Genomic DNA, 55338 nt, shown 5'->3' with positions numbered 1-55338 from the left:
CCCGCGGTTCTGGTGCTTCGGCGAGCAGACCGGACATCGGTATGCCGTCGACCTCGACGACGCACGAAGACGGCGCGGGCCAGTTGCTCATGTGTCCGCCCGCAACAGGATTGCGCCGCTGGGAGTGAGCCCGCCGCTGCTGACGACGGCAACCCGTGCGTCTTTCACCTGGCGCTCGCCGCCTTCGCCACGCAGTTGGGTGACGGCCTCGTGCACCAACCCCATCCCGTGGGTGCGTCCGTGCGACAGCTGGCCGCCGTGAGTGTTCAACGGCAGCACGCCATCCCGCGCGATGTTGTGTCCACCGTCGAGGAAGTCTTTGGCCTCGCCGATGCCGCAGAATCCCAAGGCCTCGATCCAGGACAGGCAATTGATGGTGAATCCGTCGTACAGCTCGGCGACGTCGACGTCGTCGGGCCGCAACGAGGTCCGGCTCCACATGTGCGCCGCCTGTCCGAGCGACTGCGGTTCATGCGTCAGCGTGCTCTGATCCCAGTCGAGCCGCTCGATGATCTGCGTACCGACGGCTTCGACGAGCACCGGCGGCTTGGCCATGTCGCGGGCGACGTCGACGTGCGACACGATCACCGCGACCGCTCCGTCGCAAGGCACATCGCAGTCGTAGAGGCCGAACGGCGTCGTGATGATCCGCGCGTCCAGATAGTCCTGCATGGTCATCGGTTTGCGGTAGATCGCGGTCGGGTTCAGCGCGGCATTGGCGCGCTGGTTCAACGCAATCCAGCCCAGCGTCTCGCGCGTGGTGCCGTAGCGGTGGAAGTGCCGCTGGGCGTTCTGGGCCAGCGTGTGCGCCGCAGACACCGCCCCGAACGGCAGGAACCAGCTGTCTGCCCGCATCATCGGCGCGATCTTGCCCTGCTTCATCAACTCGCCGTGCGTCGCTTCCCACAGCGTCCGGAAGCACAGCACATGCCGAGCCAACCCGGTGGCCACGGCGAGCATGGCGGCGATCACCGAGCCGCCGGGACCGAACGTCTCGATGCCGCCGTTGTGCCACGTCGGCCGAATACCGAGTGCCGACTCCAGCGCCGTCACTCCGCCTTCACTGAACGGACCGAAGCCGCCGCCGCCCGGATACGTCGACAGTCCGTCGATCTCGTCGAATGTCAGTCCGGCGTCGGCGATTGCGCGTTCGCAGGCCTCGATCGTCAAGGCCAGCGGCGGCCGCATCAGACGCCGGCCGATCTCGGACATCCCGATGCCGGTCAGCGCGACCTTGTCCTCGAATTTGTCCCGGGTCAGCATCGGGCGAACGTGTTCGCCGAACCGCTCCGGGTCGATCTCGTCGACGGCTTGCGGCGCCGGCTCGGCGGGTTGTTCGGCCGCTGGCCGGAACAGCGGCAGGTAGATGTCGTCGTGCTGATCGAAGACCACTTCGACCAGCTGGCCGATCTCGAGTTGGTCGGGGTCGCAGTCGACGATGTTCGTCGTCAGCCGCACGCGCGGGTCTTCGACGATCGCGACCTGAGCCACGACGTAGGGCGCGGTCAGCCCCGGCAGGCTGAACCGGTGGTTGACGGTGAAGCCGGACAGTGTCGCGCGGCCCGAGACGGCCCGCACGCCGCTTTCATGTGATCGGCAGTAGCGGCAGATCGGCGCGGGCGGGTGGATCAGCGCGTTGCATCTCGTGCATTCCTGAAATCGCAATGTGCCGTCAGCACCGGAGCGCCAGAAGAACTCGGTCTCGTCGGTGACGGGGGGCAGGGGACGGCCTAGTGCTTCGGACACATCACGTCCACGGGTTTGATAGTGGCCTCCAGGGACACGGCGTTCTCAGTGATGAGAATCACGTTATCAGGCGGCGCGATCATGAATCCATAGCTGGCCGGCGTGTTTTTTGTACGGTCAGTCTTGTTGGCCCACGGCGGCGAAGTTGACCGTCGCCGTCGCGCCCATTTCGCTGTCGTTGCCGCGGTAGATGTCGACCTGGACGACGACGGATCGCTTGCCGGTCCGCAGAATTCGCGCGACCGCGCGAGCCGGGCCGATCTTGATCGGGCGCAGGTAGCGGATGAACAGGTCGGTGGTCGCAATCGCGTTGCCGAACGGCGTTGCCCGTGCTGCCAACTGGCCGGCCGTGACGTCGGCCATGGTGGCGATCAGCCCGCCCTGCAAGCCGCCGGCGACGTTGGTGACACGGTCGTCCACCGGCATCTCCATCACCACGGTGCCGTCGGACGACGGAACCTCGCACAGGCCGAGCTGGTCGAACAGCTCTCGCAACGAGCGGGGTGCCGTCATCTGCGCCCGCTTCGTGCGATCTCGACGCGCAAATCGTCGCTCAGCGTAGGTTCGCGCGCCGAAATCGCGGAGTTCTCGACGATGATCTCGCATGCCGTCTCGTGGAAGGCACTGATGAGCGTCGAGAACGACAGTTCGAACGGGTAGATCATGTGCACATCCAGCGGCTCGGGCGTCCAGTCAGGCAGCACCGGGACGATGCTGCCGTCGCGCAGTTCGTTGGTGCAGATGATCTGGGTGGGCATCGCGCCGATGCCGAGCCCATGCAAGATGTACTGCTTGCACACCTGAAAGTTGTTGGCACGCGCCCGGATTCGCGGTGACAGTTCGCAGCGTCGGTTGTCTTTGGCCAGGATCAGCCTGCGTGGCCCGCAGAACCCGAAGTCGATGAACGGCAGCGCGTTCAGCTGCTCGGGCGCAGTGACCGGCTCGGGCAGTCGACGCACGAAGTCCGCCGACGCGCACAGGAACAGTTCGAGGCTGAACACCTTGCGGGCGATCAGCGTCGAATCCTGCAGCGGTCCGGTCCCGAACACCACGTCGAAACCGTCTTTGACCGGGTCGACCATGGAGTCCACCAGCCGGATGTCCAGCCGCGAGTGCGGATAGCGCTGCAGGAAGGTCGCGCCCACCCGCGATGCGTAGTCGATGCCGACGAAAACCGGTATGGCCACGCGCAATTCGCCTCGCGGCTCGTGCCGGCTGGCTTCGGCCAAGGCACGTACGCCGTTGGCCTCTTCGAGGATCTTCACCGCGTGCGCGTAGACCCGCTCGCCAAGGTCGGTCACGGTCAGTTGATGGGTGTTCTTGCGAAGCAGCTTGATGCCCAAGTCGCACTCGAGCTTGCTCAGCTTGCGGCTCACCGTCGACTTCGGCATGTCCAGCACCGCCGCCGCCTTCGAGACGCTGCGGCATTCCACCACCTTGCCGAACACCAGCAACGCGGCCAAGTCGAAGGTCGGGGCCTGCTTCATGAGAGTTCCAAATATGCAACAGGGTGTTGAAGGTTTGCACCTGTTTCGCTGATTTCTGCGGCTGTAGCGTCGGCCGGAACGGAGGAGGCCAGTGAGAAGGAGAGCCTCATGAGCCAAGACGTCCTGGTGGCCAAGCCGGCAAGCGGGCACTGGACCGACGCATATCCCGAATTGGGCCGCGGCCCCATCTCGCTCGACGACTGCGTGTCCGAGGAGTTCTACGCCAAGGAACGCGAGCATGTCTTCGCCAAAACGTGGCTCTATGTCGGGCGCGTCGAGCGCGTCCCGCGTTCGGGCAGCTACTTCACGCGCGAGCTGAAGTGTCTCAACACGTCGGTGATCGTCGTGCGCGGGAAAGACGGCGTGATCCGCGCTTTCCACAACATCTGTCCGCACCGCGGCAACAAGTTGTTGTGGCGCGACGATCCGTTCGAAGAAGTCCAAGGGCGCGCCCCCGTGCTGTACTGCCGGTTCCACGGGTGGCGCTACAACCTCGACGGGTCGCTGCTGGCCCCGACCCGCAAGGACTTGCTGCTCGACTTCGATCCCGACAGTTGCCGGGTGCCGCCGATCCAGTGCGAGGTGTGGGAAGGCTTCATCTTCGTCAACCTCAACCCGCTCAACACCGAGCCGCTGCGCGACTTCCTGGGCCCGCTGGCCCACGGCATCGAGGGCTATCCCTTCGACGGCCCGCACCAGGTATACCGGTTCAAGGCCGAATTGCAGTGCAACTGGAAGATTTTCGTCGACGGTTTCGCCGAGAGCTATCACGGTCCATACCTGCACGCGTCGTCGTTCGGCAACCTCACCGCCGAGGCCAAAGCCGCTCTGGACAAACCCAATCCCTTCACCGATGCGCTGGCCTACCAACTCAAGGGCCCGCACCGAATGTTCTCGTTCGCCGGCGAACCGTCACGCAAGACTCCGTACTCCAAGCCCATCGAATGCGTCATGGAGGCCAGTGCGGCCGGCCCGTGGAACAAGCGCAGCGATCGCGGTCCGATGCCACCCGGGCTCAATCCCACCCGCTCTGAGAAGTACGGGTTCGACTCCTTCCAGTTCTTCCCGAACTTCGTGCTGATCTTCGGGGCGTCCGGGTTCAGCACGCACACGCACTGGCCCACCGGCCCGCATTCGCACATTTTCGAAGTGGAGATGTTCTATCAGCCGCCGAGGACCCACAAGGAGCGGCTGGGACAAGAGCTCACCGTGACTTTTCTCAACGACATCATCCTGGAAGACGCCAGCCCGCTGGAAGGCATGCAGGCGATGCTCAATAGCGGTGTGATCAAGCAGTTTCCGGTCAACGACGAAGAGATCCTGATCCGCCACCTGCACAAGGTGGTCGCCGACTACGTCCGCGACGGCGAGGCCCGCAAAGCCGAGGTGCCATGAATCACTCACTGCCGCAACAGTTCCAGGACCTCGAACACCTGGTGCCCGAGTGGGCCATCGAAGACGGCCACCAGCGCTACGTGAAGCGGGTGAACAGTTCGATGGAACAGATCCGCGCGTTCTACGACGAGGTGTTTCCACACGCCCAGGCTGCGGTGGCGTATCTGGACGAATTCGACTACGACCAGCCGTTAACGCCGGAAGCCGCCAACTTGCGCAACCTGCTGTACTCGCTGATCACTGTGTCGCTGGCCGTGGAGTTGTGGAACCAGCCGCGCGTGCAGCATTCGGCGAACACGATCCTGACGCGATTGAGCTGATCCGGATGGACATCGTCGACTGCACACCGATGATCGGCAGCGAGATCAAGACCGACCTGGACACGCTGCTCTCGGGCCGCGAAGCGGAAACGATCCGCGACACACTGCAACAGCGCGGAGTGGTCTTCTTCCGCGGTCTGCAGATCAGCGACGAGCAGCAGGTCGCGATCGCCACCACATTGGGCGCCATCGTGGCCAACGAAGGCCAAGGCGGCATCTACAAGATCTCACTCGACAAGAACGTGAACGAGCGGGCGCAGTATCTGAAGGGTTCGATGTTCTGGCACTTCGACGGCTCGCTTCAGCCTTACCCGAATCTGGCGACACTGCTGCGGGCCGTCAAACTTTCGGACACCGGTGGACAAACGGAGTTCTGCAACACCTACGCCGCGTACGAGGAGCTACCCCAAGCCGACAAGGATGCGATCGCCGACCTCCGGGTGGTCCACAGCGCCGAACGCTCGCAGTACTACGTGAACCCGGAGATGAGCTACGAGGAAGTCGTGTTCTGGCAGAAGTCGCCGACGAAGTCCTGCCCTCTGGTGTGGACCCACCGGTCCGGGCGAAAGTCGCTGCTGCTGGGCGCGACAGCGGACTACGTGATCGGGTTGCCGGTGGAGCAAAGTCGTGCGCTGCTCGCACGCTTGCGTGACTGGGCCACTCAGCCCCGGTACGTGTACCGCCACGAGTGGCAGGTGGGCGATCTGCTGATTTGGGACAACACCGGCACCATGCACCGGGCGCTGCCGTATTCCGCCGACAGCGGCCGGCTCATGCACCGCACGGTGCTGGCGGGAGAAGAGCCGCTGCAGTGAAACTGGGACTCACGACGCCCGTCGTCACCAACGTCGGCGGCGCTGCGCTGACGTGGGAGAAAACCGCGACGATCGACGACATCGGCCGCGTCGCAGAGGCTGCCGACCGGCTCGGCTACCACCATCTGACCTGCAGCGAGCACATCGGCGTGCCGTCCAGTGAGGCGCCGCGGCGCGGCGCGCGGTACTGGGACCCACTGGCTACGTTCGGCTACGTCGCGGCGCGGACCCGGCAGATCCGGCTCGCCACCATGACGCTGGTGCTGGGCTACCATCACCCGCTGGCGATCGTAAAGCGTTACGGCACACTGGACCACGTCAGCAGGGGTCGGGTGATCCTCGGCGTCGGAGTCGGCACGCTGAAGGAGGAGTTCGACTTGCTCGGCGCACCGTTCGAGGACCGCGGTGCTCGCGCCGACGACGCATTGAAAGCACTTCGGGCGGCGCTGCCGAGTAACGAGCCCGCTTACTCTGGGGACTACTACGAGTTCAGCGGCCTCACGGTCGACCCCTGCGCGCTGCAGCCGCACATGCCCATCTGGATCGGCGGTCGCACCCGCCGGTCGCTACGACGGGCGGTCACCCTCGCCGACGGGTGGTGCCCGTTCAACGTCTCCGTCGCCACGGCTGCCGAATGGCTGAAATACTATGACCTTCCAACAGGTTTCGACGTCGTGCTGCCGGCGGATCGACCGCTCGACCCGGTGGGGCAGCCGGAGTCGACGAGACGAACACTTCAGACGATGGCCGCCGCCGGCGTGACAACCGTGTCTGCGCGGTTCGTCCACCACTCGCTCGAGCATTACCTCGAGCAGGTGCACGCGCTGGCCGAACTGCAACCCTAGAGCTGCGGGCCGATCGACGCGAGGAAGTCCTGCGTGCGCTGCCGCGACGCCGTGCGCGTGGCCGCGTCGGCACCAAGCGGGACGACACGGGCGGCAAGATCGGTGACGCCGGCATCGCGGTAGCGCCGCAACCGGGAAAGGATCGCGTTCTCGTCGCCCGCGGCCATCGTGTCGCCGACGTCTTCGGCGTCGCCGTGCTCGAGGAGCCGGACATAGTTCGGTGAGATCTCGGCGTGGCCGAGCACCTCGTTGGCATGGCCACGGGCAGCGTCGATCTCGTCGTCCCCGCACAACACCACCGGAACACAGGCGACGATCCGCGGGTCTGGCCGCCCGGCGCTGGCCGCCGCGGCGGTGATGCGGGGAGCCACGTGATGTTCGACGGCGCGTTCGTCGGCCATCCACAGGATGGTGCCGCCGGTGTGTTCGCCGGCGATGCGCAGCATCGTAGGACCAAGTGCCGCAAGCAGAATCGGCATCGTGGTCGATTCGGTGACGTCCATCGGGCTGTGCACGCGGAAGGTCGTGTTCTCGACGTCGACGCGGCCGGGTTGTCTGAACGCCGCGTCGAGCACCTGAAGGTAGTCGCGAACCAACGCGGCAGGGCGGTCATAGGTCAGGCCGAGCTGGTCGGCGACGATCCAGTGGTGTGACGGCCCGAGGCCGAGGGTGAACCGGCCGCGGCAGGCCATCTGCGTGGTGAGGGCCTGCTGCGCCATCGGAATCGGGTGGCGGGTCTGCACGGGCACGACCGCGGTCCCGATCTCGATGTGGCCAGTGGATTGTCCGAGTAGGGCAGCGGCAGTCATCGCGTCGAGGTAACCGGGGACCTGGGGAATCCAGAACGATGCGAAGCTTGCTGCTTCGGCCGCCTGCCCGTCGGCGATCAGTCCGGTCAGCCGCTCGTGGCGTGGACGCTCCTTGTCGGAGCCGATCATCAGGCCGAGGCGCACGTCGACTCCTGTTCACGGTACATAGCGACCCCATTCGTACGGCACCACGACCTGAAACGGCGCGGCGAGAAGAGGCTCGAGATCATCTTTGCACCAACGCTTTTCGAGTACGGGCCGGAGGCGCTGTGCGGTCTGGACCGGCTCGTCGTCGAGAAAGCAGTATGAGATCTGCTGGCCGGGCTCCGCGCTGCTGAAACCGCGGACGTCTTCGCCCACCCCGGTCCAGATTCCGGCGACGCCCTCGACGTCGAGTAGCTCTGACGCCTGGGCGGAGCCCCGTTCGAGGAGCAGGTACACGCCGCGGGCCGGCCACCACGGCAACACGTCGGCACCAATTTTGATTCGGCTCGCGGCGACCTTCGCGGTGACACCATAGACCGCGCGTTGCACCGGTGGAAGCAGCGGGAGCTTGCGGCCAGCCGCACCCAGGGCAATCGACAAGTCGTTGAAGCGTTGCAGCCCATTGACATCGGTGAAGAAGTACGTCATCACGTGGTCGATCGCGTCGAAGCGACCGGGGCTGGCCGCCCTGACCGCACGGCATTCCGGCGTCGACACGACGCGCAAGGATGCGCGCACGGCGGACAGCCGGTGTTGTTCGGGCCGATGGTCCAACGTGTGCCAACGCAGATACTCCGCATCGCTGCCGTCGGGATGGCGGGTCGCCATGGACACGAACAGCGTGCCGATGTCGCCTCGGCCGGCGTCGAGAACTCCGGCCACCTGATCGGAGGGCGTGCCAGGCAACATCATCAGCCGCGACTTCCTGCCGAGTTCGGTTCGGACCGTTGAAGTTCAGGATGGCGGGCTCCGATCATCCGGCGGAAGCCGTCCCGCCAGTGCACAGACGTGCGGCCGAGCACCTGGTGCATGTAGGTGACGTCGGGCCACAGCGGTGGGTGCGCGTCGGGGGTGTACTCGAACATCGGCTCGACGCCGACGAGCTCACCCATGTAGGTGCAGTACTCCTCGACACTGACGGTCTCGCTGCCGGCCCAATTGACGACGAGCGGAGGAGTCGAGGCAACCTCCATGGCGCGGATGCCCAGCCGCACGTAGTCGTCTTCATAGATCGGGTTGTAGTTATTGGGCTTGTCCGGATGCAGCCGGATCGGCTTGCGCGCCAACATCATTTCCAAGCGGTCGGCGGGGGCACCACCTTCGGGCCCGTACGTCGAGCAGATCCGGATGATCGTCAACGGAATACCGAAATGCTCAGCGACCCAGGTGCATACGGACTCAGCGGCAACTTTGGAGAAGCTGTAGTTCGCGCGCAGCGGCACACCCGGCGGGTCGGCCTCCGTCAGCGGTCGCCGGCCCTGATAGCCGTAGACCGACCCGGTGGAACAGAACACGAAACCCTTGGCCGCACGGCAATGATGCAAAAGCTGACCCGAGTTGTGGGCGTTGGTTTTTACGCAGGTCGGCCAATCGCCGGTGCCGGTGTCAACCGCAGCATGGAAGACGTAGGTGAAGTCGCCGGGCAGCATCGAGAAGTCGCCGGCGGACATATCGAGCACAATGGGTCTGATCCCGGCGCCCGCGAGCTTTTCGCGGTCGGCCGGACTGCGCAGCCGAGCCGCGCCCCAGACTTCGTTGTCCGGCGCTAGCGCCCGCGCGATGGGGAACGCGATCTTGCCGGTGGCTCCGGTGATGAGAATCTTTTCTCCGACGAGCACCTGACACCCTTCCTGTCGCGGCAGCTCTCCGCAGCCTATAAAGTACTTGATACCTAGCGCCATGGATCGGCGAGGAGTGCCGTGCGACTGACCTTGGATGCCGAACTGGAGGCCTTCCGGGCACGATTCGTCGCCTTCCTCGACGAGCATCTTCCGCCGGAGGCGGCCACCTGGGAGCGGTCACGGTCGAGCTCTCACGTCCCGGAGTGGGCGAGGCGGTGGCAACGGGCACAATTCGAGCACGGCTGGCTGTTGCCCGGAAATCCCCCCGAATTCGGTGGGCGCAATGCCGACATCCTGCAGCAGTACGTGCATCGCGACGAGCTGTCGCGGCGGCGGATCTATCACTGCTACAACCCGCAAGGCGTGGGCATCATCGCGGCGTCGTTGCTGTCGTTCGGCACCGAAGAACAGAAGCGCAGGTGGGCGGTGCCGATCCTGCGTGGCGACATGACCGCATCGCTGGGGATGAGTGAGCCCGGCGCCGGCTCTGATCTGGCCGGGCTGCGGACACAGGCGGTGCTGCGTACCGACGCCGGCGGGCGACACTTCGTGGTCAATGGGCAGAAACTGTGGACCTCCGGGGCGCACGACGCCGACGTGCTGCTCACGTTCGTACGCACGGATCCTGCCGCCGCGAAGCATAAAGGCCTGAGCGCCTTATTGATTCGCACCGACAGCCCAGGGGTGGTGTGCCGGCCGATCCCCGCGGTGTACGACCGCGACCAGCTGGACTTCAACGAGGTGTTCTTCACTGACGTGCGGGTGCCCGCCGAGAACCTTGTCGGTCCGCTCAATGGCGGCTGGAAGGTGGCCAACGGGTCGCTGGGCCATGAACGCACGCTCATGTGGATGAACTTCGCCAGCCACCTGCGCGACCTTCTCGACGACTTTCCCCTCGAGACCGCCGTCGACCGCGACCGTTTCGCGACGGCGGCGATCGACTATCAAGCGCTGCGGCTGCTGGGTTCCGCGGCGCTGGCGCGGGCGGCGCGAGGCAATCCCGACATGGCCGCCATCTCGGTGCTCAAACTGCTCGGTTCGGAGGGGGCGCAAAACGTGGCGAGGCATGCGCTCGACGCCGCGGGCGGCGACGGGCTCGCCGATCCGGCGATGACCGCGCTGTACAACCCGTACGGTTCGGATCACGCCACCGCAAGCTGGTTCGCGCGCTACGCGGCGAGCTATGCGGGCACGATCGCCGGTGGCACATCGGAGATTCAGCGCAACATCATCGCGCAGCAGGTCCTCCGGTTGCCCCGATCCTGAGCCGTCCCGGTCTCAGCGGACGAATCCCCATTCCGCTTCGTTGTCTTCGGTTTTCAGCCCCGGTTCGTCGTGTGCATCGGCCTCCGATGGCGGTCCGTCCGGCGGCCGGTGCTCGCCGATGGTGAGGATGGCGTGCACCGGACAGTCCATAATCGCGCGCATGACCGCGTTGTGGTCTTCGTCCAGCACGCTGCCGTCGCCGATCAGCGACGCGTAACCCCAGTCGTCGAGCGAGAAATAGCCGGGTGCATGTTTCGCGCAGACGCCGAAACCGTCGCACACCGTCCGATCGAGACGGATCTTCATCTGCTGGTCACCGCCTCCACCTCGTAGGGCCGCAGCGCATCGAACACGCCGGCACGGCATGCGGCGCAATCGTTTTCCAGGTGGCGGCTGACCACCTGCGGGAACTGCACAAGCAGGCTGGCGGCAACGTTGCAGGCCGCGTCCAGCGTGGCGCAGGCGCCTCGACCCCGTAGCACCACGGACCAGCGCTCGAGGCGCGTCAGATCCTCGGAGGTGGCGACGCCGTCACGGAGAGCCGACGTGACGGCCGACATCGCGGCGGTGCCGTTGAAGCACGACCCACATTGGCCGGCGTTCTCCCGGTCGAAATAGGCCATCACCGACGCCGCCACGGCTACCGGGCACTCGCTGGTGATCAGCGAGATCGCGCCGCACCCCAATCCGCTGCCGAGCCGCCGCAGCGCCTCATGATCCAGCGTCGCGTCGAGGATCTCGCGGTTCAGCATGCCGGCGAAGTAGCCGCCCATCAGCACGCCGCGCAGTTCATCGGCCGAAACACCATGCCATGCAAGAACTTCCGAGAACGGCAGGCCGTGCGGTAGCTCGTAGAGAGCAGGCGCGCGCCCCGCGCCGGTGATCGTCGCCAAGAAAGTGCCTGGCGACGCCGATGTGCCCGCCGCGCGGAACGCGTCTGCGCCGTGCCGGTGCACGAACGGCAGGACCGCAAGAGTTTCGACGTTGCTCACCAGCGTGGGCTCTCCCGCGACGCCCTCCTGGAACGGGCGTGGCGGCTTGTCCGTGGGCTTGGCCGGCCCGCCATTGATCGCGCGCACCGCCGCGGTTTCTTCACCAGCGACATACCCGGGGGTCACGGTGACCACGGTGATCGGCAGCTCGATCAGCCCGGCCGTCTCCAACTCGCTCACCGCGGCGTCGACACCCGACGCCGCCGACGCGTCCGACACGTAGACGTAGGCGCAATGGGCACCCACCATCTGGGCGGCCAGGCGCAGTCCGTCGAGCATGAGATGCGGCCGGTGCCGCAGCAGCCACCGGTCCTTGATAGACGCCGGCTCGCCCTCCTCTCCGTTGGCGACCACCACTGTTCCCGTGCGGCTGCGCCGGGCGTCGCGCACGGCCCGCACCTTGACGGCCAACGGAAACGCGGCACCGCCGCGGCCCAGCACACCGCTTCGGTCGGCTTCCTCGAGCAATTGCGCCGCATCGGAAAGCGACTGGTAGCCGCCGGCCTCGCGATACGTGTGCAGGTCCTCGATTCCCGGCTGCACCCGCAGTAAGCGCGGTGAGCAGCCGGGCCACACAGCTACCGCGAGATCTGTTGACAGCGCTGTGGTTTTCATGACGCCGATAGTCCTGCCGATAGGCTGGCGACCATGAGAACCGCAGTGGTGCGCGTCCAGGTCGACCCGGCCGGTGCGCTCACTCCTGCACAGTTAACCCATGGCATGACGACGCTCCGTGAACTCGCCGGCGGCGTGGGCGCCGAGGTAGTGGCCAACAACCTTGCGGCGATGCCGGCCGGTCGCCGTGAAGTGGAGCTGCTGATGGGCGGCCCCGATGCCGACCAACTGACGCGAACCGCGATTGCGTTGTGTCGCAAGGCGTTTGGCACCGATCCGGTGGCCGGAGTGCTCACCTACGTGAGCAGGGGAACGGACGACGACGCGCACGGGGTGCTCGCCGGGTTCGGGCTCAGCGGGGACATCACCCGGGTGCCCGGCGAGGAAGGCTGGGATGTTGTGTACGTAACGTTGCGCAGGCAAGACCTTGCCCGGGTGCCGGAAAGCCGCATCCACACGGCGCTCGAAGCCTCGCTGAACTGCGAGGTCCACATCCGCGTGATCTGAGGCGGCAGACGCGCGGCGAGTGTGCGGTTTCGTACGCGAAACGCCGGTGCGCACGTCAGGAAACGCACACTCGGTGACCGCTCGGTGTGCCATCAGCGGTCCCCCAAAAACTCCAGGATCGCCGGAGCGGCCTGCACCCAGGTGTCGAACATGTTGAAGCGCTTGACCTTTCCCTGCGCACGGGCCTCAGCCGCCCGCTCCCAGGCATCCTCTGGCCAGGGCGGGTCGATCAGCGTGGATCCCTTGATCAGGCAGCTGATCTCCAGGGAGGTGCGTTTGGGGTGGTCCCAGTCGTTCTCGCCGCCGCGGATGATCAGCGTCGGCACCCTGATGTTGTCGAACATCTCGTCCTCGACGCCGGGGATCGTCTGCCCCGGCTTCGGCACGAACGCGTTGAGCCAGCGCAGCATCACCTTGAGGAACTCATCGGCGTCGAGCGACAGGATGCGTTCCTCGTTGACGGGGTTCTCCGCGATGCGCTCTTTCCACTCGGCCACCTGCAGAAGGCCTTTCATGCCGAGACCGCGGACCGCGAGGATGCTGGGCACGATGTAGTACGAGCCGAGCACGAACGAGCCGTACACCCCGCCGACGATGTTCCACACCACCAGCTTGGTGACGATCTCCGGGTACAGCATCGTCGTCAGCATGGAATCCCGGGCGCCCCCCGAACCGCCGGCCAGGATGCACGGCCCGATGTCGAGACCGGTGATCAGCGCGTGCAGCGTCTCGGCCCGCATGTGCGATTCGCTCTGGCCGTAGAACTGGACGTCGGACTTTCCGCAGTTGGGCCGGTCCCACAACAGCACCCGATATCCGCCCTTGACCAGTTCGTCGGCCAGAGGCCGCAGCCCGTCGATGTCCTTGCTGTAGCGGCCGCCCGGGGTCAGAGCGATGAATTCGCCTGTCTTTCCAAGGGTCTCGTAGACGACGTTGCCGCCGTTGATCTCGATGCTGTTCTCCGTCATGCCTGCACCAGCACTTCGTTGCCGACCACCCGCACCGGATACGTCCGGATGCTCCATTCGGGCTTGACGGCCGTGGTTCCGGTCGCCAGCTCGAAACCCCACTGGTGCCATGGGCAGTAGATGTATTCCAGGTCGCGCACCATCACCGCGTCACCGGGTACGGACTCGTCGACTACTGTGCGACCGCGAAGCCTGCCTGCACACAGCGGGCCGCCCTCGTGCGGGCAATAGTTTGCGATCGCGTAGAACGTGCCGTTGATGTTGTAGACACCGACACCGTGACGTCCGATCGGCACCAATTTGTGTGTCCCAGGCGGGATTTCGTCGACAGTCGCAACGACGTGCTCTCGCCCCTGCGCGAGGCGCCGGGGTTTGGTCTCGTCTGCCAATTCAGAACACCCGCACCTGGCCCTCGAGGGCCGGAACCGTCTCGGGAAGGTGGTACGTCGCAATCCCGTTGCGGAACATAACCGCTTCCCGGGCATGCTCGGGAAGATGCTTGACCAGCCAGCGCGGGTCATCGAAGGTCCAGTGCGGGTAGTCCGACGAGTACAGCAGTATCTTTTCGCACTCCATCCACTCCAGCGCCCGGGTCAGCTCGGTCTTGTCCTCCGGATAGTCCAGCGGCTGGGTGGTGAACTTGATGTGGTCGTTGACGTATTCGGATGGCTTGCGCTTGATGTCCATCCAGGACTTGCGGGCCTCGTAGATCGCGTCCATCCGCCACATCAGCGGCAGGATCCAGGTGTAGGCGTGCTCCACCAGGACAATTCGCAGCGTCGGGAACCGGTCGAAGACACCGTCGAAGACCAGGCTCATGACCTGGTTCGCCGCCAGCAGGGAGTAGGTGACCATGAAGTCGTGGTTGTAGCTGGGCATGCCCACCGGAGGCATCGGCAGTTCTTCGTGATGGCTGCGCGACAAGTGGCAACTGACCGTGATGTCGTGCTTGGTGGCCGCGGCCCACAGCGGGTCATACTTCGGGTGTCCCCATGACGGACGCGGCTCGGCTTTGATCAGGATCTGCGCCATGTAGGGATGCCCGGCCCAGCGCTCGATCTCCCGGGCGGCTGCTTCGGGTTCTTCGATCGCGACGCAGATGGATCCGCGCCACCGCTCGTGCCAGTTGTTGTGAGCATCGAGCCAATGGTTGGCCTGCCAGTCGTTGAGTGCGCTCGACATTGCGGTGTTGGCTTCGGGGATCCGCGCGGAGTATGCGGCAGGCTCCAGCACGGCGATGTCGGCTCCGGCCTCCATGATCAGCTGCTTGAACGCGAGATCCGGGTCGCTGCCGGGGAATTCGCCGTCGGGCGGGAAGGTGTCCACCCGCATGGCGTAGGCGTGCGCGTAGTCGGGTGCGTCGTAGTAGATGAGCTCACCGACGCGGCGGGTGAGGAAGTACTTGCTGCGCCACGGCTCGGGGATGTAGTTGACCAGATCGCCGCGGCGGGGGACCGGATGGACGTCGGAGTCGACGCACCGCACAGCGATGCGCTCGGCCGCCGGCTTGCGCTCTGTCGTCGTGACCGTCATCGCGTCTCCCTTGATTGCGAAGCTCTACCTCTACTGTGCGCCGAGACCGGCGCCGACGTCTATTCCGTACAGACTCGCGGCGTTGCGCCAGCACAACTTGTCGCGCTGCTCGACGGTATAGCTGCTGGGCACCGTCAGCTCGCCGAAGTGCCAGTGCGGATAGCTCGAGCCGAACATCACCATGTCCTCTTTGCCGGTGAAGGCGAACCACTCGCCGGCGAACTCGGTGTCACCGGGCCCGTCGAGACTGCCCTGGACGAAGTACACGTGGCCGGGCAGATAGTCGCTCGGCATCTGCGGTGCCCACGGCGTCTGCTCGAGATGCGGCCTGCCGAAGCAGTCCATGCGCCAGATGAATGGCGTCAGCATGTCTGCGGCGCCGTCGGCCCACACGAACTTCAGCTGCGGCATTCGCTCGAACACACCCTCGGCGATCATGTTCATCAGGTGGTACAGGTAGTTCAGCGCCATGAACCCGAGGTACTGCTCGTAGGTGCGGGTGTTGCCCGACGGCGTCGGTGCGGCAGCAACCCCCGAACCCACCTCGATGTGAACGGCCACAGGAAGATTCGCGTCGACCGCGGCTTCCCAGAGGGGCCAGAACTGAGGCTTGCCGTATAGCTCGCGCGACTGCAGCGGGATCCCGATCTGCACGACGCGGGGATGGTCCTTGTACCGGGCGATCTCCCGCAGTGCACCGGCGATGTCGTCCGGATTGACGCGGATGGTGCCGCGGAAGCGGTCGCCGAACTCGCTGTGCTCCAGCCAGCGCGACACCAGCATTTCGTTGTGCGCTGCCGCGATCGCCGTACCGAGGTGGCGGTCGGGCATGATGCCCCGGGTCATCGGGTGCAGGACCGCGACGTCCACATGGCGGTCAGCGAAGAGGTGCTCGGCGACCACGTCGGGCTCAGAGCCTGGGTACTGACCGTTCGGGCCCTTCGTGCCTTTCGCGTATTCGCCACCCGGAGCGCCGTACCAATCCATCTCGTAGTCGGGAAAGCCGCGACTGCGGTACGGCTCCCGCAGAAAGCCCCGCAGATCCGAGTTCGAGCGGCAGAAGATGTGCACGCTCGCGTCGATCAGCGGGGTGCGGTTGCCGTCGCGGTGTTCAATCACGAGATCTCGTCCTTAGTGGCGCCGGCCGGCGGCCCAAGCCTTACCTGCTAGCGAACCTAATCATTATTTCGGCACACTACACTTCAGGTTCACAGTGTAAAGCTGAATTCTTCGGCGGCAAGAATTCGGTTCTCGGGCCGGATGACCGGAACGCGGGATCTGCGGGCGGACCGACGTGGTCGACGCGAGCGGCGCGCTGGTAAGTGGGCGAGACGCTTAGGAGATTGGCCCTTTCACTCCTGAGAATGATATTCTCGCCGCGAAGTCGACCCGGCCTGAGGAGACGCCGAATGCTTCTGGAGTTCGACGCCGACCAAAAGCTATGGCAAGACACTGTGCGCAACGCCGTGGCCAAGCAGTGTCCGCCGGCACTCGTGCGCAGCGTCGCCGAGCAGGGGACCGATCCGACTCAGGTGTGGAAGGCGTACGTCGACGCCGGCTGGACCGAGATGAACGATCCGGAAAACGCAGTCGAATTGGCAATCGTTGTCGAGGAGCTGGGCCGCGCCACCGACCCGACGCCGTTCTTGGCGACGATGACGCAGTTCGCGCCCCTGGCCGGCGACCGTTTCGACCCCCACCAGTCGGGCGCGGCGGTGTTTGCGGGAGTGACCGCCCACCGCGACGCCGACGGCTGGGTGCTGAACGGCACCGCGCGCCACGTACTCGACGGCGACCGCGCCGACCGAGTGGCGGTGGTGACCGCTGCCGGCGTGTTCCTCGTCAACAAGGGCGACGTGACGGCGCGGCGCACGCCGGTGTTCGACCCGGTGCTGCATGTCGCCGATCTCGTCTTCGCCGGGCTTCGGGTGCCCGAGAACGCCCGCGTCGGTGACGCCGATGTCGAGCGGTCATGTCACGTCGCACTCACCGGGATGGCGATGACGATGGTGGGCGCGTGTCAGCGCATCCTCGACCTGGTCCTGGTCCACGTACGGGACCGTCATCAATTCGGGGTGCCCATCGGCTCCTTTCAGGCCATGCAACACAAGTGCGCCGACATGCACGTCGCGATCGAACGTGCCCGGGCGCTGGCCTATTTCGCTGCGCTGACGATCGCGGCCGACGATCCGCGGCGTCGGCTCGCGGCGGCGATGGCGAAGGCATCCGCTGGCGAGTGTCAGTCACTGGTGTTCCGACAAGGCTTGCAGTCGTTCGGCGCGATGGGTTTCACATGGGAGAACGATCTGCAGTTCGCGCTCAAGCGGGCCAAGGCTGGCGAGCTGATGCTCGGCGGCGCAGCCGAGCACCGAGCGACGATCGCCGAGGAGTACCGTGCAGCTGACTTTTGATCCCGACGTCGAGGAGTTCCGGGCCGAGTTCCGCGCCTTCCTCGACGAGCATTTGCCTTCTGAGGCAGAGACATTGGAGCGGCCGCGGTCGGTATCGCACATGCCGCAGTGGGCGCGCCGCTGGCAGCGGCTGCTGTTCGACAACGGCTGGCTGCTGCCCGGGCAACCGCCCGAGTTCGGTGGCCGCAACGCCACGGTGCTGCAGCAGTATGTGCATCTGGAGGAGCTGTGCCGGCGGCGGATCTACCACAGCTTCAACCCGCAGGGTGTGAATATCATTGCGGCATCGCTGATTACGTTTGGCACCGACGAGCAGAGGCATCGCTGGGCGGTGCCCATACTGCGAGCCGAGATCACCGCGTCACTGGGCATGAGCGAGCCGAGTGCGGGCTCGGACCTGGCCTCGCTGCGAACTCGTGCTGAATTCACTTCGGACGCCGACGGCGATTTTTTCGTTGTCAACGGCCAGAAGGTGTGGACGTCGGGCGCCCACGACGCCGACGTGCTGCTCACATTCGTCCGCACCGACCCGAATGCGCCCAAGCACAAGGGAATCAGCGCGTTGATGATCCCCACCGACACGCCCGGCGTGGTGCGCCGGCCGTTCGCGTCGATCTGCGGCCAGGACGACCTCGACTTCAACGAAGTCTTCTTCACCGACGCCCGCGTTCCCGTCGAGAATCTGGTCGGTCCACTCAACGAGGGCTGGCGGGTGGCCAACGGATCGCTGGGCCACGAGCGCACGATGATGTGGCTGGGGTTCGCGGACCGCCTCAACAACGCGATGACCGACTTCCATCCGAGGACGGCGCTGGAGCGCGACCAGTACGCCACGATGGTGATGGACTACACCGCCCTTCGGTTGCTGGGCTCTGCGGCGCTGGCGCGCGCGGCCCGCGGCGAACAGGACACGGCGTCGGTGTCGATGCTCAAGCTGCTCGGCTCGGAGGCCGAACAGCGCGGCTTCGAGCATGCGCTCGCCGCAGCTGGATCCGACGGGCTGACCCATCCCGCGCTGACGGGGCCGTATGCGCCGATGAACCTCGACCACTACTTTGCGAGCTGGTTCGAGCGCTACGCCCGCAGCTTCGGCGGCACGATCGCCGGCGGCACGTCGGAAATTCAGCGCAACATCATCGCGCAGCAGGTCCTCGGGCTGCCGCGACGATAGGCGGCCGACTGCCTACTTGGCCCAGTCCTCGCCGAACGCCCCGTGCCCGGGCCAGTCGCCACCGGAGAACGTGGTCGCCTTGACCTGCGGGGCTGCCCTGGCAATCGAGGGGGTGGTGGCCGGGAGCGGCGAGGTGATGGTGCTGTCGCCGTTGGCGACCATGTGCAAGGCGCCGATTCCAGCCGAGCCGGTTTGGACCGTCGCGACGCCCATCGCCGCCAGCGCAGCGGCGGCTGCAACGAGTGCGATCCTTTTCCATTGCGTGGACATCATCGACTTTCGACGGTAGTCGACGCAGACGGCGCTGACTCGAAACCTCAGGCACCCGTACGGTGATTCACAGCTTTCGGCGCGCAAAGCGAAGCTCAGCGTCGCTTGCGCGCCGAACTCACACGATGACGGCCGCTTCCTTGCGTTCGGTGATGGGACGGGCCAATTCTTGCTCGTCGCAGATCCGCTGCAGCTTGTCCAGCGTTTCGTCCAGGCCGGGACCCAGCCTGCGGCCGGGAGTGAAGGTGGCCGGCAGATGGCGCATGCCCTGGATCACGCCGATGGTGTCGTAGTGCACGGTTCCCTCCGGATCGCACTGGTAGTCCGGCATCCGGTCGAGCACCGCGGTGAGCATCGCCTTGAACACGGTGCGCGCCACGTTGGAGCCGGCGCAGCGGTGCACCCCGATGCCAAAGCTGAAGTGCCGGTTGCCTTTTCGGTCCATGTGAATCTCATTGGGTTCAGGGAACACCGCGGGGTCGCGGTTGGCCATCGCCCACGAAATCCACAGCCGCTCGCCTTCTTTGAAGTGGGTGCCCTCGACCTCGACATCGGCCGAGAACGTGCGGCCGTCGCCAGGCGCCGGCGTGAAGTAGCGCAGGAACTCCTCAGTCGCCATGTCCAGCAAGCGGTCTCGTTCGCGGGACAACAGCTCGCGCTGATCCGGGTGCTGCGACAACCATTCCAGGGAGTGCGCGGTCAGCGCGGTGGTGGTGTCGAAGCCGCCGCCGATGAGCAGGCCCAGCATGCCCATGATCTCGAGATCCGGTGCCGGCTCGCCGTCGATGCGCATGTTGACGAGCGCGTTCACCAAGCCCGGCCTCGGGTTCTCACGGATCTCCATCATGGTGGTCAGCAGATCCAGCCCCATCTCACGGTGCATGGCGACCACACGGTCGATGTCCGGGGAGTCCTCGGGGGTGTACACCGCAGCGTGGGTGGGCTCGCTGTAGATGGCCCACTTCTTGAGCGGAATGCCCATCATCGCCAGCGTGAGCACCGCGGGCACGATGTTGGCCAGATCGTCGACGAAGTCGATGCGGCCCTCTTCGATCTTCTCGTCGATGCTGGCGCGCACGATCTCGTCGATGAACGGCTCCCATCGCTTGACCGCAGCCGGCGACAGATACGGGTTCAGCACTGTTCGGTAGAGGCGGTGCTCCGGATCGTCCATCTCCAACATGCCGCCGCGAATGCCGTTGACACGCTTGGCATAGGGGATCGCGATGCCTTTGTACGGCGTCTGACCGGTGACGTCGTGATGATTGGAGACGGCCGGACAGCGAGCCAGCTCGAAGACTTCCTTGCTGCCCGCGGCCACCCAATGCCCGCCATAGGTGTCCGACCAGGCCACCGGGCACTTCTGGTGCATCTCCTCGGTGATCTTCTCGAACTGCAGCCGGTAGTCCGGGGTGTGACGGTCGAAGTGATAGCGGGGCTGCCTGCGTTCGCTATCGCTATCGCTTCCGCTCTCGATGTCGACGCTCACGCGTTGTCTCCCTTGGCTACTCACTCTTCGATGCGGATGGCTTGCTCAGGGCAGGAGTGGGCGGCTTCGCGAACCAGCTCTTCTTGGCCGGGTGCCACCACCTCCGACACCGGCGACGACGTCCCGTCGATGTCGTTGAGCTCGAACGCATCCGGGGCGACCATCTTGCACAGCGTGTGGCCCTGACAGCGGTCCCCGTCAACCCAAACCTTCACTGCTTCCCCTAAATGTGGTAGTCGTACCACTTCAGATAGCCGCCCGCGTCCACGCGCAGCTGCATGCCGGTGACATACCGGGCCTCGTCGGATGCCAGCCACAACACCGCGTTGCTGATGTCTTCGGGCTCGACGTAGGGAATGCGCATCGCCTGCTGCACCCCGAACACCGGCTCGGCGTCCGCGCGCGTCGGGTGCTCGAGATCCGGGCGGAAGGCCCGGTACATCGGTTCGCTCTGCAACATGTTGGTGTTGGTGTTGGTCGGATGGACGACGTTGGCGCGGATGCCGCGCGGCGCCACCTCGGTGGCGAGGTCGTGGACGTACTGCGACAGCAGCCGCTTGGCGGTGACGTATGCCATGCCACCGGGATCGGCGCCCGGATTGTCCTTCTTGGCAACGTCCATCAGCGCAGCCGTCGAGCCGGTCGCGATGATCGACGCGCCCTCGTTGAGGTGCGGTAAGGCGACCTGGATGGCGTTGATGGTGCCGATCAAGTTCGTGTTGATGACGTCGCACCAGGCCTGCAGCGGCGGGTCGCCTTTCATCCCGGCGATCCCGGCCTGGGCCACGACGATGTCGACCTTGCCGAATTCGGTCAAGCCGTTCTGCAGCGCCTCGCGCAGCTGAGCGGGATCGCGCACGTCGGCCTGCGCGGTCAGCACGCCCTGGCCGGTCTTCTCGATGAGGCGGGCGGTCTCCTCGAGGTCCTCGGGCTGCGCCAGCGGGTAGCCGATGGTCTCGATGTCGTGGCAGATGTCCACGGCGATGATGTCGGCGCCCTCCTCGGCCAAGCGAACCGCGTGACTGCGGCCCTGCCCGCGGGCAGCGCCCGTCACGAATGCGACTTTGCCTTCAACGCGTCCCACAGAGTGTCCTTTCGTTCGACTGATCGGTCAGGTGTTGCGGCCGCCGTTGACGCCCAGGATCTGGCCGGTGATGTAGCCGGCCTCGTCGGAAACCAGGAAGGCGCACGCGGCGGCGATGTCCTCGGGTTTGCCGATGCGCCGCACCGGCGTGCGATTGATGTTTTCCTGGACGTCGCCCAGATAACCGCGAGCTTCGGCGCTGCGCAGCATCGGCGTGTCGATGAAGCCGGGCGGCACGGCGTTGACCGTGATGCCGCTGGGTCCGTATTCCAGCGCCAGTGTCTTGGTGAGCCCGTTGACCGCGGACTTGGCCGCGACGTAGGCGCCCATGTAGGGGACACCCGAGTGAGTGCTCGACGAGGAGATGTTGACGATGCGCCCCCAGCCGGCCTCGATCATGTCCGGCAGCACCGCCTGGATGCAGTGAAAGACGCCGTTGAGATTGACGTCGATGATCCGTTGCCAGTGCTCGAAGCTGATGTCGGTGAAGCGCTTGAACGAATCCATGCCCGCGGCGTTGACCAGAACCGTCACCGGCCCGAACTGACCGCGGATCTCGTCCAGCGCGGCGTCCACCTGTGCCCGGTCGGTGACATCGGCGGTGAACGCCGACTCGTCATCGTCCGGTGCGCGCAGATCGAGGGTGGCTACCGCGAGCCCGTCTTTGCGCAGGCGCGCGGCGATGGCCTGCCCGATTCCCGAGGCGCCTCCAGTGACGACAGCGGTTCTCATCGCACAGTTAGCCCGTCGTTTCTGGTGCCAGCGGCCGCGAAAAGCGCAACCGTCTTCATGGTGGACAAGAATCTCCCTTCCGGTTTTGAGAACACTACTCTCAAATATCGCCTGCGTGCAACCGCGCGACGTGCCTGGTCAGGGCGGTGAGGTGGTAGCCGTCAGTCGCTCTGACCAGCGCCGCAGGGTTGAGCCGACTTGCTTGAGTTCTCTGAATCGGAATGTATGATTCGCCGCAGATGAGAACCAAATTATCAAGGTGGTCTAGGAGGCCGAATGGCGCAACAGGGCACGGCGACTGACACCGCTCGGCAGTCCGCCAACGGAAGCTCTGGTCCGGGTTCGGCCGATCGGCACCTTCTGATCGACGGGCAGCTGGTGGGCGCCGCGAAGACCTTTCCTTCCTATAACCCTGCGACCGGCGCAGTGGTGGGTCACGCGCCCGACGCCACCGCGGCCGACGCAGAGGCCGCTGTCGCCGCGGCGCGACGTGCGTTCGACACGACGGACTGGTCGACGAACGTCGAGCTGCGCGTCCGCTGCCTCGAGCAGCTGCACCGCGCGCTCGTCGAGCACCGCGACGAACTGGCCGCGCTGACCGTTGCAGAAGTCGGCGCAACCCAGATGCTGTGTGCCGGCCCGCAGCTGGACCAGCCGATCGACATCGTGCGCTACTACGGCGAACTGCTGAAGACCTATCCGATGACCGAAGACCTCGGCAACATCGAGAGCAGAGGTGCTCAGCACCACCGCTGGGTGGAGAAAGAGGCGGCTGGCGTCGTCGCCGCGATCATCGCCTACAACTACCCCAACCAGCTCGCCCTGGCCAAGCTCGCCCCCGCGCTGGCCGCCGGCTGCACAGTCGTTCTCAAGGGCGCCCCGGACACGCCATTGGTCACGCTGGCGCTCGGCGAGCTGATCGCCAACCACACCGACATCCCGCCGGGCGTGGTCAACGTGCTCAGCTCGTCGGCCCCGGAGGTGGGCGCGGTGCTGACTACGCACCCGGACGTCGACGTCGTCACGTTCACAGGCTCCACCGCGACCGGCCGCAAGATCATGGCCGCGGCCAGCGACACCCTCAAGCGGGTGTTTTTAGAGCTCGGCGGCAAGTCGGCGATGATCGTTCTCGACGACGCCGACTTCAACACCTGCGCAATGATGGCCGCGTTCATGATCACCTCTCACGCGGGCCAGGGTTGCGCAATCACCACGCGGCTGCTGGTGCCGCGCAAGCACCACGACGAGATCGTCGAGCAGGTCCGCAATTTCCTCGGCATGGTGCGCTACGGCGATCCCGCCGACGAGGCCACCTACATGGGGCCGCTGATCAGCGAGCGTCAGCGCGACAAGGTGGACGCCATGGTGCAACGGGCGGTGGCGGCGGGCGCCACGTTGGTCACCGGCGGCAAGAAAGTCGACGGCCCGGGCTACTTCTACGAGCCGACGCTGCTGACCGACGTCGATCCCGACAGCGAAATCGCGCAGGACGAGATCTTCGGGCCGGTGCTGGTGGTGATCGCCTACGACGACGATGATGACGCGGTGCGAATCGCCAACAACTCGATCTACGGGCTGTCCGGCGGGGTGTTCGGTAACGAGGAGAGGGCGATCGCGCTGGCGCGGCGCATCCGCACCGGCACCTTCTCGATCAACGGCGGCAGCTACTTCAGCCCCGACGCGCCGTTCGGCGGCTACAAGCAAAGCGGCATCGGTCGCGAGATGGGCACGAAAGGGCTCGAAGAATTCCTGGAGACCAAGACGCTCGCCACGGTGGTGCAGTAGTGAGTGAGCCGCTGGACGGAATCCGTGTCCTCGAAGTCGCGATGTACGGCTTCGTCCCGTCGGCCGGCGCGGTGCTGGCCGAGTGGGGCGCCGACGTCATCAAGGTCGAGCACGCGGTCACCGGCGACCCGCAGCGAGGGCTGCGGCAGACCGGACCACTGCGGGTCGAAGGCGACCCGAACCCGAACATCGAACACGCCAACCGCGCCAAGCGCAGCATCGGGCTGGACATGTCCGTGCCGGAGGGCAAAGAGGTATTGCTCGAATTGGCAAGGCGCGCAGATGTTTTCCTGACCAGCTTCCTGCCGGGACACCGCAAGAAGTTCGGCATCGACGTCGACGACATCCGCGCGGTGAACCCGGACATCATCTACGCCCGCGGTAGCGCGCTGGGGCCGCGCGGCGAGGAATCGGTCAAAGGCGGCTACGACATGACCGCGTTCTGGTGCCGCGCCGGCACCGCCGCGACCATTACGCCGCCCGGCATGGAAGGCATGATCGCTCCTCCGGGCCCGGCGTATGGCGACACCATCTCCGGCACCAATCTCGCCGGGGGCATCGCCGCTGCGCTGCTCAAGCGTGAGCGCACCGGCGAGCCGTCGATCGTCGACGTCTCGCTGCTGGGCAGTGGTCTGTGGTCGCTGGGTCACACGGTTGCGCTGACCAAGCACCTCGGCCAGCTGATGGTCAGCCCGCCGCCGGGCATCCACGGCTCACCGATCAACCCGCTCGTCGGCGTGTACCCGACGGCCGACGGCCGCTACATCTCGTTCGTGATGATGCAGGCGTCGAAGTTCTGGGCCGACGTGTGCAAGCACATGGATCTCGAGGAGTACATCGACGATCCGCGCTTCGCCGGCGACGAGCAGATCGCCGCGAATACCGCCGAAGCAGTGGAGATCCTGAAGGCCGCGATGTCCAAGCGGCCGCTGGTGGAGTGGAGCCAGCGGTTCGCCACGCTGGCCGGGCCGTGGGCGCCGGTGCAGGACACGCTGCAGGCGGCTGAGGATGCGCAGGTGCGCGCCAACGAATACCTCGTCCGCGCGGGCCAACTCGACCTCGTCGCCAACCCGGTGCAGTTCGACGTGTCGGCGCCGCGGACCGGGCCGGCGCCGGGGTTCGCCGAGCAGACCGACGAGATCCTGGCCGAACTCGGACTGGACTGGGACCGCATCATCGAGCTCAAGACCGCCGGCGCGGTCACCTAGGCTGGACGCCCCATGCCGTACGTCGCGTCGATCGGAACCTATCTGCCGTGTTGGGGAGCGGCGCTTCACCGGGTTGCCGGCGACGACGAGGATGCGATCACGCTTGCGGTCGAGGCCGGCCGCGCTGCGCTGGACGGCAGCGCGGCGGTGGAGCGGGTGGTGATCGTCAGCCGCCACTTGCCGCTGCTGGAAAGCAGCAATGCCGCAGTCCTGCTGGCGGGTCTGAGCCTGGACCCAGAGCTCGAAGTCGACGAGCGTCTCGGTGGTGCTCCGGCCGCGCTGGACGCGCTGAGCTCGGCGCGTCCTCGGACGCTGGTGATCGGAGTGGACCTGGAGCCGGCCGGTGCCGCCGCGGTGCTGACGGCAGACAACGGGCTATGGGTGCGAACAGCCGCCCGGGTCGCCCGCAGCCTCCCGGTGCGCACCCGCAACACGATCGGCGGGGTCCACGACTACGGCGATCCGCGGCTGCTGCACGAACGGGGCCTGATCGCCTCCCTCGGCGCGGCCTGGCTGGATACGCCCGCCGCGCTGGCCGGCGTGGACCACGCGACCGCCGCGGAACTATGCCTCGGAGATCCGGCACCGCTGCCGACCATGGGGGCGAGTGCGGGGCTATTCGCGCTGGCGGCGATGGCCGAAGCCGGCAAGACAGGGCCGTTGGTGGCCGTCGAGCAGGCCAGCCTGTCCGGTCTGACCGTGGTGGGCGGTCATGCGCCCACCCACCGGCGTGAGCCCGAACCACGAGAGATGCCGGCGGGCACAGTGGTACCCGGCGCGGACATCCCGATCTCGCTCGCGGCCTACGAGCGGGCCTTCGAAGCCAAGGTCCGGTGGGAGGCGGGCAAGTTTGCCGACAGCGACGAATTGGATTTTCCGCCCCGCTATCGCGTCGACCCGGACGGCCGGTTGAAGACGCGCTACGAACGTGTGCCGCTGCCCCGCACCGGCACCGTCTACACCGAGACCACGGTGCACATTCCGGTTCCTGGCCTCAAGGCTCCGTATTCGCTGGTGATCGTCGAACTCGACGGTGTGGGGGTGCGCGCGCTGGTGAAGGTGACCGGCGCCGAGCCCGGAACGGTCGGCATCGGCGATCGCGGCCGGCTCGCGCTACGCCGGGTGGCGGTCAGATCTGGGGTTCCTGATTACGGATATGCATTCGAACCCGAAACGAGTGTGGCGTGAGTCATACTCTGTTGACGCTTGAGAAAGTGGCTGAGCCTGACATCGCCGAGGTGACGTGCGCCAGCCATTGCCGAAAGGCGCAGGAGGGGACGGCATGCGGAAGGTAGCCATTGTCGGCGCTGGCATGACTCCCTTCGCCGAGCACTTTGCGCTCGGCATCAAAGATTTGTTGCCGATGGCGTTCGCCGAGTGCGCGGCGAGTGTCGACAACGGCATCGACAAGTCCGACCTCGGGGCCGCCTGGTTCGGCGCGATGGGTACTCCCGACGGCTTCCCTTCCGGCATCCTCGCCGACACCCTGGGTTTGCCGGACCTGCCCGTCACGCGGGTGGAGAACTCGTGCGCGACGGGCAACGACGCGGTGCGCAACGCGCTGTTCGGGGTCGCGTCCGGTGCGTGCGACGTCGCGCTCGTGATGGGCGCGGACAAGATCCGCGAGACGTCCACCAAGGACATGGTCTGGGAGTGGGAAGCCATGGCCCGCGATATGGCCTGGGACTACCCGCTGGGACTGGTGTCGCCCGCCGGATTCGCGTTGCACGTGGCGCGCTATCTGCACGAGTCACCCGCGACGAAAGAGCACATGGCGATGGTCGCGGTCAAGAACCACCGGCACGGCGCGAACAACCCCAAGGCGCGACTGCAGTTCGAGATCACGATGGAGCAAGCGCTCGCCGCGCCGACCATCGTGACCCCGTTCGGGCTCTACGACTGCGCGCCCCAGAGCGACGGCGCTGCGGCGCTGGTGCTGGCCGCCGAGGACGTGGTCGCCCAGTTCACCGACCGGCCCGTCTGGATCCGCGGCGTCGGACTTGGCCTGGATTCGGTGATGCACCAGCACAAGACCGACATGACCACGTTCCCCGCCACGGTGCGCGCCGCGAAGCAGGCATTCGGGATGGCCGGGCTCACGCCGGCGGACGTGGACGTGGCTGAAGTGCACGACTTCTTCACCGGCATCGAGCTGATGAGCTACGAAGATCTGGGCTTCGCCGACCGCTTCGGCGCGTACAAGCTCGTCGAGGCGGAGGTCACCAGCATCGGCGGACCGTTGCCGGTGAACCCGAGCGGGGGACTGAAGTCGAAGGGCCATCCGCCGGGCGCCACGGGCGTCGCGCAGTGCGTCGAGCTGTTCGCCCAGCTACGCGGAGAGGCCGTCAATCAGGTTGACGGTGCTCGGATTGCCCTGGCGCACAACATCGGTGGGCCCACAGCGGTGTCAGCCGTGACGATCCTGGAAGGGCCAAAGACCTGATGGCGACAAGGACCAAGGGGCCGGAACGCTGGGGCACCGGCATCTCGCTTGGCCGAGGCTCCAAGCCGGCGCAGGCCATCGGCGGGTTCTTCGCGATGTCCGGTGACGCGATCATGTTCATCTTCCGCCGGCCGTTCCAGTGGCGCGAATTCTTGGAGCAGTCCTGGTTCGTCGCACGCGTCTCGCTGCTGCCGACGGTGATGGTGGCGATTCCGCTGACGGTGCTGGTGAGTTTCACGCTCAACATCCTGCTGCGCGAACTGGGGGCGGCTGACTTGAGCGGTGCCGGTGCCGCGTTCGGCGCCGTCACCCAGGTGGGGCCGTTGGTGACGGTGCTGATCGTGGCGGGCGCGGGTGCGACGGCGATGTGCGCCGACCTGGGTTCGCGGACCATTCGCGAAGAGATCGACGCGATGGAGGTGCTGGGCATCAACCCGGTGCAGCGGCTGGTGACGCCCCGGATGCTGGCGGCGGGCCTGGTGGCACTGCTGCTGAACAGCCTCGTGGTGATCATCGGCATCCTGGGCGGCTACATCTTCTCGGTGTTCGTCCAAGACGTGAACCCCGGCGCGTTCGCCGCCGGCATCACGCTGCTCACCGGCGTTCCGGAAGTGATCATCTCGTGCGTCAAGGCCGCGCTGTTCGGACTCATCGCCGGACTGGTCGCGTGCTACCGCGGACTGATCATCACCGGCGGCGGCGCCAAAGCCGTCGGCAACGCCGTCAACGAAACGGTCGTGTACGCGTTCATGGCGCTGTTCGTCGTGAACGTGGTCGTCACCGCAATCGGCATCCGGGCGACGGTGAAGTGATGGGGCACAGGCGATGACGCTGCGCGCCACCTACCCCCGGGTATTCCGGGCCCTCGACCAATTCAAGCGGCCGGTTACCACCCTCGGCCGCATCGGCGATCACACCTTGTTCTACGGCAAGGCGATCGCCGGCACTCCGCACGCGACCTTGCACTTCCGCCGCGAGATCATTCGGTTGATCGCCGAGATCAGCATGGGCGCAGGCACATTGGCGCTGATCGGCGGTACCGTGGTGATCGTCGGCTTCTTGACGCTGGCCGCAGGTGGCACGCTCGCCGTGCAGGGTTACAGTTCGCTGGGCAACATCGGCATCGAGGCTCTGACCGGCTTTCTGGCGGCGTTCATCAACGTCCGCATTTCCGCGCCCGTCGTCGCCGGAATCGGCTTGGCCGCAACCTTCGGCGCCGGCGTGACCGCGCAGCTGGGCGCGATGAGGATCAACGAGGAAGTCGACGCACTGGAGTCCATGGGCATCCGGTCCGTCGAATATCTGGTCAGCACGCGGATCGTCGCGGGGATGATCGCGGTGGTTCCGCTGTACTCGATCGCCGTCATCTTGTCGTTCGTCGCGAGCAAGTTCACCACCGTGGTGATCTTCGGGCAGTCTTCCGGGCTCTACAACCATTACTTCTCGACGTTTTTGAACCCGATCGACCTCTTGTGGTCGTTCCTTCAGGCCATCTTGATGGCACTGGCGATCCTGTTGGTTCACACCTACTTCGGCTACTTCGCCCAGGGCGGACCATCCGGCGTGGGTGTGGCCGTGGGTAACGCGGTGCGAGCGTCGTTGATCACCGTGGTGTCGGTGACGCTGCTCGTGTCGCTGGCGATCTACGGCTCGAACGGCAACTTCAACCTGTCGGGATAAGAGAGGAGGTCGATGAAGCCCAGTGTCACGCGGCCCCTCGTGGGCTTGGTGAGCGTTCTGCTGGTGGTCGCGGTCGTGGCCGTGGCGATCATCCTCTTTCGCGGCGGGTTCACCAATTCCGTTCCGGTGACGGTGGTTTCGCCCCGCGCCGGGCTGGTGATGAACCCCGACGCCAAGGTCAAGATGCGGGGCGTGCAGATCGGCAAGGTGGAATCGATCGAAGAGCGTGCCGACGGTCACGCTGTCCTCCACCTGGCGATGGACCCCAGTGCGCTGAAGTACATTCCGCGCAACGTGCTCGTCAACGTCGCGTCGACCACGGTCTTCGGTGCGAAGTATGTGCAGCTGGTTGCACCGAAAAACCCGGATGCGGAGACGATCAAGCCAGGTGCGGTGCTCGACGCGAAGAATGTCACCGTCGAAATCAACACGGTATTCGAGCAACTGTCGAAGCTGCTGTCGAGCATCCAGCCCGAGAAGCTGAACGAGACACTGGGTGCACTCGCGACGGCGTTGAACGGCCGCGGCGAGAAGATCGGCCAAATGCTCAGCGATCTCGATGATTTCCTGGCCAAGACCTACCCGAGCCTCGACGGGCTGCGCCACGATCTGCAAGTGGCACCGCAGGTGTTCGACACCTACGCCGACGCCGCCCCCGACCTTCTCGACACCGCCCGCAACGCGACGCGCATCAGCGACTCGATTGTCGACGAACAGAACAACCTCGACGCGTTCCTGGTCAGCGCGATCGGGTTGGCCGACATCGGAAACGACGTCATCGGCACCAACCGGCAAACCCTGACCGATGTCCTGCACACGCTGATCCCGACCACCGACCTGCTCAACGAGTACAACCCCGGCCTGACCTGCACGCTGCAGGGCATCGGTGTGATCACGCACCAGCCGCCGTTGCCGCTGCCGGGCATCGTCGTGTCGGTGGGGCTCACGCTGGGCATCGAGCGCTACCGCTACCCGACCAATCTGCCGAAGGTGGCCGCGACCGGCGGGCCGCACTGCATGACGCTGCCCAACGTGCCGAAGGACACCCAGCCGAACTTCTTGATCATGGACGACGGCGCCAACCCTGAACAGTACGGAAACCCCGGAATCCTGCTCAACTCCGACGGTCTCAAGCAGCTGTTGTACGGTCCGATCGCGGGGCCGCCGCGCAACACCGCACAGATCGGAATGCCCGGATGAGGGGCGGATGGCGCGGCACGCTGGTCAAGTTGGTCATCTTCTCGGTGGTGATGATCCTTTTGACCGCGTCGCTGTTCTTCATCTTCGGCCAGTACCGGACCGGCGCGACGAACGAATATTCCGCAGTGTTCACCGACGTGTCGCGGCTGAAGCCGGGGGACACGGTCCGCATTGCGGGCATCCGGGTGGGCACCGTTGGCGAGGTGTCGCTGCGCGAAGACAAGAAGGTTGTCGTGAAGTTCGACGCCGACCGCAGCGTCAAGCTCACCAACGGAACCCGTGCGATGGTGCGCTACCTCAACCTCGTCGGCGACCGCTATCTCGAGCTCGCCGACGGGCCCGGGTCCACCAAGATCATGTCCGCCGGCTCCCAGATCCCAGTCGACCGGACGGCAGGCGCGCTCGACCTCGATTTGTTGCTCGGCGGCCTCAAACCGGTGATCCAGGGATTGAACGCCCAAGACGTCAACTCGCTGACGCAGTCGCTCATCCAGATCTTCCAGGGCCAGGGGGGCACACTGGAATCGCTGTTCTCGAAGACGTCGTCGTTCTCGAATGCGTTGGCCGACAACACCGAGGTGATTCAGCAGCTGATCGACAACCTCAACACCACCATCCACACCCTCGACAAGAACGGCAACCAGTTCAAGGACACGCTCGATCGGCTGCAGAAACTGGTCAGCGGGCTCTCTCAAGACCGCGACCCGATCGGCGACGCAATTGTGCAGCTGGACAACGGAACTGCATCGATCGCCGACCTGCTGACCAACGCACGCCCACCGCTGGCCGGCACGGTCGACCAGCTGAACCGGCTGGCGCCGTTACTCGACGACGGTAAGGACGTCCTCGACGCGAACATCCAGAAGATGCCTGAGAACTACCGCAAGTTGGTGCGGCTCGGATCCTACGGTGGTTGGTACAACTACTACCTCTGCGGAGTTTTCTTCCGCGCCACCACCACTGACCCGACGAGCCGGCCGGTGTTTTTCCCGTGGGTCTTGCAGACCAGCGGACGGTGTGCGGAGCGCTGATGCAGAAATACCGCGGAGGCAAACTCATTCGCGCCGGATTCCTCGGCGTGGTGCTGATCGTGCTCGTGATCGTGGTCGGTCTTCAGCCCGAACAACTCAAGTCGATTGCCTCGTCGCTGCGCTACCAGGCGCTGTTCACCGAAGCCGGTGGTCTTGCCAAGGGCAATCCCGTGACCGTGTCTGGCGTCAAGGTCGGGACGGTCTCGGCCATCGAGCTGAAGAACGGCGAAGCGCTGGTGACCTTCAACGTTCCCGCCCGCATCCAGCTCGGCGATGACACCACCGCCCACATCAGAACCGGAACCCTGCTCGGTGAGCGGGTATTGACCCTGGAATCCGCCGGCAACGGGCGGCTGCGGGCCATGGATGTGATTCCCACGTCACGGACCGGCTCCCCGTACTCGCTGACCGACGCGGTCAGCGATCTCACCACCAACGTGTCGGGCACCAACACCGAAAACCTCAATCAGTCGCTGGACACGCTGGCTGCCACGCTCGATCAGATTGCACCGCAGCTCGGACCGGCGTTCGACGGCGTGTCCCGATTGTCGAGGTCGATCAACGACCGCAACCAGTCCCTGCGCGAATTGCTCAAGAGCGCAACCAATGTCACCGGAATCCTGTCCGAGCGCAGCCAGCAGATCAACGCGCTGCTGCTCGACGCCAACAGCTTGCTGGCGGTGCTCGTCGAACGGCGCAATGCGATCGTTTCACTGCTGGCCAACACGTCTGCGGTGTCTCAGCAACTGACCGGATTGGTCCACGACAACGAAGCCGAACTGGCGCCCACGCTGGAGCGGTTGAACCGGGTGACCGCGATGCTCGAGAAGAACCGCGACAACCTCGCCCAAGCGCTACCCGGCCTGAAGAAGTACCAGATCACCCAGGGCGAGGCCGTGGCCAACGGGTTCTACTACAACGCATTCATCCCGAATCTGAGCCTGCCGCAGCTGCTTCAGCCCTTCATGGACTACATCTTCGGGTTCCGGCGCGGTGTCGACGTGGGACAGCCGCCGGACAACGCGGGGCCGCGAGCCGAGCTTCCCTTCCCGTACAACGGGATTCCGCAGCCGTATGAGCAGTGGGGGCCGGGCCGATGACAAGAAGGCGCCTTCTGACCGGCGTGACGATCGTGCTCGTCGGCTTGCTCGTCGCCGCAGGGTTTTTCGTCGTGCGCCAAACGTTCTTCAAACCCAAGACCATCACTGCGTATTTCACGACCGCCACGGCCATCTATCCCGGTGACGACGTGCGGGTTTCCGGCGTCAAGGTCGGCAGCATCGCGGCGATCGAGCCAGCGGGCACGCGAACCAAGATGGTGATGCACGTCGACCGCGGTGTGCCGATCCCGGCCGACGCCAAAGCGGTGATCGTCGCGCAGAACCTGGTGGCGGCGCGGTACGTACAACTGGCACCGGCGTACAAGTCGAAGGGCCCGCAGATGGCCGACGGCGCGGTGATCCCGCTCGAGCGCACTGCCGTGCCGGTCGAGTGGGACGAAGTCAAGGAGCAGTTGAAGCGGCTCGCAACAGAATTGGGTCCGAACGCCAACGCGTCGACGCCCGCTGTGGCCCGTTTCATCGACAGCGCCGCAGACGCGCTGGCCGGCAACGGTGACAAGCTCCGGCAAGCCATCGCGCAGCTCTCCGGTGTGGCGCGTGTCCTGGCCGACGGCAGCGGCAACATCGCCGACATCATCAAGAACTTGCAGATCTTCGTCAGTGCGTTGCGCGACAGCAACACTCAGATAGTGCAGTTCGAGAACCGGCTGGCCACGCTCACCAGCGTCATCGATGACAACCGGTCCGATCTGGACGCCGCAGTGTCGGATCTTTCCGTCGCGGTGGGCGAAGTGCAGCGTTTCATCGCCGGCACCCGCAACCAGACCAGTGAACAGGTGCAGCGGCTCGCCAACGTCACGCAGACGCTGGTCGACCATCAGATGGACGTCCAGAACATCCTGCATCTGGCGCCGACCGCGTTCTCGAACTTCTACCACATCTACAACCCGGACACGGGAAGCCAGGTCGGTGCGCCCGTGCTGAACCCGTTGCTCACCAACCCGGTGTGGCAATACTGCGGAATGGCGGGAGCGGTCGAGAACGTCACGTCGACGGAAACGACGAAACTCTGCGAGCAGTACCTCGGACCGGCATTGCGGTTGCTCAACGCCAACAACAATCCGCTTCCGATCAACCCGTTCCTGATGCCCGCGTATTCGCCTGGCCGGGTGGAGTATTCCGAGCCGCGACTGGCACCGGGTGGCGAAGGGCCGAAGCCGGGGCCGCCGGAGATGCCGCCCGCCGTGTCGGCATACACAGGGCTGCAGGGCGACTATCCGCCTGCCGCGCCGCCGCCCCCACCGCCGGCGCGCATCCCTGGCGTCTCCTACCCGGCGCCCACCGAAGCGGCGGGGCCTCCGCCGCCACCGAACACGCCGGCTCCGGAGAATGCACCGGCTGCTCCGGGACCGAGCCTGCCCGACTTGCTGCTGCCCGCCGAGAGGCCGCCGTCATGACGCGTAGGAATCGCTTGCGCCGAGCCGTCGTCGTCGCCGCCTGCGCGGCGTCGGCGGTCACCGGATGTTCGTTCCAAGGCGTGAACTCGCTGCCGTTGCCCGGAGCCGTGGGCAGGGGCCCGGACGCGAAGACCTACCACGTCGAGATCGCGAATGTCGGGACGCTCGAGTCGAATTCGCCCGTGTTGATCGACGACGTGGTGGTCGGCAGCGTCGGCAAGATGAGCGTGCAGGGGTGGCACGCCAATGTCGAGGTGTCGGTGCGGCCGGACGTGGTGGTGCCCGCCAACGCGGTGGCGAGCGTCGGACAGACCAGCCTGCTCGGCTCGATGCATTTGCAGTTGTCTCCACCGCTCGGTGAGCCGCCGCGCGGGCGGCTGGAACCGGGGTCGACGATCCCGCTGAGCAAGTCGTCGACGTACCCGTCGACCGAGCAGACCTTGTCGTCGCTGTCACTGGTGCTCAACACCGGCGGCCTGTCACAGCTCGGCGACATCATCCACAACTTCAACGCTGCGTTGTCCGGGCGTCAGGAAAAGATCCGCGACCTGCTCACCCGGCTCGACCAATTCGTGGGCACGCTGGACGAACAGCGCGACAACATCATCGCGTCGATTCAGTCGCTGAACCGGCTTGCCAACACGTTCGCCGGCCAACGCGACGTGATCACCGACGCGCTGAAGAAGATACCGCCGGCGCTGGACGTGCTGGTCAAAGAACGGCCGAACATCACCACCGCGTTGGAGAAGCTCGGCACGTTCAGCGACACCACCACGCAACTCGTCAACGACAGCCAGGCCTATTTGATCCGCAATCTGCAAAACCTCGAGCCGATCTTCCGCTCGCTCGCAGATGTCGGACCCGATCTCGCTGCCGCTCTCGCCTATATTCCCCACTTCCCGTACAGCCAGGACCTGATCGACCGAGCTGTCCGCGGGGACTACGCCAATCTATTTGCGGTGTTCGACATTTCGCGGGAACGCTTGAAGCGCGGCTTGCTTCTCGGCACGCGCTGGGGGGAACCGGGCGCGGTGCTGCCGCCGGCACCCGGCGAGCCGTACTTCATGCGGGACATGTTCGACCCGGTCAATCCGGTGAACACCGCGTTGAGCGCCGGCCTCGCTCCGCCGCAGCCGGACACCCCGCCCGGCGTGCCGCGCGCACCGGTCACACAGGCCGCCGCGCCGCAGGCACCGCCCGCTGCCGCGCCGGCTCCGTTGACGTCACCGGGTGCGGTGCCACCTGGCGGGACGCCTCCGACACCGGATGCCGCGCCCGCGGCCGAAACGCCTTTCCCGCCATCGCAAATGGATATGGGTAGCTGATGCTCACGCGTTTTGTCCGAATCCAGCTGACGATCTTCACGATCGCGTCGATCGTCGGCGTGCTGGCAATGGTCTTCTTCTACATCCAAGCGCCGACCCTGCTGGGCATCGGTCGCATGTCGGTCACGCTGGAACTGCCCGCGGCGGGCGGCCTGTACCGCTTCAGCAACGTCACCTACCGCGGCGTGGAGGTCGGCAAGGTCACCTCCGTGGAGCTGACTCGAGACGGCGCGAAAGCGGTGATGTCGCTCAACACGTCGCCGAAGATCCCCGCCAACCTCGAGGCGCAGGTGCGCAGCATCTCGGCGGTGGGCGAGCAGTATGTCGAGCTGCGCCCGCGCACCGACTCGGGCCCGTACCTGCACAACGGTTCGGTGATCGCCAAGAGCGACACGACGATTCCGCAGGACGTCGGTCCGATGATCGATCAGCTCAGCGAACTGCTCAAGAGCATTCCGAGGGACAAGATCAGCGCATTGCTCGACGAGACGTTCAAGGGCTTCAACGGCGCGGGCTATGACCTCAGCTCGCTGGCCGACTCGTCGGCCAAGCTCTCCGGCGATCTGAACCGCGTCGGCGACAACACCCGTGACCTCTACAACGACGCGGGTACGCTGCTCGACAGTCAGGCCCAGACCAGCGACTCGATCAAGCTGTGGTCGCGAAGCCTGTCGGGAATCACTCAGCAGCTCGTCACCGACGACCCGCAGATCCGCACCGTGCTGCGCAAGGGGCCGGGCGCGTTCGACGAAGCCTCGGCGCTGCTGTCACAGATCAAGCCGACCTTGCCGGTGCTGCTGGCCAACCTGAAGACTATCAGCCAGATCCTCGTGGTGTATCACGCTGGGGTGGAACAACTTCTGGTGATCCTTCCGCCGGACGTCGCGGGCATCCAGGCCGTCGCGCCGTCGAAGAACCAGACGGGATGGGCGCTGGGCGACTTCGCGATCGACATCAGCGACCCGCCGCCCTGCACAGTCGGCTTCCTGCCGCCGAGCCTGTGGCGGAGTCCAGCGGACACCACAACCCTCGACACCCCGGACGGGTTGTACTGCAAGCTTCCGCAGGATTCGCCGATAGCGGTCCGCGGTGCCCGCAACGCACCGTGCATGGAGGTTCCGGGTAAGCGCGCACCCACCGTCGAAATGTGCCGCAGCCCGGAGCCTTTCAAGCCGCTGGCCATGCGGCAGCATTCGCTGGGGCCCTACCCGTTCGATCCCAACATTGTGTCTCAAGGGGTTCCGCTCGACGACCGGGCCACATTCGGTGATCAGATATTCGCGCCGGTGCAGGGAACACCGCTGCCGCCGGGTGTCGGGCCACCCGCGGCGCCGCCACCCGTGCCGCCGGCCGGTGCCGTCCAGAACCCGGCTCCTCCAACATCGAATCCGCTTGCGCCAGCTGCTGATTCGGTGCCGCCCGATTCCGGTGCGGTGACACCGCACGGTCCGCCTCCTGGCCCCGTGCCGGACGGCGCTATGCCGCAGGCCGCTCCCGGCGCATCGGACGGGCCCGCTGCCGCGCCGACAGCCGCTGTGGCGCAATATGATCCGCGCACCGGCCGCTACTTCACCCCGGACGGGCAGATGTATCAGCAACTGGGAGTGGGGACGTCGGCATCGCCGCCGAAGACGTGGCAGGACATGCTGCCGAAGTAGAGCTGCGTCAGGCGATCTTGACCAGCTTGAACGGCATCCGGATCACCAGCAGCTTGTTGAAGCCGCAGGCCCCGCTGGGGCCGGTGGTGGCGTCCTCGCCCGCCAAGATCGGCGAACCGACCTTGACGAATCCCGTTTCCGGGTCGACGGGGTAGAACCGGTAGACCTGCTCGCCGGTGGCTGAGGTGCCGTCAGCGCAGGTCTCCCAGCCCGGCAGTTCGCGGCGCACCAACCACGATCCGGAGATGAACGACATGCCGGCGGTCCAGCCTTGATCGCTGGTCACGGTGCCGGTGCACGTCAGCGGGTTCGGGCACGACGAGCTGATGGTCCAGGTGCTGCGGACCGTCGCCTCGTCGTGGTAACTCTCGTTGGTTCTCGCCCACTCGCCGTTCGACGTGGCCGCGTAGGTGCCGTTGATCGCCGGGTCGTTGTCTGCACTGGCAAAGCCCGCGCCCGGGCCACCGATTGCGGAGGCAGCCGCCAGTAAAGCACCTGCTATCGCACCGATCGAACGCACCGATCGCTCCTCATGGGAAATGGCATTCTCAGAATGGGAGAATAACATCGGGGGCGCTCAGAGCGGCTCGAACGCGGAAATCAGCCAGGACCCGTCGACCTTCGAGAGAGTGACACGAACGGCGGCTTGGCTGGGCACCGGGGCGGGCTGTGCCTTGCTTTCGGACGTCTTGTCGACGAACACCAGCACCTTGGCCGAATCGGGCGTGATGTCTTCCACCGCCGCCTGAACCACGTTTGCTGTGGTCGTGATCTGCTTGTCTCGCGCAGTCGACGCCATGACCTGCTGCGTGAAGTTGGTGTAGTAGGCCAGAAAGTCGCCGGTGAGATGCGACTTGGCATTGGCGATGTCCTTGTCCAGGCTGTCGGGCGAGTACGACAACACCGCTACGGCGCCTTTTGTGGCCGCGTCTTCGGCGGACTGACGTGCGCGCTGATCGGTGAGCTGCTCGGGCCGGTACTGCTCGACGTACACAAGAGCGGCCAGCCCGACTGCCAGCAGCACGAGCGCGACAAGCGCGATCGAGCGCCATCGTGTTTGCACCCAGTTCGCGATGCGCACGAGCGCCGTCGTCCTCGGCGGGCGCGCGGGTTCGTCGACGCGCGCGTCGTCGACATCGGAGGGGGACTGGTCGGTGGTCAATTGACGAACTCGAACTGTGAGGTCTTGAGCTGGTGGTCGTCTTCCTTGAGGGACACGCTGATGCGCCACGTCGCCGACGGCAGCTTCTGGTTGTCCTTGGTGGTGCCGTCGGAGGTCGCGGCGACCAGAACCACGGCCGAATCGTCGGTCATCGACTCGACGGCCGCTGCTTTCACCGCGAGTGTGGTGCGCACCCCGGACCGCTCGACACCCTTGGCGATCTCGTCTGCTCCACCGGCCTGCAGGGCCTGCTTGAATTGCCCGGTCGAGTTTTCGACGACGCGCTGCATCTGTTGCCTGACCGTGGCCGGATCCAGCGACATCATGGTGACCACACTCTGGCGCGCTGCCGCGGCGAACTCCGCTTCCCGCTGCCGATGGCGGTCCACATCGCGTACATGCCAGAGCATCCATCCAGTCGAGGCCAGCGCGGCGACGACGACCAGCACCGCGGCGCCTCGGGCCACCTTCGCCAGGATTGCCGGGCGGCGTGACCGCCGGCGCGCACGGCGGTCGGCGCGCGCCGCCTCGTCGACCTGCCGCCGTAGTTCCTCGGCCCGGGCACGGGCGGCATCGGCGCGAGCTTGCGCTTCCCGCGCCAATGTCGCGGCGTCCTCGATCGGCATCTCCTCGACGCCGATCGAGCCCTCAGGGTTCGCGTCGAGCACCGTTGCTCGGCGCTTCCGCGGCGACACTTGCTTACTCGCTCCTCCCGTGCGCGGGCGACTTCGTCGCTGGTTGCGGTGCAAGAGCAGCCACCCTATCACCGGGGGCCCGGCAAATCTTCTCCAAAATGAAGAACTTCCTTCTCGGTTATGTCAGAGTAGCGACGTGAAACTCTGCGCGCTTGCCGGGACGGGGTTGTTGGCGGCTGGATTGCTCACAGCGGCACCACCGGCGGCGGCCGGGCCGACGGTCTGCGACGTGCCGGCGTGCACGCCAGGCATCCAGCCAGGAGCCGTCTTGGGAGCGCCGTGTGACAACACCACCTACTACGTGTTCGGCGTGACCGACTGGGGCCGGCTGGTGTTCTGCGGGTCGCCGCGGCGATACGAGCCGCGCTGGTTCCGGTCGCCGTCGATGTTCGGCATCAAGGACGAGAACACCGACTGCAACAACTATCAAAACGGCGTGGCGCAAGCGCCCGACGGGCTCTTCCTCACCTGCGTGCCCGTAGAGGGCCAGGCGCTCTGGCTGCGTGGCGACACCTAGCCGCGCGCCTACTTCACGGGCGTGAACTTGATGTTCAGCTCGGTGAGCCCGCGCAGGATGAACGTCGGCTCATAGGTGTAGTTGCGCTGACCGGCCGGGCCGTGCTTTTCCTCGTCAATGGTGATGTCTGCCAGGCGATCCAGGATGCGCTCCATCGACACCCTGCCCTCGACTCGCGCCAGCGGAGCACCCGGACACGAGTGGATGCCGCGGCTGAACGCGATGTGCTCGCGGACGTTGCGCCGGTCGAGCTGGAACTCGTGCGGATTGTCGAATCGCTGCGGATCGCGGTTGGCCGCACCGGGACTCACCATCACGGTGGTGCCGGCGGGGATCGGAACGTCGCCCAGCGTCGTGGACCTGCGGGCCATGCGGAACACGCTCTTGACCGGGCTGTCCATCCGCAGGCATTCCTCGATGAAGTTCGGAATGCGGCTGCGGTCCTCGCGTAACTGCTGCTGGATGTCCGGACGGTCGCCGAGCACACGCAGCGCTGCCGACAGCAGCTTGGCCGTGGTCTCCTGTCCGGCGCCGAACAGGAATGTCGCGGTGCGCACCACGTCGGTCACTTCGGGCGTGGACCCGTCCGGGTACTTCGCCGTCGCCAATCCGGTCAGCACGTCGTCGCGGGGGTTCTTGCGCCGGTCCTCGATGTAGTAGCTGAACTTCTCGTCGGCCCATTCCAACGGGTTGGTGGCGATCGGCTCGTGGTCGAGTCCGCCGATGCGTGAACCCGGCCGCTCGGCGCCGAAGTTGGTACGGAACTCTTCGTGATCCTCCTCGGGCACCCCGAGCAGGTCGGCGACGACGATCAGCGAGAACGGCCTGGCATACGCGGCCAGGAATTCGCACTTCCCATCGTCGATGAACTCGTCGATGTAGCGGTCGGCGAGCCGCCACATGAAGTCTTCGTTCTCTTTGAGCCGTTTGGGCGTCAGCAGTCGGCTCAGCAGCGATCGAGCGTCGGTGTGGTACGGCGGGTCCATGGTCACCATGTGCTCGTACATCGGAATCTCGGTGCGGTGTTGCTCGATCAGCGCAGAGATGTCGTCACCTTCGGGCGTGAACGGGATCGGGGTGAACGGCCCGGCGACGGCCACGCACGACGAGTAGGACTCGACGTCCTTGTAGACGGCGTTCGCCGCCTCCCAGCCGGTGACGGCCAGCACGCCGTTGTTGATCGGACAACATGTGGAATTCTGGCCACGCAGGTGATCGAAGTACGGGTGAGGGTCAGGGATGAGCGATGGGTCGGTGAAGTAGTCGACCCCGTCGAAGTTCGTCATAAGTGTGATTGCCTCCTGAAGCCCTCACTCGATAGGCCCGAGCGACGTATGCTGTGCATCTGCTTAGCATGGTGCCGGGGCGGGGTCAAGGCAAGAGCGAGGTGCGATGACATCGAGTCGCAGAATCGGCGCTGCGGACGCCAAGAACCGCGGCGTGCTGCTGGACACCGCCGAGCGGCTGATACTCGAAGAGGGTTACGCCGCAGTCACTTCCCGGCGCCTGGCCGAACGCGCCGGGCTCAAGCCGCAACTCGTGCACTACTACTTCCGCACGATGGAAGACCTGTTTTTGGAGGTGTTCCGGCGCCGCGCCGAGCAAGGCCTCAAGGCGCAGGCTGAGGCATTGGATTCGTCGCAGCCGCTGTGGGCGCTGTGGCGGCTGAGCACCGACGCCGCCACCAGCCGGTTCATGATGGAGTTCGCGGCGCTGGCGAACCACCGCAAGACGATGCGGGCCGAGATCGCGCACTACGCCGAACGATTCCGGGAGGAGCAGTGGCGGACGTTGGCGACCGCGCTGGCGCGCTACGACGCCGACCCGGAAACCATGCCGCCGATCGTGTGGTCGGTCCTGTTCACCAGCCTGTCGACGGTGCTGGCGATGGAAAAGGGTCTCGGCGTGTCACTGGGCCACGCGGAAACGGTGGAAGTGGTGGAGCGTTACCTTCGCCGGCTGGAGGGCGAGCCGTCGGACGCGCGGCACCGCTGAGCTACCAGGTGCGCATCGAGCAGAGCACGCCCTTCGCGCCGTCATTGCGGACCTTGACGACGCCGTCGACCGCGATTTCGCAATGGAAGTTCGGCGTGCCGGGCTCTGAACCGGTGTTGGCGATCACCATCGCCCACCACTCCGGCTTCTGCAGATCCAGCTCGAACGACCACGGGTGCCCGGGCCCGATGTCGGCTTCGACGTTCGGCATGAACTCGTACGGGTTGTGGCTCCAGTCGGCGAAGACCCCAGGCTCGTGGTCGAGGTAGTAGATCTCCGCATAGATCGGGTTCTGCGCCGTGAGCGTGTACTTCACGTGATGAAGGGGAGCGACGACCACGTCGTCGTCGGCATCTGCCGGGCCCGCTGCGCACATCGCGGTGGCCGCGAGCACTATCGCCGACACCGCACCCGCGATGGTCCGAGTCATCTGGCGCGCCTCATCACTCGTTCAGCGGCCTCCCAGTGTTCGTCCCCAACCCACAGCCGCGCAAAAGAGGCTACCGCTTCGTCGGGCGAAACACCGCTGATTACGCGCTTGATCTCGGCCGCTGGGCGGTTTGCCAGCGACCGAGCCAGCGTCCGCCAGTCGTCGTCGAACGACGCCCGCGGCACCACTTGGTCGACGAGACCGATGCGCTGCGCCTCGGCGGCGTTCAGTGCGGTGCCCGACCCGGCCAGCAGCAGCGCCCGTCCGGGCCCGACCAGCGCTGCCAACCGCTCGGCGCCGCCCCAGGCGGGCATGATCTCTAGCGACACCTGGTTGAACGCGATCTTGACATCCTCGGCGGCGATCCGGATGTCGGCGGCAACTGCAACTTCGGCGCCGCCGCCGAACGCGTGACCGTTGAGTGCGGCGACCACGGGCGCGCGGAACTGCGCCAGCCGATCGCAGATGGTCCGCATCCGCCATGCCATAGCGGACGCGTCCTCGACGGTTCGCAGCGCGGCGAGTTCCTTCAGATCTCCGCCGGAGACGAATGCCTTGTCGCCGGCGCCCCGGACGACGAGCGTCCGGACGTCCGCCGAGGCGTCGAGATCGTCGAGCGCCTTCTCGAGTTCGCCCATCGTGTCCAACGAGATCGCGTTGCGCGCGTGGGGGCGGTCGATGGTGAGTACGGCCAGTCCGTCGTCGACCTCCACGTCCACCATGTGACCGTTCTCCGATGCGATATTGGCATTCTCCCTGCGGGAGAATAGCATCTCCAACGTCATGATCATCGCCGGTCGAAGCGTCGTCACGCGGCCCATTCCCGCCGAATTGGCCAAGCGTTACGAGGACGAGGGGTGGTGGACCCGCGAGACGCTCGGCGACGTGCTGGCCCGCGGTCTTGCCGCCTTTCCCGACACCGGTTTCCAGGTGCACTCCACGGTACGGCCGTGGGCGGGCACGTATCGCGACGTCGAGCGGATCGCGCGCCGACTCGCCGCGGGACTGCACGCGCGCGGGGTGGGACCCGGTGACGTGGTCGCGTTCCAGCTGCCGAACTGGATGGAGGCGGCGGCAACGTTCTGGGCGTCGGCTCTGCTCGGGGCGGTGGTAGTGCCGATCGTGCACTTCTACGGCCGCAAGGAGCTCGCACACATCCTGCGTGCCGCACAGCCGCGGGTGTTGATCACCGCCGAACGGTTCGGCCGCATGGAGTATCAGCGCGACCTGTGTGCCGACGTTCCGATCGTCGGCTTGGTCGGCGCCGATGTGGGGTCACCTCCCGCTTTCGGGGGACGCCCGCGCGAAGAGCATCACCACCGCTTCGACGGGTTGCTCGCCGACGAGCCGATGGCCGGCACGCTGCCGGCCGACCCCGCCGAGCCGGCCTTGCTCGCGTTCACGTCCGGCACCACCAGCGACCCGAAGGGCGTCGTCCACAGCCATCAGACGATCGTGTGCGAGACCCGGCAGCTGCACGCGAACTATCCGCCCGATCGCGGCAGGCAGCTCACCGCGGCGCCGGTCGGGCATTTCATCGGGATGCTCGGCGCGTTCCTGATACCGGTGATCGACGGCGCGCCGATCGACCTCGTCGACCACTGGGACCCTGCCGAGGTGCTGGCGCTGATGAAGCGGGAGGGCCTGGCGGTCGGAGGCGGCCCGCCGTACTTCTTCACCAGCCTGCTCGACCACCCGGACTTCACCGACGAGCACCTGCAGCACATGAAGTCGGCCGGCCTCGGCGGCTCGACCGTGCCCGCGGCGGTCACGCGGCGGCTGACCGATCTCGGCATTCACGTCTTCCGGTCCTACGGCAGCACCGAACACCCATCGGTCACCGGAACGCCGCACGACGGCCCGGAGGACAAGCGGCTGCTGACCGACGGCTGCCCGCGGCCCGGGGTCGAGATCCGGCTCGGCGACGACGGTGAGATCTTCAGCCGCGGGCCCGATTTGTGCCTGGGCTACATCGACGAGGCGATGACGCGGGCCGCGTTCGACGACGAAGGCTGGTACCGGACCGGCGACGTCGGTGTGCTCGACGCTGACGGTTACCTCACCATCACCGACCGCAAGTCCGACGTGATCATCCGCGGCGGAGAGAACATCAGCGCGCTGGAGGTCGAGGAGGTGCTGCTGGCCATGCCGGCAGTCGCCGAGGCCGTCGTGGTGGCCGCCCCGGACGCGCGGCTCGGGGAGCACGCCGCGGCGGTGCTTCGGGTCCGGCCGGGGCACACCATGCCCACGCTCGACGAGGTGCGCCGGCACTTCGCGGCAAGCGGCGTGGCGATGCAGAAGTGGCCGGAGGAGCTGCACGAGGTCGACGACTACCCGCGCACCGCGAGCGGCAAGATCCAGAAGGCGGCCATTCGCGAGCACGTGAGGCGCAAGTGCGTGAGCACGTGAGGCGCAAGCGCGTGAGCGCGTGAGCCGGGCAGCCCCCGAGCGTGTTGCCACGCCACTCGCGTGAGAATAGGATTCTCTCGAGAAGAAAAGGAGAGTTTCATGGGCCAACTGTCGCATCGGGTCGACATTCCGTTTCCCCTGTTCGATGCGGACAACCACCTGTACGAGCCGCCGGAGGCGCTGACCAAGTACCTGCCGAAGGAGTACAAGGACGTCGTCCAGTACGTCCAGGTCAACGGCCGCACCAAGATCGCGATCCGCGGCCAGATCAGCAACTACATCCCCAATCCCACCTTCGAGGTGGTCGCCCGGCCCGGGGCGTGGGAGGAGTACTTCAAGTTCGGCAATCCGGAGGGCAAGACGCGTCGCGAGCTGTTCGGCGAGCCGATGAGGGCGATCCCGGCGTTCTTCGAGCCGGGTCCTCGCCTCGAGAAGATGGACGAGCTCGGCGTCGACCGCACGCTGATGTTCCCGACGCTGGCCAGCCTGATCGAGGAGCGGCTGCGCGACGACCCCGTCGCGATCCACGTGCTCATCCATGCGCTGAACCAGTGGCTCGACGAGGTGTGGGGTTTCAACTACAAGAACCGCATCTTCACCACACCGGTCATCACACTGCCGATCGTCGAGAAGGCGATCGAGGAGTTGGAGTGGGTGGTCAAGCGCGGTGCGCGGGCGATCCTCATCCGGCCGGCGCCGGTGCCCGGGTTCCGCGGCCCGCGGTCGTTCGCGCTGCCTGAGTTCGACCCGTTCTGGCAGAAGGTCGTCGAGTACGACGTGCTGGTCGGCATGCACTCCTCGGACAGTGGCTACTCGCGCTACATCTCCGAGTGGGACGGCACCGCCCAGGAGATGCTGCCGTTCCAGACCAACGCGATGGCGATCCTCAACGAGTGGCGCCCGATCCAGGACGCGGTGGCGTCGTGGGTGATCCACGGCGCGCTGTTCCGGTTCCCGGATCTGAAGGTGGCCATCGTCGAGGCGGGGTCGAAGTGGATGTTCCCGCTGCTCGACCAAATGGCCGAGGTCTACAAGAAGACCCCGGAGAGCTTCCCCGGCAACCCGATCGAGGAGATCAAGAACCGCATCCACGTCAGCCCGTTCTACGAGGAGGGCATCGACGACCTGATCAACCTGGTGGGCGTCGACCGCGTGCTCTACGGCTCGGACTGGCCGCACCCCGAGGGGCTGGCGGAGCCGACGCACTTCGTGACCGCGCTCGAGCATCTTTCGGTCGAGGATCAGGCCAAGATCATGGGCGGTAATCTGGGTCGCCTCGTCACGGTGTGACCTGCCCTAGCTGGCGGACCATCCCCGAGATGGTCCTGAGCGCAGCGGACCGCTTCGGCGACGCGGAAGCCGTCGTCGACGGTCCGCTGCGCCTTTCCTTCACACAGCTGGTCGACCGGATCCGTTGCGCTGCAGGCAGTTTCGCAACTGCCGGGGTGGACAAGGGCGACCGGGTGGCCATCTGGGCGCCCAACTGCGCGGAATGGATCGTCGCCGCGTTCGGTCTGCTGACAGCCGGGGGAGTGCTGGTGCCGGTCAACACCCGGTTCAAGGCGTCGGAAGCCGCCGACGTGATCACGCGCAGCGGCGCGAAGTTGGTGTTGGTGCAAAAGGGTTTCCTCGGCCAGGAATTCGACGTCCCGCCCGGCGTACCGGCGATCGATATCAAGTCCGACTTCCTGGCCAGCGGGCAGCCGTTCGACCAGCGAGTGAGCGAGCTCGACGGCACCGAGATCGCCGACATCATCTTCACGTCCGGCACGACGGGCCGGCCCAAGGGGGTGATGATGAATCACCGGCAGACCTTGCGGGCCTACGAGGAATGGGCGACGCTCGCCGATCTGCGCGAGGGTGACCGGTATCTGATGATCAACCCGTATTTCCACACGTTCGGGCTGAAGGCCGGTCTGATCGCGTCCTTCTTGCAGGGTGCGACAATGTTGCCGGTCGCGGTGTTCGACATCGACCGGATAGTGGATCTCATTGCGCGCGAACGGGTTTCGATGCTGCCAGGACCGCCGACGTTGTATCACTCACTGCTGACGGTGCGCGACAAGAGCAAACTGTCGTCGTTGCGGGCGGGCGTGACGGGAGCTGCGGACATCCCCGTCGAACTGATTCGCCGTGTGCTCGAAGAGCTTCCGTTCCAGACGCTGATGACCGGCTACGGGCTCACCGAGGCCGGCAACGTCACGCTGTCGCGGCCCGGTGATTCGTTCGAAGACCGGGCCACCACCGCCGGGCTGCCGTGCGACGGCGTCGAGGTCCGGATCGCCGACGACGGGGAAGTGCTGGTGCGTGGCTACAACGTCATGCAGGGCTACTTCGACGACCCGGTGGCGACGGCCGAGGCCGTCGACCCCGAGGGGTGGCTGCACACCGGCGACCTGGGCAGCCTCGACGATTCCGGGCGCTTGCGCATCGTCGGGCGCAAGAAGGACATGTTCATCGTCGGGGGCTTCAATGCTTACCCCGCCGAGATCGAGGGGTTCTTGTTGCAGCACCCCGCGGTGGCGCAGGCGGCGGTCATCGGGGTGCCGGACGAGCGACTCGGGCAGGTCGGCAAGGCGTTCGTGGTGCCGAAGGCACCTGTCACGGCCCAGGAGCTGATCGACTGGGCCCGGGAGCGCATGGCCGGCTTCAAAGTGCCGCGCTATGTCGAATTCCTCGAGGAGCTGCCTCTCAATGCCACCGGCAAGGTCCAGAAAGACCGCCTGCGGTAGGCGGTGAAAGTGATGTTTGCGGAATCGGGAAATGATGTTTCCGCAGCCAGGCCCTCGATTATGTGTCTCTGAAGTCGCTTGGCCTGGTAGGTGATGAGCAGCAAGTGATAACGTGGTTCTCCAATCGAGCGCCGACACGGAGGAGGGCCGAGGCCGATGGGCCACTGTTCTGGCTGCCCCTCGGCGCAGAATTGTCCGGTCAAAGGCCTTGCGGCCGACCACTGAGACCGGAGTTCGGTATGACTGATTCATGGGCGACGAAGCGCATGGCCGAGGCGGTGACGACGTGACCACGCGCGTCAGCCGTGACGCCGCGGACGCCACCACCGAAGACGCCGCGGCAGCCGACATCCGAGCGCTGCTCGAGCAGGCCGAAGCCGAGGCGGCAGAGGCGGAGGCCGCTGCCGCTGCGGCGCGGGCGCGGGTTTCCGAACTGCGGTCGAGCAGTGGCAACTCCGATCTGCTCGACCTCGACCTGCCCGCCGAAAAGCCTCGGCGCCGTTCGCTGCGGCTGCGGCTGAGCCGCCCGGGATGGCCCTTTGCCGCGAAAAGCCTTGCCGCGCTGGTGATTTGCGCCTGCCTGGCCGGCAGCGGGTACATCCTGTGGCAACACCACGAGGCCACGGCTCGCAACCAGCGTGCAGCGACCTTCGCCGCTGCGGCCAGCGACGGAATCACCGCGATGACGTCGTTGGACTACCGCCACGCCAAGGAGGACGTGCAGCGCATCATCGACCACTCGACCGGCAGCTTCCGCGACGACTACGAAGTCCGGGCCAACGATTTCGTGAAGGTCGTCGAAGCGTCGAAAGTGGTCGCTCGCGGCACGGTGACGAAGACGGGCGTCGAATCGATGTCGGAGAACGAGGGTGTCGTATTGGTGGCCGCCACCGAGGAGATCACCAACGCCGCGGGCAACAAGCAACCTCGCCTCTACCGCTTCCGCGTCACGGTCAGCCCCGACGGCGACCAACTCAAGATGTCGCGGGTGGAGTTCGTGCCGTGACAGACAACGAAACAGACAGGGGGATCGTCGAGATCGACGTGACCACGGCGCACGAGCCGGCGCCCTCCGCCGATGAGATCCGCGCGGGCCGGCTGCAGCGCTTTCGTAGCCTCGCCCGGCCAAACAACGTCGGCCGCACGTTGTGGATCGGCGGGTTCGCCGCTGCGCTGATAATTCTCGCGGCGCTCGCCTACTTCGTCTACTGGCCCGACAGACAGACAAGACCTGAAGATGCGCGTGCGGCGGTGGTCGCAGCGTCGGAGGGCACCGTCGCGGTCTACTCCTATGGGTCGACGTCGGTCGACCGCGACATCGCCAATGCGAAGTCGCATCTGACCGGCGAGTTTTTGGGGCAGTACGAACACGACGCCGCCAGCGCAGTCGCGGCGATCGCAAAGCAGAAGGTCATGAAGACCAACGCCACCGTGGCCGCGGCCGCAGTGTCGGGTGAACTGCGTCCGGACACCGCCGACGTGCTGGTCTTCCTCAACCAGACCACCACGACTCTCGATAGCCCGGCGCCGTCGATGGCGTCGCGCAGCGTGGTGGTCACCCTGACGAAAGTTGACGGTAGATGGCTGATTTCGTCACTGAAGCCGGTGTGACGGTGTCATGAGCATTTCGCTGCTGCTGGAGATGGCCGCATCGGCTGACGCGGACCGAGAAGCCTTGGTGGCCAATGGCACTCGGCTTACGGTCGGCGAGTTGAGCGATCTTGCCGACGGTGCCGCCGGCGTGATCGCCGAGTCGGGCGTCGCCAGCGTGGCGTACGTGGGCACCGGGGGCACGATGCTGCCGCTGCTGATCTTTGGCTCGGCCCGGGCCGCTCGCCCGTTCACGCCGTTGAACTACCGGCTCAGCGCCGAGGGCTTGCACGAGCTGATCGCCCGGTTGCCAGAGCCGCTGGTGGTGTTCGACGACGACTACCGCGCAATGGTGGCCGGCGCAGGCGTAAAGTCCGTCAGCTCCGGGGATTTCGTCGCGATGGCGCGCGCCGGCGAACCGGCTGCCGAGTTCGCCGACCCTGACGCGGTTGCGATCGTGCTGTTCACCTCCGGCACCACGTCGCGCCCCAAGGCGGTCGAGCTGTCCCACCACAACTTGACGAGCTACGTGATGGGAACCGTCGAGTTCGCGTCGGCGGACCCCGGCGATGCCGCGTTGATCTGCGTGCCGCCGTACCACATCGCCGGAGTGGGAGCGGCGTTGTCGAACCTGTATGCGGGCCGAAAGATGGTGTACCTCACCAGGTTCGATCCGAAAGAATGGATCAGGCTGGTGCGCGACGAGGCGGTGACGACGGCCACCGTGGTACCCACCATGCTGGACCGGATCGTCAGCGAGCTCGAGGCGCAGCCGACGCCGCTGCCGACGCTGCGCACGCTGGCCTATGGCGGCTCGAAAGTGCCTCTGCCGCTTGTGCGCAAGGCGCTGGACCTGCTTCCCGGTGTGGGGTTCGTCAACGCCTACGGGCTCACCGAGACCAGCTCTACCATCGCCGTTCTGACGCCGGAGGACCACCGCGAGGCGCATCAGGCCAGCGACGAGGCGGTCCGGCGGCGGCTGGCCTCGGTGGGCCGGCCCGTGCCCGGCATCGAAGTACAGATCCGCGGCGAGGACGGCACCGTGCTCGGCCCCGGCGAATCGGGCGAGCTGTTCGTGCGCGGCGATCAGGTGTCGGGAAAGTATGCCGAGATCGGGTCGGTGCTCGACGAGCAAGGCTGGTTTCCCACACGGGATGTCGCGGTGCTCGACAGTGACGGCTATCTGTTCATCGGCGGCCGATCCGACGACACGATCATCCGCGGCGGTGAGAACATCGCGCCCGCCGAGGTCGAGGACGTGCTCGTGGAACACCCGCTGGTTCGCGACGTCGCGGTCGTGGGTGTCGACGATGCCGAGTGGGGCCAGATCATCGTCGCGGTGGTGGTGCCGGTGGACGGGGCCGAGCCGGATCCCGACGAACTGCGTGCGCACGTCCGCAAGAGTCTTCGCGGATCACGCACTCCCGATCGGGTGGTGTTCCGTGCTGAGCTGCCGACCACGCCCACCGGAAAAGTGTTGCGGCGCGAGCTGATCGAAGAGCTGCTGGAGAAGAAGGGATTGGGCCGATGAGCGCTTGCGCGAAGAGGAGAATGCAATGATCAAGACCGGCACTCGGCTCAAGAGCCAGGTGTGCGACACCGAAGTCATCGTGATCAAGACCGGCGACGGGCTCGACGACCTGCGCGCGGGTGGGGTACCGATGCGTGAACTCGGCGCCGACACCGACGGTGACGCCAAGCTCGACCCCAACTTCTCCGACGGCAACATCATGGGCAAGCGCTACGTCGACCCAAGCGGTGCCGAGGTGCTGGTGACCAAGGCCGGCGCCGGAACGCTTTCCATCGGCGATGTCCCGCTGACCATCAAAGAAGCCAAGCCGCTGCCAGCCAGTGACTGACTCCGGGGGAGCCGCCAATCGCTCGCTGGTGATCGCGTCGGACTACCGCATCCCCGACCCGGCGCGCGTGCCGCGACTCCTCGAGAGCCGCAAGTCGGCTCTCGCCGAAATCGGCGCGCACCACGTGTTCGTCCACGCCTCGACCGCCGACCACGGGCGCGTCCTGGTCTCCATCGTCGTACGCAACCACGAGCCGATCGTCGAACTCCTGCGCTCCCGGGTGTTTTTCGAATGGTTCGACGCCGTGGGTGTCACCGACATCCCCGCGGTGTTCGCCGGTGAGCTCGTCGACGCCATCGACCTCACCGACTCAGCGACCCCCGCCGCACCCAGCGTCGTGGTCGCGGCGATGATCTCGGTGGACGACGTGTCGAGGCTGCTCGAGACGTTCAACCAGGGGCTGCATCGACTGCGCCTCGCCGGCATCCAAAAGACCTGGGTATTCCGGGCTTTCGACGATGCGCACGAGGTCCTCGTCCTTCAGCAGATCGACGACGAGGACGATGCGCGCCGGTGGATCAGCAATCCGGACGTCGCAGCGGAGTGGATCCACAGCGCCGGATCGGGCGCCTACCCGCCGCTGTTCGTCGGCAAGCTGTTGCACGCGATGCGCATCGACGAGAATCTCTGATGTACGTGTGCCTGTGCAACGGTGTGACCAGCCAGACGGTCGCGGAGGCCGTCGCGCAGGGCGCGTCGACCACGAACAAAGTCGCAAAGGCATGCGGCGCCGGGGCGGATTGCGGTCGGTGCCGGCGCACCGTTCAGGCGATCATCAGGGCGACGTCGTCTGCCTGCGCGGGGGCCCAGGCGTCGCCCGAAACCCGTTGACTGATAGGAGGTTCTGTCATGACTCATGACTATGCGCTCGATGTCGGCTTGCTGATCCTGCGGCTGGTGTTAGGCCTGACGCTGGCCGCACACGGTCTCAACAAGTTCTTCGGCGGCGGCCGGATTCCCGGCACCGCCCGGTGGTTCGAGAGCATCGGGATGAAGCCGGGCACGCTGCATGCGCGCATCGCGGCGGTCGCCGAGACCGCGGCCGGGTTTGGGCTCGCGGTCGGCTTGCTGACGCCGATCCCGGCGGCCGGGTTCGTCGCACTGATGCTCGTCGCGGCGTGGACCGTGCACCGGCCCAACGGCTTTTTCATCGTCAAGGAGGGCTGGGAATACAACCTGGTGCTGGCGCTCAGCGCGGTGGCCGTCGCGACGATCGGAGCCGGCCGGTTGAGCCTGGACTGGGCGATCTTCGGCCACAACTGGATGGACGGCTGGGCTGGTCTGGCGATCTCGCTGGGGCTGGGGCTGGCCGGTGGCATCGGGCAGCTGCTGATCTTCTACCGGCCGCCCGCCAAGGTTCAGTGATTTCGGTGCGTTATCCGGCGCTGAGCGCACGGTAACGCCCCGAAATCGCTGATTGACATGGGCGCGCGCGGGTGACAGAGTGCTGAGCGACTGCTCAACATGCGTGTGAAATGAGGTTTCCGATGGCTGGCCGAGTCGAGGGCAAGGTTGCGTTCATCACCGGCGCTGCGCGCGGACAGGGCCGCAGCCATGCAGTGCGGTTGGCTCAAGAAGGTGCCGACATCATCGCCGTCGACATCTGCCGGCAGATCGACACGGTGCAGATCCCGCTGTCCACGCCCGAAGACCTGGCCGAAACCGCCGATCTGGTGAAGGCGCAGAACCGCCGGATCTACACCGCCGAGGTCGACGTCCGGGACTACGACGCGCTCAAGGCCGCCGTGGATGCGGGCGTGGAGCAGCTGGGCCGGCTGGACATCATCGTCGCCAACGCCGGCATCGGCAACGGCGGTGCGACGCTTGACAAGACCAGCGAGCCCGACTGGACCGACATGATCGACGTCAACCTCGGCGGTGTCTGGAAGACCGTCAAGGCCGGCGTCCCGCACATCCTGGCCGGCGGCCGTGGCGGTTCGATCATCTTGACCAGTTCGGTCGGCGGCCTGAAGGCCTATCCGCACACCGGCCACTACATAGCGGCCAAGCACGGCGTCGTCGGCTTGATGCGAACTTTTGCAGTCGAGTTGGGCCAGCACAACATTCGGGTCAACTCCGTGCATCCGACGAACGTGAACACTCCGCTGTTCATGAACGAGGGCACGATGAAGCTGTTCCGGCCCGACCTGGAGAACCCCGGCCCCGACGACATGAAAGTGGTCGCGCAGATGATGCACACGCTGCCGATCGGCTGGGTGGAGCCCGAAGACATCAGCAACGCGGTGCTGTTTTTGGCCTCCGACGAGGCGCGCTACATCACCGGCGTAACTCTGCCCGTCGACGCGGGAAGTTGCCTAAAGTAGCCACGTGCGTCGCCTGGCAACCGTTGTCGCGGTTGTGCTGCTGCTGCTGACGGCGCCGCCGGCCGCCGCTGACCGCAGCCACGACCCGTACTTCAACGAAGACGCATACGCCGAGTTCTACACGCCGCCCGACCCGCTGCCGGAAAGCCAGCCGGGTGACGTGATCCGCTCGGAGCCGTCGCGGCTGGTGCTGGAACCGTCGGGACAACTGGGCGCCATCATGGCGACCGGAACGCGAATCATGTACCGCAGCACCGACGCTCGCGGCCGCCCGAACGTCGTCACGGGAACCTACTTCGAGCCGTACAACGATTGGCCGGGCAATGGGCCGCGCCCGCTGCTGGTGTACGGGCCAGGCACCCAAGGCCAAGGGGACCAGTGCGCGCCGTCGCGGCTGTTCAACCAGGGCATCCACTGGTCGCCATTCGCCGACCTGGCCTTCAACTATGAGGAACTGTTCGTCTCGACAATGGTCGCGCGCGGTTTCGCGATCGTCATGACGGACTACGAGGGGCTGGGCACCCCGGGAGTGCACACGTATGTGAGCCGGATCGCCGAGGGCAATGCGATGCTCGACGGCGCCCGCGCGGCCAAGCGCCTGCCCGGCACGTCGCTGCAGCCCGATGGACCCGTCGCGTTCTGGGGCTACTCGCAGGGCGGCGGCGCGGCGGCGTCCGCGGCTGAACTCGCTTCGCAATACGCGCCGGAACTGAACGTGGTCGGCACCTATGCGGGTGCGCCGCCGGCAGACCTCAAAGAGCTGTTCCCGTACGCCGACGGCAGCGTGCTGGTCGGCGCGGTCGGATATGCGCTGAATTCCGTGATGGCGACGTATCCGGAGCACGAAGCCGCGATCCGCGCCACGCTGACGCCTCGCGGCGAAGACATGGTCAACAAGGTCGCCGAACAATGCGTTGCCGAAACGCTTTTCAACTTCATGTTCCGGCACCTGCAGCCGTACTTCAACCGCGACATCAACGAATTGGTCAACGAGGAGCCGTTCAACAGTCTCTTCGAGATGCAGCGCATCGGACGCTTCAAACCCAATGCGCCCGTGCTCATCCTGTCGAACCGCTATGACCCGCTGGTGCCGTGGACCGGCGCCAACCAGCTGGGCCGGGACTGGTGCGCCCAGGGCGCCGACGTGCAGTTCTGGACGAACGAGGAGCCCCCGTTTTTGAACAAGGCCATCGTCAACCATGCACTGCCGATGCTGGTGGACGGTGAACGCGCGATGCAGTGGATCGCCGACCGGTTCAACGGCGCGCCGACGACGCCGAACTGCGGCGAGTTCTAGATTTCGGTGCGATAACCGGCGCTGAGCGCACGTTAACGCACCGAAATCGCTATGCCTGGGCGGCTCGCTGCACGGCGTTGATGATGCCCTGATACCCGGTGCAGCGGCAGAAGTTCCCGGACAGGCCTTCCCGGATCTCCTCTTCACTGGGCTGCGGATTGTCGTTGAGCAGCGCAGTGATCGACATGACGAAACCCGGTGTGCAGAAACCACATTGCAGCCCATGGCAGTCCCGCAACGCCGACTGCACCGGTGTCAGCTCACCGTCAGGCGAGCTGACATCCTCGACCGTCGTCACCTCCATGCCTTCGGCTTGCACCGCGAACATCAGGCACGACCGCACCGCACGGCCGTCGACCAGCACCGTGCAGGCGCCGCACGCGCCGTGCTCGCAGCCCAGGTGGGTCCCGGTCAGTCCGCATCGCTCGCGCAGGAAGTCAGCCAGCGTCAGCCGCGGTTCGACGGTCGCCTCGGTGGGTTGGCCGTTGACCGACATTCGCACCGACCACTCATGCATTGGTTGCCTCCCGCACCGCAGATTCCCAGGCGCGGGCCACCATTGTGGCCCCGACCTTGGCTCGATAAGCGGCCGAGCCCTGTAGGTCGGCCGGAATGTCGTCGAGTCCGCTGACGGCCAGCTGGCCGATTTCCTCAGCGGTGATGTCGCCGACCGGCCGCCCAATGACCGCGTGCTCGGCCGGCGACCCCCGCAGTGGCGTCGAGCCCAAACCCAAAAGTCCGATGCCGCAACGGGTTACGCGATCGTGGTCATCCAGCGCGATCCCAATCGTGGCGCCGGCGATCGCGAAGTCCCCGTGCCGGCGGGCGAACTCCTCAACGGCGAAACCAGTGCGGCCGGTCCAGACCGGAAAGCGCACCGCGGTGAGGATCTCGTCAGCCGCTAGTGAGTTCTCCCACAGGCCGGTGAAGAACGCGTCGGCAGCGATCTCTCTCGCGCCTCGCGGCGACACAGCTTCCATCTGCGCATCAAGTGCCAGCGCAACCGCGGCATACTCGGCCGCCGGGTCCGCGTGCGCGATCGCACCGCCCAACGTCCCGCGACTGCGGATCTGGAAGTGGCCGATGTAGGGCGTCGCCAGGGTCAGCAGCGGCACCGACTCGGCTACCTCGTCGTCCATGCCGACGAACGCGTGCGGGGTCGCCGCACCGATGCGCACCTCGCCGTCGCAGGCGTCGAT

59 protein-coding genes and 1 pseudogene (2 of these 60 running past the window's edge) are annotated in these 55338 nt (G+C 66.0%); 34 read left to right on the top strand and 26 right to left on the bottom strand.

Annotated elements, in window-relative coordinates:
- From AC5Y4C_RS09640 to AC5Y4C_RS09625, 4 genes are all read right to left on the bottom strand, one after another.
- Positions 1–91 carry the 5' portion of an alpha/beta fold hydrolase gene (locus tag AC5Y4C_RS09640; protein WP_499962512.1) on the bottom strand. The gene continues 800 nt to the left of window position 1, outside the view, so only the first 91 of its 891 coding nucleotides appear in the window; the start codon lies at positions 89–91; the stop codon falls past the left edge of the window.
- Complete coding sequence (locus AC5Y4C_RS09635) at positions 88–1746, bottom strand: thiolase C-terminal domain-containing protein (protein ID WP_499908999.1); 1659 nt, start codon at positions 1744–1746, stop codon at positions 88–90. The genes AC5Y4C_RS09640 and AC5Y4C_RS09635 overlap by 4 nt, the downstream gene beginning before the upstream one ends.
- A 117-nt stretch (positions 1747–1863) precedes the next feature.
- A complete protein-coding gene (locus AC5Y4C_RS09630) occupies positions 1864–2259 on the bottom strand; it encodes a PaaI family thioesterase (RefSeq protein WP_499962510.1) in 396 nt (131 codons plus the stop codon).
- Positions 2256–3233 carry a LysR family transcriptional regulator gene (locus tag AC5Y4C_RS09625; protein WP_499962508.1) on the bottom strand — a complete coding sequence of 326 codons (978 nt, stop codon included), beginning with the start codon at positions 3231–3233 and terminating at the stop codon, positions 2256–2258. Before AC5Y4C_RS09625 ends, AC5Y4C_RS09630 begins: the two co-directional genes overlap by 4 nt.
- 108 nt (positions 3234–3341) lie before the next feature.
- Here AC5Y4C_RS09625 and AC5Y4C_RS09620 point away from each other — a divergent pair, with 108 nt between their 5' ends.
- The 4 genes from AC5Y4C_RS09620 to AC5Y4C_RS09605 are packed head-to-tail and all read left to right on the top strand — an operon-like array spanning position 3342 to position 6608.
- The gene (locus AC5Y4C_RS09620) at positions 3342–4628 is read left to right on the top strand and encodes an aromatic ring-hydroxylating oxygenase subunit alpha (protein ID WP_499962506.1); all 1287 of its coding nucleotides are present in this window, start codon (positions 3342–3344) and stop codon (positions 4626–4628) included.
- A complete protein-coding gene (locus tag AC5Y4C_RS09615) occupies positions 4625–4948 on the top strand; it encodes a hypothetical protein (RefSeq protein WP_499908990.1) in 324 nt (107 codons plus the stop codon). The genes AC5Y4C_RS09620 and AC5Y4C_RS09615 overlap by 4 nt, the downstream gene beginning before the upstream one ends.
- A gap of 5 nt (positions 4949–4953) precedes the next feature.
- On the top strand, positions 4954–5763 hold the full coding sequence (locus tag AC5Y4C_RS09610) for a TauD/TfdA dioxygenase family protein (RefSeq protein ID WP_499962505.1): 810 nt from the start codon (positions 4954–4956) through the stop codon (positions 5761–5763).
- Positions 5760–6608: a TIGR03619 family F420-dependent LLM class oxidoreductase gene (locus AC5Y4C_RS09605; RefSeq protein ID WP_499908986.1), complete on the top strand. Its 849-nt coding sequence runs from the start codon at positions 5760–5762 to the stop codon at positions 6606–6608. Before AC5Y4C_RS09610 ends, AC5Y4C_RS09605 begins: the two co-directional genes overlap by 4 nt.
- Here AC5Y4C_RS09605 and AC5Y4C_RS09600 read toward each other — a convergent pair.
- The 3 genes from AC5Y4C_RS09600 to AC5Y4C_RS09590 are packed head-to-tail and all read right to left on the bottom strand — an operon-like array spanning position 6605 to position 9240.
- On the bottom strand, positions 6605–7561 hold the full coding sequence (locus AC5Y4C_RS09600; RefSeq protein ID WP_499962503.1) for a TIGR03564 family F420-dependent LLM class oxidoreductase: 957 nt from the start codon (positions 7559–7561) through the stop codon (positions 6605–6607). The two genes, AC5Y4C_RS09605 and AC5Y4C_RS09600, sit on opposite strands and share 4 nt — an antisense overlap.
- A gap of 12 nt (positions 7562–7573) precedes the next feature.
- Positions 7574–8314 carry a hypothetical protein gene (locus AC5Y4C_RS09595; protein WP_499962501.1) on the bottom strand — a complete coding sequence of 247 codons (741 nt, stop codon included), beginning with the start codon at positions 8312–8314 and terminating at the stop codon, positions 7574–7576.
- Positions 8314–9240: an NAD-dependent epimerase/dehydratase family protein gene (locus AC5Y4C_RS09590; RefSeq protein WP_499962499.1), complete on the bottom strand. Its 927-nt coding sequence runs from the start codon at positions 9238–9240 to the stop codon at positions 8314–8316. Before AC5Y4C_RS09590 ends, AC5Y4C_RS09595 begins: the two co-directional genes overlap by 1 nt.
- 81 nt (positions 9241–9321) lie before the next feature.
- Here AC5Y4C_RS09590 and AC5Y4C_RS09585 point away from each other — a divergent pair, with 81 nt between their 5' ends.
- Entirely contained in the window at positions 9322–10509 is a 1188-nt protein-coding gene (locus AC5Y4C_RS09585; protein ID WP_499962497.1) for an acyl-CoA dehydrogenase family protein, read from the top strand.
- A gap of 12 nt (positions 10510–10521) precedes the next feature.
- Here the strand turns inward: AC5Y4C_RS09585 and AC5Y4C_RS09580 are convergent, their stop codons facing one another.
- On the bottom strand, positions 10522–10815 hold the full coding sequence (locus tag AC5Y4C_RS09580; RefSeq protein WP_499962495.1) for a ferredoxin: 294 nt from the start codon (positions 10813–10815) through the stop codon (positions 10522–10524).
- Positions 10812–12116 (bottom strand): NADH-ubiquinone oxidoreductase-F iron-sulfur binding region domain-containing protein, encoded by a 1305-nt coding sequence (locus AC5Y4C_RS09575; RefSeq protein ID WP_499962493.1) that lies wholly within the window; start codon positions 12114–12116, stop codon positions 10812–10814. The genes AC5Y4C_RS09580 and AC5Y4C_RS09575 overlap by 4 nt, the downstream gene beginning before the upstream one ends.
- Positions 12117–12149: 33 nt before the next feature.
- On the opposite strand from AC5Y4C_RS09575, the gene AC5Y4C_RS09570 reads away from it, so the two are divergent.
- Positions 12150–12623, top strand: coding sequence for a hypothetical protein (locus AC5Y4C_RS09570; RefSeq protein ID WP_499962491.1), 474 nt, complete (start codon positions 12150–12152; stop codon positions 12621–12623).
- Positions 12624–12715: 92 nt separating this feature from the next.
- Here the strand turns inward: AC5Y4C_RS09570 and AC5Y4C_RS09565 are convergent, their stop codons facing one another.
- The 4 genes from AC5Y4C_RS09565 to AC5Y4C_RS09550 are packed head-to-tail and all read right to left on the bottom strand — an operon-like array spanning position 12716 to position 16243.
- Positions 12716–13591 carry an alpha/beta fold hydrolase gene (locus tag AC5Y4C_RS09565; protein ID WP_499962489.1) on the bottom strand — a complete coding sequence of 292 codons (876 nt, stop codon included), beginning with the start codon at positions 13589–13591 and terminating at the stop codon, positions 12716–12718.
- Entirely contained in the window at positions 13588–13980 is a 393-nt protein-coding gene (locus tag AC5Y4C_RS09560; protein WP_499908972.1) for a Rieske (2Fe-2S) protein, read from the bottom strand. The genes AC5Y4C_RS09565 and AC5Y4C_RS09560 overlap by 4 nt, the downstream gene beginning before the upstream one ends.
- A 1-nt stretch (position 13981) precedes the next feature.
- Positions 13982–15124 (bottom strand): amidohydrolase family protein, encoded by a 1143-nt coding sequence (locus tag AC5Y4C_RS09555; protein WP_499962487.1) that lies wholly within the window; start codon positions 15122–15124, stop codon positions 13982–13984.
- Positions 15125–15154: 30 nt separating this feature from the next.
- A complete protein-coding gene (locus tag AC5Y4C_RS09550) occupies positions 15155–16243 on the bottom strand; it encodes an amidohydrolase family protein (RefSeq protein ID WP_499962485.1) in 1089 nt (362 codons plus the stop codon).
- 290 nt (positions 16244–16533) lie between these two features.
- On the opposite strand from AC5Y4C_RS09550, the gene AC5Y4C_RS09545 reads away from it, so the two are divergent.
- A complete protein-coding gene (locus AC5Y4C_RS09545; protein ID WP_499962483.1) occupies positions 16534–17535 on the top strand; it encodes an acyl-CoA dehydrogenase family protein in 1002 nt (333 codons plus the stop codon).
- On the top strand, positions 17519–18706 hold the full coding sequence (locus AC5Y4C_RS09540; RefSeq protein ID WP_499962481.1) for an acyl-CoA dehydrogenase family protein: 1188 nt from the start codon (positions 17519–17521) through the stop codon (positions 18704–18706). Before AC5Y4C_RS09545 ends, AC5Y4C_RS09540 begins: the two co-directional genes overlap by 17 nt.
- A 12-nt stretch (positions 18707–18718) precedes the next feature.
- On the opposite strand, the gene AC5Y4C_RS09535 is transcribed toward AC5Y4C_RS09540, so the two are convergent.
- From AC5Y4C_RS09535 to AC5Y4C_RS09515, 5 genes are all read right to left on the bottom strand, one after another.
- On the bottom strand, positions 18719–18979 hold the full coding sequence (locus tag AC5Y4C_RS09535; RefSeq protein WP_499908965.1) for a hypothetical protein: 261 nt from the start codon (positions 18977–18979) through the stop codon (positions 18719–18721).
- A 115-nt stretch (positions 18980–19094) separates the two neighbouring features.
- Positions 19095–20465 carry a cytochrome P450 gene (locus AC5Y4C_RS09530; protein WP_499962479.1) on the bottom strand — a complete coding sequence of 457 codons (1371 nt, stop codon included), beginning with the start codon at positions 20463–20465 and terminating at the stop codon, positions 19095–19097.
- A gap of 20 nt (positions 20466–20485) precedes the next feature.
- A complete protein-coding gene (locus tag AC5Y4C_RS09525) occupies positions 20486–20680 on the bottom strand; it encodes a ferredoxin (RefSeq protein WP_499908961.1) in 195 nt (64 codons plus the stop codon).
- Between the two features lie 8 nt (positions 20681–20688).
- Entirely contained in the window at positions 20689–21549 is an 861-nt protein-coding gene (locus AC5Y4C_RS09520) for a mycofactocin-coupled SDR family oxidoreductase (RefSeq protein WP_499908959.1), read from the bottom strand.
- 27 nt (positions 21550–21576) lie between these two features.
- A complete protein-coding gene (locus tag AC5Y4C_RS09515) occupies positions 21577–22281 on the bottom strand; it encodes an SDR family NAD(P)-dependent oxidoreductase (RefSeq protein WP_499908957.1) in 705 nt (234 codons plus the stop codon).
- A gap of 276 nt (positions 22282–22557) precedes the next feature.
- Between AC5Y4C_RS09515 and AC5Y4C_RS09510 the strand changes: the two genes are divergently transcribed.
- From AC5Y4C_RS09510 to AC5Y4C_RS09455, 12 genes are all read left to right on the top strand, one after another.
- Positions 22558–24066: an aldehyde dehydrogenase family protein gene (locus tag AC5Y4C_RS09510; protein WP_499908955.1), complete on the top strand. Its 1509-nt coding sequence runs from the start codon at positions 22558–22560 to the stop codon at positions 24064–24066.
- Positions 24066–25274, top strand: a complete 1209-nt coding sequence (locus tag AC5Y4C_RS09505) for a CaiB/BaiF CoA transferase family protein (protein ID WP_499948706.1) — start codon at positions 24066–24068, stop codon at positions 25272–25274. The genes AC5Y4C_RS09510 and AC5Y4C_RS09505 overlap by 1 nt, the downstream gene beginning before the upstream one ends.
- A 12-nt stretch (positions 25275–25286) precedes the next feature.
- A complete protein-coding gene (locus tag AC5Y4C_RS09500; protein ID WP_499962477.1) occupies positions 25287–26462 on the top strand; it encodes a Zn-ribbon domain-containing OB-fold protein in 1176 nt (391 codons plus the stop codon).
- Between the two features lie 94 nt (positions 26463–26556).
- Positions 26557–27717, top strand: coding sequence for a thiolase C-terminal domain-containing protein (locus AC5Y4C_RS09495; protein ID WP_499908949.1), 1161 nt, complete (start codon positions 26557–26559; stop codon positions 27715–27717).
- Complete coding sequence (locus AC5Y4C_RS09490) at positions 27717–28529, top strand: MlaE family ABC transporter permease (RefSeq protein WP_499908947.1); 813 nt, start codon at positions 27717–27719, stop codon at positions 28527–28529. Before AC5Y4C_RS09495 ends, AC5Y4C_RS09490 begins: the two co-directional genes overlap by 1 nt.
- A 13-nt stretch (positions 28530–28542) precedes the next feature.
- Complete coding sequence (locus AC5Y4C_RS09485; RefSeq protein ID WP_499948701.1) at positions 28543–29397, top strand: MlaE family ABC transporter permease; 855 nt, start codon at positions 28543–28545, stop codon at positions 29395–29397.
- Positions 29398–29409: 12 nt separating this feature from the next.
- Complete coding sequence (locus AC5Y4C_RS09480; RefSeq protein ID WP_499962474.1) at positions 29410–30597, top strand: MCE family protein; 1188 nt, start codon at positions 29410–29412, stop codon at positions 30595–30597.
- Positions 30594–31628, top strand: a complete 1035-nt coding sequence (locus AC5Y4C_RS09475) for an MCE family protein (RefSeq protein WP_499908940.1) — start codon at positions 30594–30596, stop codon at positions 31626–31628. The genes AC5Y4C_RS09480 and AC5Y4C_RS09475 overlap by 4 nt, the downstream gene beginning before the upstream one ends.
- Entirely contained in the window at positions 31628–32728 is a 1101-nt protein-coding gene (locus tag AC5Y4C_RS09470) for an MCE family protein (protein WP_499909318.1), read from the top strand. The genes AC5Y4C_RS09475 and AC5Y4C_RS09470 overlap by 1 nt, the downstream gene beginning before the upstream one ends.
- Positions 32725–34146, top strand: a complete 1422-nt coding sequence (locus tag AC5Y4C_RS09465; RefSeq protein WP_499908938.1) for an MCE family protein — start codon at positions 32725–32727, stop codon at positions 34144–34146. Before AC5Y4C_RS09470 ends, AC5Y4C_RS09465 begins: the two co-directional genes overlap by 4 nt.
- The gene (locus AC5Y4C_RS09460; protein WP_499962472.1) at positions 34143–35471 is read left to right on the top strand and encodes an MCE family protein; all 1329 of its coding nucleotides are present in this window, start codon (positions 34143–34145) and stop codon (positions 35469–35471) included. The genes AC5Y4C_RS09465 and AC5Y4C_RS09460 overlap by 4 nt, the downstream gene beginning before the upstream one ends.
- The gene (locus AC5Y4C_RS09455) at positions 35471–37129 is read left to right on the top strand and encodes an MCE family protein (protein ID WP_499962470.1); all 1659 of its coding nucleotides are present in this window, start codon (positions 35471–35473) and stop codon (positions 37127–37129) included. The genes AC5Y4C_RS09460 and AC5Y4C_RS09455 overlap by 1 nt, the downstream gene beginning before the upstream one ends.
- A 7-nt stretch (positions 37130–37136) precedes the next feature.
- Here the strand turns inward: AC5Y4C_RS09455 and AC5Y4C_RS09450 are convergent, their stop codons facing one another.
- The 3 genes from AC5Y4C_RS09450 to AC5Y4C_RS09440 are packed head-to-tail and all read right to left on the bottom strand — an operon-like array spanning position 37137 to position 38986.
- Positions 37137–37649 (bottom strand): Rv2253/PknI dimerization domain-containing protein, encoded by a 513-nt coding sequence (locus AC5Y4C_RS09450; RefSeq protein ID WP_499948696.1) that lies wholly within the window; start codon positions 37647–37649, stop codon positions 37137–37139.
- 57 nt (positions 37650–37706) lie between these two features.
- A complete protein-coding gene (locus AC5Y4C_RS09445; protein WP_499962467.1) occupies positions 37707–38291 on the bottom strand; it encodes an Rv1363c family protein in 585 nt (194 codons plus the stop codon).
- Positions 38288–38986, bottom strand: a complete 699-nt coding sequence (locus tag AC5Y4C_RS09440; RefSeq protein WP_499962464.1) for an Rv1363c family protein — start codon at positions 38984–38986, stop codon at positions 38288–38290. The genes AC5Y4C_RS09445 and AC5Y4C_RS09440 overlap by 4 nt, the downstream gene beginning before the upstream one ends.
- A 136-nt stretch (positions 38987–39122) precedes the next feature.
- Here AC5Y4C_RS09440 and AC5Y4C_RS09435 point away from each other — a divergent pair, with 136 nt between their 5' ends.
- Positions 39123–39503, top strand: a complete 381-nt coding sequence (locus AC5Y4C_RS09435) for a hypothetical protein (protein ID WP_499908928.1) — start codon at positions 39123–39125, stop codon at positions 39501–39503.
- A gap of 8 nt (positions 39504–39511) precedes the next feature.
- Here the strand turns inward: AC5Y4C_RS09435 and AC5Y4C_RS09430 are convergent, their stop codons facing one another.
- The gene (locus AC5Y4C_RS09430) at positions 39512–40789 is read right to left on the bottom strand and encodes a cytochrome P450 (RefSeq protein WP_499908924.1); all 1278 of its coding nucleotides are present in this window, start codon (positions 40787–40789) and stop codon (positions 39512–39514) included.
- Between the two features lie 106 nt (positions 40790–40895).
- On the opposite strand from AC5Y4C_RS09430, the pseudogene AC5Y4C_RS09425 reads away from it, so the two are divergent.
- Positions 40896–41581, top strand: a pseudogene (locus AC5Y4C_RS09425) (TetR/AcrR family transcriptional regulator); the annotation flags it as partial.
- On the opposite strand, the gene AC5Y4C_RS09420 reads toward AC5Y4C_RS09425, so the two are convergent.
- A complete protein-coding gene (locus AC5Y4C_RS09420; RefSeq protein WP_499962462.1) occupies positions 41500–41928 on the bottom strand; it encodes an Rv2576c family protein in 429 nt (142 codons plus the stop codon). The pseudogene AC5Y4C_RS09425 and the gene AC5Y4C_RS09420 overlap by 82 nt on opposite strands.
- A complete protein-coding gene (locus tag AC5Y4C_RS09415) occupies positions 41925–42650 on the bottom strand; it encodes an enoyl-CoA hydratase/isomerase family protein (RefSeq protein WP_499908920.1) in 726 nt (241 codons plus the stop codon). Before AC5Y4C_RS09415 ends, AC5Y4C_RS09420 begins: the two co-directional genes overlap by 4 nt.
- 61 nt (positions 42651–42711) lie before the next feature.
- On the opposite strand from AC5Y4C_RS09415, the gene AC5Y4C_RS09410 reads away from it, so the two are divergent.
- The 12 genes from AC5Y4C_RS09410 (at position 42712) to AC5Y4C_RS09355 (ending at position 54139) form a co-directional block, all read left to right on the top strand.
- A complete protein-coding gene (locus AC5Y4C_RS09410; RefSeq protein WP_499962460.1) occupies positions 42712–44337 on the top strand; it encodes an AMP-binding protein in 1626 nt (541 codons plus the stop codon).
- A gap of 99 nt (positions 44338–44436) precedes the next feature.
- Positions 44437–45627, top strand: coding sequence for an amidohydrolase family protein (locus tag AC5Y4C_RS09405; RefSeq protein WP_499948684.1), 1191 nt, complete (start codon positions 44437–44439; stop codon positions 45625–45627).
- Positions 45624–47069, top strand: coding sequence for a FadD3 family acyl-CoA ligase (locus tag AC5Y4C_RS09400; RefSeq protein WP_499962458.1), 1446 nt, complete (start codon positions 45624–45626; stop codon positions 47067–47069). Before AC5Y4C_RS09405 ends, AC5Y4C_RS09400 begins: the two co-directional genes overlap by 4 nt.
- Positions 47070–47319: 250 nt before the next feature.
- Positions 47320–48075, top strand: coding sequence for an Rv1363c family protein (locus AC5Y4C_RS09395; protein ID WP_499948681.1), 756 nt, complete (start codon positions 47320–47322; stop codon positions 48073–48075).
- Positions 48072–48680, top strand: coding sequence for an Rv1363c family protein (locus tag AC5Y4C_RS09390; RefSeq protein ID WP_499962454.1), 609 nt, complete (start codon positions 48072–48074; stop codon positions 48678–48680). Before AC5Y4C_RS09395 ends, AC5Y4C_RS09390 begins: the two co-directional genes overlap by 4 nt.
- 7 nt (positions 48681–48687) lie before the next feature.
- On the top strand, positions 48688–50190 hold the full coding sequence (locus AC5Y4C_RS09385; protein ID WP_499962452.1) for a class I adenylate-forming enzyme family protein: 1503 nt from the start codon (positions 48688–48690) through the stop codon (positions 50188–50190).
- 25 nt (positions 50191–50215) lie between these two features.
- Positions 50216–50518, top strand: a complete 303-nt coding sequence (locus AC5Y4C_RS09380) for a hypothetical protein (protein ID WP_499908906.1) — start codon at positions 50216–50218, stop codon at positions 50516–50518.
- The gene (locus AC5Y4C_RS09375; protein ID WP_499908904.1) at positions 50511–51149 is read left to right on the top strand and encodes a fatty-acid--CoA ligase; all 639 of its coding nucleotides are present in this window, start codon (positions 50511–50513) and stop codon (positions 51147–51149) included. Before AC5Y4C_RS09380 ends, AC5Y4C_RS09375 begins: the two co-directional genes overlap by 8 nt.
- Entirely contained in the window at positions 51149–51349 is a 201-nt protein-coding gene (locus AC5Y4C_RS09370) for a (2Fe-2S)-binding protein (protein WP_499908902.1), read from the top strand. Before AC5Y4C_RS09375 ends, AC5Y4C_RS09370 begins: the two co-directional genes overlap by 1 nt.
- An 18-nt stretch (positions 51350–51367) precedes the next feature.
- Complete coding sequence (locus tag AC5Y4C_RS09365) at positions 51368–51883, top strand: DoxX family protein (protein ID WP_499908900.1); 516 nt, start codon at positions 51368–51370, stop codon at positions 51881–51883.
- Between the two features lie 122 nt (positions 51884–52005).
- Complete coding sequence (locus AC5Y4C_RS09360) at positions 52006–52842, top strand: mycofactocin-coupled SDR family oxidoreductase (RefSeq protein ID WP_499908898.1); 837 nt, start codon at positions 52006–52008, stop codon at positions 52840–52842.
- Positions 52843–52846: 4 nt separating this feature from the next.
- Positions 52847–54139 carry a lipase family protein gene (locus tag AC5Y4C_RS09355; protein WP_499962449.1) on the top strand — a complete coding sequence of 431 codons (1293 nt, stop codon included), beginning with the start codon at positions 52847–52849 and terminating at the stop codon, positions 54137–54139.
- Between the two features lie 49 nt (positions 54140–54188).
- Here AC5Y4C_RS09355 and AC5Y4C_RS09350 read toward each other — a convergent pair whose 3' ends face one another.
- Positions 54189–54656, bottom strand: coding sequence for a (2Fe-2S)-binding protein (locus AC5Y4C_RS09350; protein WP_499962447.1), 468 nt, complete (start codon positions 54654–54656; stop codon positions 54189–54191).
- Positions 54649–55338 carry the 3' portion of an FAD binding domain-containing protein gene (locus AC5Y4C_RS09345; protein WP_499962445.1) on the bottom strand. It continues 186 nt past the right edge of the window, so the window shows 690 of its 876 coding nt (coding positions 187–876); its start codon lies beyond the right edge, outside the window; it ends in the stop codon at positions 54649–54651. The genes AC5Y4C_RS09350 and AC5Y4C_RS09345 overlap by 8 nt, the downstream gene beginning before the upstream one ends.

This window comes from Mycobacterium sp. NGS35 (assembly GCF_059812855.1).
Note: the sequence above shows the minus strand (reverse complement) of the source record. Positions and strands in the feature narration are given on the sequence as shown.

What these genes read in the sequence shown, in the direction of transcription:
- AC5Y4C_RS09455 (WP_499962470.1), top strand. Translation starts at nt 35,471, where the DNA reads ATGCTCACGCGTTTTGTCCGAATCCAGCTGACGATCTTCACGATCGCG.
- AC5Y4C_RS09405 (WP_499948684.1), top strand. Translation starts at nt 44,437, where the DNA reads ATGGGCCAACTGTCGCATCGGGTCGACATTCCGTTTCCCCTGTTCGAT.
- AC5Y4C_RS09625 (WP_499962508.1), bottom strand. Translation starts at nt 3,233, where the DNA reads ATGAAGCAGGCCCCGACCTTCGACTTGGCCGCGTTGCTGGTGTTCGGC.
- AC5Y4C_RS09385 (WP_499962452.1), top strand. Translation starts at nt 48,688, where the DNA reads ATGAGCATTTCGCTGCTGCTGGAGATGGCCGCATCGGCTGACGCGGAC.
- AC5Y4C_RS09595 (WP_499962501.1), bottom strand. Translation starts at nt 8,314, where the DNA reads ATGATGTTGCCTGGCACGCCCTCCGATCAGGTGGCCGGAGTTCTCGAC.
- AC5Y4C_RS09535 (WP_499908965.1), bottom strand. Translation starts at nt 18,979, where the DNA reads ATGATGTCCACGCAATGGAAAAGGATCGCACTCGTTGCAGCCGCCGCT.
- AC5Y4C_RS09370 (WP_499908902.1), top strand. Translation starts at nt 51,149, where the DNA reads ATGTACGTGTGCCTGTGCAACGGTGTGACCAGCCAGACGGTCGCGGAG.
- AC5Y4C_RS09460 (WP_499962472.1), top strand. Translation starts at nt 34,143, where the DNA reads ATGACGCGTAGGAATCGCTTGCGCCGAGCCGTCGTCGTCGCCGCCTGC.
- AC5Y4C_RS09395 (WP_499948681.1), top strand. Translation starts at nt 47,320, where the DNA reads ATGGGCGACGAAGCGCATGGCCGAGGCGGTGACGACGTGACCACGCGC.
- AC5Y4C_RS09490 (WP_499908947.1), top strand. Translation starts at nt 27,717, where the DNA reads ATGGCGACAAGGACCAAGGGGCCGGAACGCTGGGGCACCGGCATCTCG.
- AC5Y4C_RS09495 (WP_499908949.1), top strand. Translation starts at nt 26,557, where the DNA reads ATGCGGAAGGTAGCCATTGTCGGCGCTGGCATGACTCCCTTCGCCGAG.
- AC5Y4C_RS09380 (WP_499908906.1), top strand. Translation starts at nt 50,216, where the DNA reads ATGATCAAGACCGGCACTCGGCTCAAGAGCCAGGTGTGCGACACCGAA.
- AC5Y4C_RS09475 (WP_499908940.1), top strand. Translation starts at nt 30,594, where the DNA reads ATGAGGGGCGGATGGCGCGGCACGCTGGTCAAGTTGGTCATCTTCTCG.
- AC5Y4C_RS09410 (WP_499962460.1), top strand. Translation starts at nt 42,712, where the DNA reads ATGATCATCGCCGGTCGAAGCGTCGTCACGCGGCCCATTCCCGCCGAA.
- AC5Y4C_RS09365 (WP_499908900.1), top strand. Translation starts at nt 51,368, where the DNA reads ATGACTCATGACTATGCGCTCGATGTCGGCTTGCTGATCCTGCGGCTG.
- AC5Y4C_RS09480 (WP_499962474.1), top strand. Translation starts at nt 29,410, where the DNA reads ATGAAGCCCAGTGTCACGCGGCCCCTCGTGGGCTTGGTGAGCGTTCTG.
- AC5Y4C_RS09420 (WP_499962462.1), bottom strand. Translation starts at nt 41,928, where the DNA reads ATGACTCGGACCATCGCGGGTGCGGTGTCGGCGATAGTGCTCGCGGCC.
- AC5Y4C_RS09500 (WP_499962477.1), top strand. Translation starts at nt 25,287, where the DNA reads ATGCCGTACGTCGCGTCGATCGGAACCTATCTGCCGTGTTGGGGAGCG.
- AC5Y4C_RS09575 (WP_499962493.1), bottom strand. Translation starts at nt 12,116, where the DNA reads ATGAAAACCACAGCGCTGTCAACAGATCTCGCGGTAGCTGTGTGGCCC.
- AC5Y4C_RS09470 (WP_499909318.1), top strand. Translation starts at nt 31,628, where the DNA reads ATGCAGAAATACCGCGGAGGCAAACTCATTCGCGCCGGATTCCTCGGC.
- AC5Y4C_RS09415 (WP_499908920.1), bottom strand. Translation starts at nt 42,650, where the DNA reads ATGGTGGACGTGGAGGTCGACGACGGACTGGCCGTACTCACCATCGAC.
- AC5Y4C_RS09360 (WP_499908898.1), top strand. Translation starts at nt 52,006, where the DNA reads ATGGCTGGCCGAGTCGAGGGCAAGGTTGCGTTCATCACCGGCGCTGCG.
- AC5Y4C_RS09610 (WP_499962505.1), top strand. Translation starts at nt 4,954, where the DNA reads ATGGACATCGTCGACTGCACACCGATGATCGGCAGCGAGATCAAGACC.
- AC5Y4C_RS09630 (WP_499962510.1), bottom strand. Translation starts at nt 2,259, where the DNA reads ATGACGGCACCCCGCTCGTTGCGAGAGCTGTTCGACCAGCTCGGCCTG.
- AC5Y4C_RS09580 (WP_499962495.1), bottom strand. Translation starts at nt 10,815, where the DNA reads ATGAAGATCCGTCTCGATCGGACGGTGTGCGACGGTTTCGGCGTCTGC.
- AC5Y4C_RS09555 (WP_499962487.1), bottom strand. Translation starts at nt 15,124, where the DNA reads ATGACGGTCACGACGACAGAGCGCAAGCCGGCGGCCGAGCGCATCGCT.
- AC5Y4C_RS09485 (WP_499948701.1), top strand. Translation starts at nt 28,543, where the DNA reads ATGACGCTGCGCGCCACCTACCCCCGGGTATTCCGGGCCCTCGACCAA.
- AC5Y4C_RS09620 (WP_499962506.1), top strand. Translation starts at nt 3,342, where the DNA reads ATGAGCCAAGACGTCCTGGTGGCCAAGCCGGCAAGCGGGCACTGGACC.
- AC5Y4C_RS09570 (WP_499962491.1), top strand. Translation starts at nt 12,150, where the DNA reads ATGAGAACCGCAGTGGTGCGCGTCCAGGTCGACCCGGCCGGTGCGCTC.
- AC5Y4C_RS09515 (WP_499908957.1), bottom strand. Translation starts at nt 22,281, where the DNA reads ATGAGAACCGCTGTCGTCACTGGAGGCGCCTCGGGAATCGGGCAGGCC.
- AC5Y4C_RS09510 (WP_499908955.1), top strand. Translation starts at nt 22,558, where the DNA reads ATGGCGCAACAGGGCACGGCGACTGACACCGCTCGGCAGTCCGCCAAC.
- AC5Y4C_RS09565 (WP_499962489.1), bottom strand. Translation starts at nt 13,591, where the DNA reads ATGACGGAGAACAGCATCGAGATCAACGGCGGCAACGTCGTCTACGAG.
- AC5Y4C_RS09465 (WP_499908938.1), top strand. Translation starts at nt 32,725, where the DNA reads ATGACAAGAAGGCGCCTTCTGACCGGCGTGACGATCGTGCTCGTCGGC.
- AC5Y4C_RS09350 (WP_499962447.1), bottom strand. Translation starts at nt 54,656, where the DNA reads ATGCATGAGTGGTCGGTGCGAATGTCGGTCAACGGCCAACCCACCGAG.
- AC5Y4C_RS09430 (WP_499908924.1), bottom strand. Translation starts at nt 40,789, where the DNA reads ATGACGAACTTCGACGGGGTCGACTACTTCACCGACCCATCGCTCATC.
- AC5Y4C_RS09615 (WP_499908990.1), top strand. Translation starts at nt 4,625, where the DNA reads ATGAATCACTCACTGCCGCAACAGTTCCAGGACCTCGAACACCTGGTG.
- AC5Y4C_RS09545 (WP_499962483.1), top strand. Translation starts at nt 16,534, where the DNA reads ATGCTTCTGGAGTTCGACGCCGACCAAAAGCTATGGCAAGACACTGTG.